The sequence below is a fragment of the Magnetococcales bacterium genome, assembly GCA_015232395.1.
In the GTDB taxonomy this organism is placed as follows: Bacteria; Pseudomonadota; Magnetococcia; order Magnetococcales; family JADFZT01; genus JADFZT01.
Genome location: JADFZT010000006.1, coordinates 25,819 through 83,489, shown reverse-complemented (window position 1 = coordinate 83,489; position 57,671 = coordinate 25,819). Strand labels below are relative to the sequence as shown.

The window sequence follows — 57,671 nt, the reverse complement described above, 5'->3', positions numbered from 1 at the left end:
GTCCCGGGCTGGTTTCGGTTGGAACAGGCTTTGAGGGGGACGATGTGCCGCCCGGCAAGTGGGCAGGCTCCGGGTGCAGACGACCCTTGATGAGTCGATAGGGGGTGTGGGGGAGGGCGGCCACCCGTTCTGGTTCGTGGCTGGCCAAAAGCAGCGTGCCCCCTTGGTTGAGATAGCTGTTCAGGGTGTCGTTGAGCCAGCCGATCCCCTGGGTATCCAGGGCGGAATAGGGCTCATCCAAAAGCAGCAGGGCAGGCTTGGCCAGGAGCATCCGGGAGAGCGCCAGACGCTTGCGCATGCCAGCGGAAAATCCCAACACCGCACGATCCCGAAAGCGCCCCAGCCCTACCACCCCAATCGCCTCCCGCAACGCCCCGTCATCCACCTCAAGGCGCCGCAAGTCTGCGAAAAAGCGGAGGTTTTCCATGGGTGTCAGATGGCCGTAAAGATGGGTATGATGCCCCACATACAGGAGCAATCCCCGGGCTTCTTCACCGTGTTGGCTGATATCGAGATCGTTGAGGAAGACCTGTCCCCGGCGGGGTTTCAGGCGGGTGGCCAAAATGGCGAGCAGGGTTGATTTGCCGGAGCCGTTGGCCCCAAAAAGCGCGATACACGCCCCGGCGTCTGCTTTGAGATCGACCCCATGGAGAACCCGTTGCCGCCCAAACTGGTGATGAATCCCTTCAACCCGGAGATTCCCCATCAAACGTTGGCTCCATCCATGGAATCAACCACTCCTTTGGGGTATTCAGCGGTTTGCAACCACTGAGCCGGTGATGGCCGCCTTGGAACGCACCAAAACCGAAGCCTGCTCCGCTTCTTTTTTGGAGGCGAAGGGCCCCACCCGCACCCGGTAATAGTTTTTACCGCCGACACTGACGGTCTGGCGATAGACCGGGAGGCGTTGGTTGTTGAAACGCAGATTGGCGATCTGGGCGTGCAGGGCTGCGGCATTGGATTCATTGGAAAAGGAGGCCAGCTGCACCGAATAGCCGCTTTTTCTGGAAGAGGAAGCGGTGGGTACGGTGGCGCTGCTCGTTGTTTGACTGGTGGTTGGCGTGGTCACCCTGGAGGGGGTTCGGGTAGCGTTCTTGATGGTGGAGGCGATTTTGCTCGTGGTCGTGGTCGCCCTGGTTTTGGCCTTGGAGGTGGTCTTGGGTGAAACGATGGGCTTGGTGACTGTGGGTGTTGCTGTCGCACTGCCCATGGTGGTGCGGGCCGGCATGGCGATATCCTCATCCCCCACCGTGACCTTGTGGGCTGGGGGAGAGGTGGTGCTTCTGCTCTTGGCCGTGGTATCCGTGGCACTGGTATCAGGTTCGGGTGCCTGGTTTTGATCCATCCCGGTGGGTGCCGCCTGGTCGTTGTCGGTGTTGGCAAAAATGGGCGCAGGGGAGACGGTGGTGATCCAGCGGGTTTCACCCCGGGCTTTTTTCGGCGCGGTGCCTTCCGGGGGGGCTGGGAGTTTGACCACCGGACGGGTGATATCCACGCTCTCCGGCTCCTTGGGGGAGCGGACCAGATCGAACACCACGACCACCAGGATGAGGACGAGGATAATTCCCCCGGTCACCAGGAAGAGTTGTTGTTCACGATTGGGGGCGTTTTCCATAGACCGTTGTCGAGACATTGCTTCACCACTTGACGAAACCGCTCTGGGCGATGACAGTAACAGAGCCTAGGGTTTGGAAGGCCGGTTATAAAGGAGTTTTCGACAAAAAAGGCACAAAATCCACCATGAACCAATTCGCACTGTTGACTCTGGCCGGTCGAGATCAGCCCGGCATCGTGGCTCAAGTAGCCAAATTGCTCTTCGAAACCGGCTGCAACATTGAAGATTCCAGCATGACCCGCTTGCGGGGAGAGTTTACCATCATGCTGGTGTTGCGCCTGCCAGAGGGTTTAACCACTCCTCTCCTTGAGGAAAAATTTACTGATATTGTGCGTGCCATGGCCCTCAACGTCACGCTTCAGGATCTTCCCGGGGAAGAAACTGGTCCCACCCCTGCTCCAACCGACCAGGAGACCATCGGTGAGGAGTGTATCATCAGCGTGCTCGGGGCCGATCAGCCGGGGATCGTTTATCGGGTGACCCAAATCCTGGAAGAGGAGGGGGGCAACATTCACGATCTTCACACCCAGGTGGCCGGAGCATCCGGGCGACCGGTCTATTCCATGGTGATTGAAGCCGAAGGATTGACCGATCTGACAGGGCTTAAGGAGCGTCTCGACGCCCTGGGCCGGGAAATCGATGTGGATGTTTCCGTCAGAGCTGCAAATGTGTTCGAGCTTTAACCACCGTGGGGCGTTGTGACCGTTCCCCTTTTGACCCAAATCGGTCAGTCGCCAATACGCTGTCACCCCACCCTGGATGGTCCCTTGTGACTTGATATTCGGATATCCGGGGGTTGGCTTGGCGGTTTTGATGTCACGACTGTCCTTACAGCATTGTTAAGCAAAAAATATGCCAGCACTACCTATCCTCACCTATCCTGACAAGCGTCTTCGGGAAACCTGCCAAGATGTGGCCGATTTTCAAGATCCCGATCTGCAAGTCTTTATTGATGACATCCTGGAGACCATGCAGGTGGCTCCCGCCTGTGTGGGGGTTGCCGCACCCCAGGTGGGTCACTTGATCCAGCTGGTGGTGATCAACTGTGGCCTGGCCCGCAAACCCCCCAAGGCGCATCACGGAGAGTTGGTGCTTATCAATCCGGCCATCCTCACCTGGAACGGCCTGGAGGTGGGGCGGGAGGGGTGTCTTTCACTCCCCGACTATACCGCGAATGTGATACGCGCTACAGATATTTCGGTTCAGTTTCAGGATCGGGATGGTCGAGAGCATGCCCTGGGGATGCGTGATTTTGAGGCCCGGGTGGTGCAACACGAAATGGATCATCTCCAGGGAAAACTGTTTTTGGATCGAATTGTCAGTCGAAAGGCGGATCTTTTTAAGCGCAAGCGCTACCGCTAAGGGGTCCATTCCCCAGCCATTGATTCAGTCCTGATCCAGCCACTGATCCAGCCCTGATTCAGTCATCAATCCGTCAATCCGTCAGCGACTGACCTGTCAATCTCCCGGCAAATATCAGAGAAGAGCCGGAATTCCGGCACGCCCTATCCTCACCTGGCGTGGGCTTGACCGGCCCGCTTCAGACTGAAGACATAAGCCAGCACCTCGGCGACCGCCTTAAAATATTCCGCCGGAATCGCCTGATCCAGATCCACACCCTGATAAAGGTTGCGGGCCAAGGGGGGATTTTCCACCAACGGTACCCCGTTTTCTTTCGCCAACTCCCGAATCCGCAAAGCGATATGTCCGGTCCCCTTGGCCACCACCTTGGGGGCACTCATCTCTCCGGCGGTATAGCGCAAGGCCACCGAATAGTGGGTCGGGTTGGTGAGCACCACATCCGCCTGGGGGACTTCATCCATCATGCGTCGCTGGGCCATCTCCCGTTGAATCTGACGGATGCGGCCCTTGATCAGAGGGTCACCTTCCATCTGTTTCTGTTCGTCCTTGACCTCCTGCTTGGACATGCGCAGGCCTTTGATATATTCAAATTTCTGATAGATAAAATCGATCAGGGCCAGAAAAATAAAAGCCAAAGTAACCAACCACATCACCTGGATGATGTCGTCGGCCATGAAGGTGATCATATCTTCGAGAGAGGTGGCGGCAAGCCCCAAAATTTTATCGGAGCTATCCTTGAGGGCATACCACACCGCCAGGGAAATCACCGTCATCTTCATGATGGATTTGAGCAGTTCCACCAGGGAGCGCATGGAAAAAAGCCGCTTGAAGCCGGTGATGGGGTTGAGCTTGGAAAATTTGGGCTTGAGGGCTTCAAAGCTGATCATAAAACCGTTTTGCAGAATCGAGCCCATCAACGCCATCACTACGAAGACGATAAAAAAAGGCGCCAGATCCAGCACCACCGCCTTGACCAGATCCTGAAGCAGCAGCACCACCCCATATTCGGTCAGCTCGTTGCTGATCGCCCCGCCCAAAAAAAAGCGCAGCTTTTCCTGTAAGGCGTTCCAAAGAGAGCGGCCCTGAAAATAGAAAAGCCCGGTCGCCGCCAAAAACAGAAATGCGGTCCCCACCTCCCGGGAAGTGGCCACCTGCCCTTTGTTGCGGGCATCCCCCAGCCGCTTGCCGGTGGGCTCCTCTGTTTTTGAATCCTTGTCGGTATCTTCGGCCATGACGAGGTCATACCCTGGAAATGAGAGGTAAAATGCCTCCCGGGGGTTGAATCCAAATGATTATAGTAGGTCTACCTCAGAATTGGACACTCTTCTCTGACTCGTCATCCCCGCGAAGGCGGGGATCCAGAGAGATAATCATGACCCTCAAGGAAAAACCGAATCTTCAGCAAGGTCGGTATTTTGTTGAAAGTGAAGCAATATTTGGAAAGTTTCGCGCCAGACGCCCTGGATTCCCGCATTCGCGGGAATGACGAAAAAAGTGCAACGGCATATGTCCAATTCTTGATTCGAATGGCTATAAAAAGTCGATAAAAAAGCTTTCCGGACTGCTCACATCATAGGGGTGTTGCGCGGTTTTGCCAGGAATCCTATTTGCCGGGAACCCTAGGAGATGCCCCCCAACTTGAAGGCCGCCCGGATAAATCCCTCCATCTCCCGGATCAGCACCTGGCCGAAAATGGTCATGGTGAGCCCCATCACCAAAAAACCCAACATTTGCGCCACCGGCATCGCCAGAAAAAAGACCTGCACCTGGGGGGAGGCGCGGTTGATGAGCCCCATACCCAGATAGAGGAGCTTGGTGGCGGCAATCACCGGAGCGGAGATTAAAATGGCGATCACGAAAAGCTGCCCCATGGCTGTCACGCCACTTTCCAAAATGGTATCGATTCTCGGCAGCCCACCCCCTATGGGCAGAGTTGTAAAACTGTGGGCAATTCCCTCCAAAAGCAGATGGTGGCCATCGATGCTTAAAAAAATCATCAATACCGTGAGATAGAGCAGGTTGGAGAGCACACCCTCCTGCATGCCGGAGGTGGGATCCATCACCTGGGCCATGGAAAGCCCCATCTGAAATCCCATGATGCCCCCCGCCACCTGCACCGAAACCAGCGCCCAGTGGGCCAACATGCCGATGACGGTACCGATAAAAATTTCACCGATGACCGCAAAAAAGATCGGTCCCAATTCCCCTGTACCTTCCTGGGGCCAAGGGGGAACCAGGGGATAGAGTACCAGGGTGAGGGACAAAAGCAGTACCACCCGAACCCGCATGGGGCCGACATTGCGGGAAAAGAAGGGGGCTGTGAGAAAAAGACCCGTGAGCCGGGCCGCAATCAGCATCATCCGTTCGATTTCGCCGGTGGAAAAACCCAAAAAATCCATTAAGGCGATGGGATCCATGGCCCGCTCCCGGCTGATTTAACCCAGCACCCGGGGGATGGACTGGAAGAGGGTTTGGAAATAATCCATGAAGGTGCGGATCATCCAGGGAAGGGTCAAGGTGAGGGCCAGGAAGGTGGCCAAAATTTTGGGAATAAAGGTGAGGGTCATCTCCTGGATCTGAGTGACCGACTGAAACAGGGAGATGAGAATACCCACGGTCAGCGCCGTAAGCAGCATGGGAGCTGAGATGATCAAGGCGAGCTTGAGGGCGTTGATGACCAGTTCGATGACCGTTTCCACCGGCATGGTGAGATTCCCTCCAGGGGGTTGGATTCAATGGTGATTGTAGCGTAAATGTCCGACTTTTCCACGGAAAATGGTCCAACCAGGCTGTAAAATGCGCGCCAGGGGGGGTGAGCTGGGGGTGTTGGCTGAAATGGTGACCTCTCTTCTTTCACTTCTGTAAAACGCTCTTCTGCTCTTTCGCTTGCCCTCTTTTCAGGATCGGTCCAGGTGATGGCCGTGTTTTAATTCATAAACGTCAAAGATGGTGATGGCCATGGCAGCGATCATCGGTCCGAAAAAAAGCCCCAGAATGCCAAAACTGATGAGCCCGCCAAAGGTGGCCAGTACCGTCAGCAGGGTGTGGCTCAAGACATCCAGATCTCCCCCGGTATCGGATTGGGAACGCATCCCGGAGAGTTTTTTGATCAGGATGGGGCGGACCAGATTATCCACCACAAAGCCGATCACCACCGCTCCCCAAAAGGTAATGAAAACAGCACTCCCCACCTCCCCTTTCCAGTAGAGCCAATAGGCCAGTGGCCCCCAGACGATCAACCCCCCCACCACCGGGATGAAGGAGGCCACGGCAATGGCTACACCCAGATAAAACCAGGGCAGACCCATAAAAGCGGTCACCAGGGAGAGGGAGAGCCCCTGGAGGAGGGCGATACTCACCGTGGAGAGGGTCAACACCGTGGCCAATGCTTCGAAGCGATAGAGGATGATATCGTCCAAATGGTTGGCCAGGGGGGTGAGGTGCTTGATCCGCTCGACAATTTTGGCCCCATCCCGATAGTAAAAAAAGAGGGCGAAGGTGATTAAAATCAGGGAGGAGACGAAAGCCAGGCTGTTGTCGGTCACACCTCTGAAGAGAAAAAGCAGTATCCCCGCTATTTTTTCCCCCAGATCACCGGCGTGGGCCCCAGCCTGCTCCAGGAGAAATTCCTGAAGCTCATTTGGAATCGGCAGATGGGCCATTTTATCCCGCAGATCAACGAGAAGTACTTCGACGCTGCCAAATCCCGACAGCCAGTTTTTAAGCTCCGCCACCGCCCGGGCCAGCCGCACTCCGGTGGCAATCAGAAGATAGACCACAGGGGAAATAACCAAAAAAAACATCAAAACGGTCATGGAAATGGCCGCGACGTCCGAAGAGATATTCAGGCGTTTCTGAAGCCCCAGATAGAGGGGGTAGGTGGAAGAGGCCAGGAGCAAGGCGAGAAAGAGGCCGGGCAAAAAGGGCTGAAAGAGCCAGAGCAGACCGATGAACGCCAGGGTCAGCAGGCTGATCAGGAAACCCTCCTCAAAGGGAAGGGCGGTATCTGATGGTTCGGGGCTCTCCATGGAAAACAGCATATCATGGGTCTGACCGGTTTTTATATCGGTTACAGACCGGAAGATGGATTGGGAGGTGTGAAAAGATGGCTAAGAGCATAAAACGGGTACGTGTGGGGCGGGTCTCCATTATTTTTCTGGCTGGCGTGATGGCCCTGGCAGTGCCTTCGGCGATTCGAGCCCATGGATTGCCCTCCTACTGGTCCTATGCGGTCACCTCCCAGGAGATGAATCAGCAGATTGGCGAGCTGCAATCCCGGATTGATCTGGCGAGCAAGGATTATGATGCCGAAGATTCCAAGCTGAAGCCGATTCTGGAAGAGATGACGGCTCAGGATCGGGTGGTGGCGGCCGCTGAACGGGCCTTGGAGCGGGCCAAAAAGCCGGTGGCCGAGGCCAAGGAAGCCTACCGGGAGGTGCAAGCCTTTTCCCTGGAAAATCCGGAAATTTCCACCGAAGACAAGCGGTTGGATTATCTCAACACCCTGACAGCCCAGACCCCGGTGATTCGGGAGATGGAATCCGTGCTGGCCATGGAAGCTGAAAAGAAGGCCCAGATTCAGGAGCAGGTCAATGATGTGCGGGAGCGCATGGGCGAATCCTTGCGGCGGGTCGAGAGCCTCACCAAGCAGAAGGATTTGATGCAGGATGTGGTCTTTTTGCCCCTGGCTGCCAACTAGAGAGCCAAAAAATTTGAGCTTCATCCGGTAACAAAAACGGGGGTCGCATGCTTTGGATCGGGCCTCCAAGGGAAGTCGAATAAGATGGATGGATAGGTCAGAAACATTGGATTGACCGAATACCCTGCCGGCCCCATCATCCTTTTGGATGGTGAGCAGGGTTGGCCCCGGGATCCCTCGACTCATTGGCTTTGAGTTGGGCTTTGGGAAGAGTGGTTCCGGGGCTTCTTGCCGAAATGTGTTGGTTGGATGGATGGCGGCAAGGGGGCGTGGCCGTGCTGAATCCGCTGCGCTACCCTTGTGATGCCACCCATCGTTGAATCAAGCTCAACCCTCACTCAATCCGACCGTTTAATCTCCCACAACCGAGCCTACGCCTTCCCAGCTGCCTGGTTTCCAGGAGGCCGGATCACGATGCGCTGCAACACCCGATTCAAGGCTTCCACCTCAAAGGGTTTGGCCACCACCTCCACCATCCCCAGCTCCCGGCAGCGGGCCAGGGTCTCTTTCAGGACGTTGGCGGTGAGACCGACGATGGGGGTGTCAGCCATCTCCCCCTCTCCGATCATCTTCATGATGCGCCGGGTGGTCTCCAAGCCATCCATCACCGGCATGTGCAGATCCATCAGAATCAGATCAAATTTTTTCTTCTGAAGCTGAATCAGGGCTTCATCCCCCCGGCTGGCCAGAGTGACCTGGTGGCTTTCATGGGTCAAAAGTCCTGAGGCGACCAGTTGATTGACCGGCTCATCCTCCACCAGCAGGACCGAAAGGTTCTCCCTGGTCAGATTTTCAGGGGCCTCTTCCGCTTCGGGAGAGGGAGGCGTGCCTGTCTCAAGTCGGGCGGAAAATCGGAATACACTCCCTGGACCCGGTGGGTTTTCCACCGAAATATCCCCATCCATCAACTCCACCAGATGTTTGGAGATGGCGAGCCCAAGCCCTGTGCCACCAAATTTTCGGGCGGTGGTGACATCCCGCTGGGTAAAGGGTTGAAAGAGCTTGGGCCGCACTCCCTCCGGAATACCGGAACCGGTATCCCGCACCCTGAACACCAGGGCGATCCGACCTTTTTCATCCATTTGATCATCCAGGAGTTCCACCCGAAGGGTGACAGCACCGCTCTGGGTAAACTTGATGCCGTTACTCAGCAGATTATTTAAAATCTGACGCAGGCGGTTGTCATCTCCCTTGAGGTGTTCGGGCACCTCTTCAGAGACCTCAGCTTCCAGCAGCAGCCCCTTGGCTTGGGCTTGATGGGCCGCCAAACCAGCAGTTTCCTGCACCAACTGTCGGATGTCGAACCAATCGAGAGCCAACTCACTCATACCCGCTTCAATTTTGGACAGATCGAGAATATCCTCCAGCAGAGAGAGCAGAGATTTGCCGCATTGGGTAATTTGACTGACGTGGCTGAGCTGATCGTCATTGAGATCGGAGCGTTCCAGAAGCTGCACCAGTCCCAATATGCCGTTCATGGGGGTGCGGATTTCGTGGCTCATGGTGGCCAAAAAATCGCTCTTGGCGTGGTTGGCCGCTTCCGCTTCTTTTTTGGCCACTCGAAGTGCCGCATCGTCCCGCAGACGTTCGGTGATATCCTCTCCGGAACTCAAGGTACCGATAATCCGCTCCTCTTCATCCCGGAGCACGATGTGACGCCAGGCAATGGTGCGCTCCTCACCCCGGTTGGTGAGAACCGGGTTGACCACATAGCTGGCCAGATCCCCTTCACCCTTGAGTCTTCTGCTGAATAAAAGACGCCGGTGTTCCCGGTCCCGTTCCGGGATGCGTTCTTCAAACCAGGAGCGTCCCACCAGGGCCTGCTCGGATATGCCCAAAACCCGGGCCCCTTTGCGGTTGATCATCACCACCTGCCCCTGGGCATCCAGCACCAGAAGCATCACTTCAGCCACATCCAGATATTTTTGCGCCAGATCCCGCTCCCGGCGCAAAGCCCGCTCCACCAGTCGGCGCTGATCCATCTCCCGGGCCAGCTCTTCCCGGGAGACCGTCATGCTCTTCAGGCGGGTTGCCATCTGGTTGAACGCTTGGGCCACCTGACCGATTTCATCCCGGGCCAAAACAGGAATCTGATGGTCGAGTCCACCCTGGCCAATGATTTCCACCCCCTGGCAGAGCTCTCCCATGGCCCGGGAGACCTTGCGACCCAAAAACGAAAAAAGCACCACCACCCCGGTGAGGGTGAGGAGTGAGCCCAGGGCGATCCAGTTGGCCAGCTGTTGGGCCTCCCGAATATTGGCATGCATGCGGTGGTCCAGGCGAAAGGCATCGGTGAGCATGGCTTCCAGGTTGGTAAGCAGCTGCCCGGTCAGGCGGTTTTCCTGCTCCTGTTGGAGGCTGTCCTGTCCGATTCCGCCGTGGGTTAGCCGTAAATCGTGGAGAGTGGTGAGGGGGCCGAAGAGTTGGAGAAGGCTTTTATGGTGGTTTTGAATCCGCCCCAATACCTGCGCTTCTTCGGGAACCGGGGGAATTTGGCGGAAAAGATTTTTCAGGGTGGTGTGTCGGGCATACCATTGGGTTTTGGCCCGGCTTTCGTGATGCATCAGATAGGTGTGGGTCAAATGTTCCAGTTCGGCTGCGGATTTGACGATTTCTCCGGCCGCGATACCCAGCTGACTCATCCGCCCGATACGCTCGGTGGCCCCAAGCAAAATGAGGCCGATGGTGAGCATCACCACCACTGCAAACAGGCTGCCGATTCGATAGGTCGATTTGATTGTCATCGCAATCGTCCCGATTCAATCCAGTTGAATATTTAAGTTTTCAGCAAAAATGGAATCAAAATGGTCCGACTTTCCCCCTACCTTTTGGCAGGATAGGCTGACGCACTGTTGAGCCTGCCGAAAAATAGGGTTGCAGGTTCAAGGCCCCGGCCAAACCAAAGAGAATACCGGCAAGGGGTGGAAGAGGGGGGTGAATGGGTGTTCCATGGAAAAAAACACCCCCCCCGAGACAACCCTACCAGGGGGGAAACAAAAGAAAAACAGCTTGGTGTCGGGGCCGCTTCAAGCCACCTGTTTCAACGCCGCCTCCACCCCATCCCAGGCCCGATGCAGCTCGGCCTCAGTGATGCAGTAAGGGGGGAGCAGATAGACCACGTTGCCCAGGGGGCGCAGCAGCAATCCCTGTTCGAGGAAAAAATGTTTCAGCCAAGGCCCCACCTTGGATTGATAACCCGGATCCCCAGCCGCCACATCCAACGCCGCCACCACCCCGGTCACCCGCCGCTGACGCGCTTTGGGAAACCGGCTGAGGGCTGCCAGTCGCTGTCGGTGGATCTCTTCAATCCGGGCCACCCGCTGCAGCGTCTTTTCGGTTTCGAACAGAGCCAGAGAGGCCACCGCCGCCGCACATCCCAGGGGGTTGGCCGTGAAAGAGTGGCCATGGGTAAAGGCCCGATCAAACCCCTCTCCCAAAAAGGCCTCATAGATCCTCTCCTGACACACCGTGGCCGAAAGAGGCATGAAACCCGCTGTCAACCCCTTGGAAAGACAGATGATATCCGGAATCACCCCGGCCTTTTCACAAGCGAAGAGCGCCCCCGTTCGGCCAAATCCGGTCATCACTTCGTCAAAAATCAGCAAGACCCCGGCCTCTTTCACCAGGGCGGCGAGCTTGGCCAGATAGCCCGGGCGACACATGCGCATGCCCCCGGCACCTTGAATGAGAGGCTCCAGCAACACCGCCGCACACGCCGAACCATGACGGGAGAGATATTCCGCCACCGCTGCCAAACTCGCTTTTTCCTTCTGTTCAATCCGCTCATCCCCCTCCCAGGTGGTGGGGTAGGGGAGGGTATCCACCGGAAAAAGCATGTTGCGAAAGGCATCAAAAAATCCGGAAGTCTGCCCCATGGACATCGCCCCCACCGTATCCCCGTGATACCCCCCCTCAAAAGCCAAAAACCGCTTCCGGGCCTCCCCCCGATTTTGCCAATACTGGCACGACATTTTCAGAGCCACTTCCACCGAGGTGGAACCGTTGTCGGAATAGAAGACCCGATTGAGCCCCTCAGGCAGTCGGGCGATCAGCCCTTCGGCCAGGCGCACGGCAGGTTCGTGGGTGAAACCGGCAAAAATCACCTGCTCCAGACGTTTTGCCTGTTCACCGATGGCTTGAGCAATGGCCGGGTGGCCGTGGCCATGGGTGATCACCCACCAGGAGGAGATGAGATCAAGATATTCCCGACCATCGGTGGTGTGGAGCACCGTGCCCCGGGCATGACTGATGGGGATGGGATCGGATGCCGTGCGCTCCTGGGTAAAAGGGTGCCAGACATGGCGGCGATCCAACGCCACCAGGGGATGACGGGTGGTCATGGGGTGTGTCCAGGTAAGGAGAGAGGGGGGTTGAAATCCCCAAGAGAGCCGGGGGTGAGGGGGGTGAGATGGGGGATTTCCATCACAACCGACACCTGGCCAAACTGCTCAATCGCCTCCCGGTTGGCGGCGTTGAGGGGGCCGTTGAGGATCACCCCCGCAACCGTTACCCCTCGGTTTTTGAGTAGCGCCAGGGAAAGCAGGGTGTGGTTGATGGTGCCGAGGGTGGAGCGGGCCACGAGCAGGACCGGATAATCCAGCTGTACCATCAGATCCACCATCATCGCCGAATCGTTCAGCGGCACCATCACCCCACCAGCCCCCTCAATGATCAATGGACGTGGGGGTGTCGGAGGCACAAAGGCCGTCATGTCGATGACAACACCGTCCCGGCGGGCCGATTCGTGGGGAGAGAGGGGTTGGGTCAGATTGTAGGTGGAGGGGTGAAAACGGCTGTCAGGCAAGCCGCTCAAATGTTGGACCACCCGGGTGTCGATCTCCTCTTCGAGACCCGACTGGATGGGCTTCCAGTAGTCCCCATCCAGTTGTTGCAGGAGTTTGGCGGCTGCAACACTCTTGCCTACCCCGGTATCGGTACCGGTGACAAAATAGCCTGGCTTTCTGTTTTTCAACACAAGCCTTCTTTCTCTCCTGGCAAGCGCCACTGAGGGGGGAAGAGGCACCCAAAGCCCATGAGAGCTGGATAACGAGGCAGGCCCTGGAAATAAAAAGCCCATTGAGCCGGCACGACCCGGGTTTACCCCAGGTTTACCCGGGTACACCCTCGCTCCCCGGTGTTGCCGGAAGGGGGGATGATCGAAATTCGGACGATCTCAACCGGCAGCACAGGTGGTTTTTTCAGCGGGTTGGCACGGCTTTGGAGGAGAACGCCATGGTGCCTGACCAGCCGGCCTGGATGGATGTTTTTTCCAGGAAGAGTCCCGGGATCCCACCTCACAGAGTGGCATCACTCTTCGTCGGAGGAGAGTCCCACCGATTCCGCCGCCCGGAAGAGGGAGCGGACCTTTTCCTTGATGAGCGTATCGTCGCTTTTTTCAACGTCTGATCGTGGTCTACTGGTGGCTGTATCTGTATCCTGATCTGGCCAAGGGTCAGCTGTTTCGGTTTCGTTGGCAAATGAGCCCCTGGCCTCCTGCCCGGTTTCACCCGAACATCCAGCCAGCCCCAACCCAACCGACAGGTATAAAATGATCTTGCCACGGCCCCTGAACAGCGTGTCCAAGCCAGCCAATAACCCCTTTCCGCGCTTCATTTTTAACCCTCATATGAACTGATTCTGTTACGGCCCCGCATTTTGGATAGATACATGGCGGCATCGGCCCGTTTAAAGAGATCCGAGCCCGTCAGCACATCCGGTCGGCAGTCTGCCACCCCCACCGACGCTGTGACGGCCAGTTTTGTGCCATCATAGATAAAATCGTGATCCTCAATCAACTTTCGAAACCGTTCGGCGATCAGCAGTGCCTGGGAAAATTGGGTTCTGGGCAGCAGGATGACAAACTCCTCTCCCCCATAGCGGGAAAAAATATCCTGTTCCCGGATTCCCCTGGCACGGATGATGTCCGCCAACTCCTCCAAGACATAATCCCCGGCATCATGGCCATGACCGTCGTTCAAGGCTTTAAAATGGTCCAGATCGAACATGATCAGCGAGAGAGGATGACCCGTTTTTTTGGATTTCCGCATCTCCAGGTCGACCGCATGATTAAAATAGCTCTTGTTGAAACAGCGGGTCAGACCATCCAGATTGGCCTCTTGTCTGAGGCGATCGTAAACCAGTCGCTCCGGGTCGCCACAAGGTAAAAATTTAAAGGCGGTCCGACCGATGACGATGATATCCCCTTTTTTCAGCCGGGAGGGGGAGTCCAAGCGGGCATTATTGAGCCAGGTGCCGTTGCGGGAGCCCAGATCCTCCATGGTGACTGTTTCGGCATCCTCGGAAATGACCACCCGCAGATGGTGCCGGGAAACCCCGTCACACTCAAAAAAAATGGTATTGTCCGCACTGCGACCGATGGTGACCACCCCGGGATGAAGCTCAAATATGGAGCTTTTAAAATCACCGGAGATCACCACCAGTACCGCTGGCTTTTCCGTGGCGCAATCGTGCACCGACTCCAGCGCTTCTTGAAGTTCAGTGGTGGTAAATTTGGTCGTGGTCCCAGACAGGGTCATGGGAGAAATGGTCCTCTCGCCCCTTGGAGAAAGTTACACCCAAGAGAGCATACACCAAAAAATCGGCTCATTCATTTCCATTGTCGGGTTTCGGCGCAATTTTTTGATTCGCTCCAAAGCGCTGGGTTTGATCACTCCACTTCGATGCGTTCCACAAAAAAGCCGGCATCCTCAATCATGCGCCGGGTTTCATCCACACTGTCACCGCCGGTATTGAGATACCCCTCGCTGAAAATGGAGTTGGCCGGATAGAGGGCCAGGGAGACCAGAGAGCGGAGATTGGCTTCCCGACCACCCGCGGCACGAATCTCGGCATCGGGATTCATCAGCCTGAAGAGCGCCAGAGTCTTGAGACACAACACCGGTGTCAGCTGGTTGACCTCCCCCAGCTTGGCGCCGGGGACGTGGACATAAAAATTAACCGGAATGGAGCGGGCTTCCAGGCGCTTCAGGGTTCTGGCAACCTCCACCACCTCCTGGGGGGCTTCCCCCATGCCGATGATGATGCCGCTGCACACCTCAAGCCCTTCTCCCCGGGCCGCTTCCAGGGTGGCCAGCCGATCGGCATACTGATGGGTCGTGCAGATGCCCCCATAGTGGCTTTCAGAGGTGTTGAGATTGTGGTTGTAGCGGTCAAGCCCTGCTTCTTTGAGCTGTCGGGCCATTTTTTGATCGATAAAACCAGCGGAAAGACACACTTCCACCGGGTGGGTCTCCTTGATACGGGTGACCAGTTGCGACATGTGCGCCACCCGCTCATCGGTAGGACCCCGACCGGAGAGCACCAGGCAGTAACGATAAGCCCCCGATTCAGCTGCCTTGCCCGCCTCATCAATGATTTCAGCGTCGGATTTCATCCGAAATTTGGGGATGGGGGCGGTGGAGTTGGCAGCCTGGGCGCAATAGTTACAATCCTCGGGGCAAAAGCCGTTTTGGGCGTTGTTGAGAATCTGCACCCGTACCCCTCGACCAAAATAACGCGCCCGGACTTTGAAAGCGGCCTGGAGCAGCGGCAAAAGCTCAATGGTTTCATCGGTCAAAACCCGCATGGCATCCCCATCGGGGATGGGCTCCCCCGCCAGGGCGGTTTGGGTCAGGCGATCATAAAAGTCCAGGTCCATAACGTCTCAACGCTCTTCATGTCTGATAAGGGTCGTGTTGGGGGGGAGTGCTTGATTTAGAGATGTAACCGTGTGTTGTTGTTAATTGTTTCGTTCTTTGCGGCGGGAGCGTTTGCCCTGAAGAATGCTGGAAAAGCCGTACAGAAGAACCGGTCCGTATAGCCAGGGGGAGATCCCGGAGGCCGCCAGGATGGTTCCCCCCAGGAACAGGGCGCTCCCGGAAATGGTGGCGGATTGACGGCGAAAGCCGGCATTCATCCGCTCTTCCACACCATCCAGAGAGGTGGGGTGGAGACGCACATGAAATTTATCCTGCACCATGCGATCCATGCCCATATGGATAAAATCGGGCAGGATTTCCGCAGCACGGGCCAAATCTTCCACCCCCCCGCCGATCTTTTTCAGCTGCCCCATCACCCCCAGATGCTTGCCCATCCAATCCCGGATAAGGGGTTCGGAGAGGAGCCACATGTTGAGGTTGGGATTGATCTCCCGTCCCACCCCTTCCAGGGTGAAAAGGGTCTTTTGCAGCAGCAGCAGCTGGGGCTGCACCTCCATGTTAAACCGCTCCGTCACCTTGAACAGCTGGGAGAGCAGCTTGGCGATGGAAATTTCCTTGAGGGGCTGGCCAAAGATGGGCTCACCGATCTGACGGCAAGCGTCTTCAAACTCATCCAGGTTGGTTTTGATGGGCACCCAACCGGCATCGATATGAATCTGGGCCACCTTGCGGTAGTCCCGCATGAGAAAGCCCCGCAGAATTTCCGCCAGCCACAAACGGGTCTGCATGGTGACCCGACCGACAATGCCGAAATCGAGAATGGAAACCGTCCCATCCCCACGCACCATGATGTTGCCCGGGTGCTGATCGGCGTGAAAATAGCCATCCCGGAACACCTGCTTGAAAAAGACCGTGATAATGTTGCGGGAGATCCGCTCCACATCCAGATCGCTGTCGGTCATCCGGGAAAGTTCATCGATGGGCACCCCATCGATCCATTCCAGGGTGAGCACCCGTTGGGTGGTACGGGTCCAGAAGACGGCTGGCACGTGGAGTTCGGGATCGTTCTGAAAATTTTTCCGAAAGCTTTGGGCCCGGGAGGCCTCCACCTGAAAATTCATCTCGGTGCGGATGGTGCTGGCAAACTCCTCTACTACTTTGCGCGCTCGAAAACGGGCAAAATCCGGGATATAGGTTTCAATGAAAGTGGCCAGGGAAAAGAGCAGACGAATATCCCGCTCCACGATCATCTGCACCTTGGGGCGCTGTACCTTGACCGCAACTTCCCGGCCTTCCAGGGTGATGGCCCGGTGCACCTGGGCGATGGAGGCGGAGGCGACCGGTACTTCCTGAAATTCCTGATAAAACTGCTCCAGAGGCCCTTCCAGATCCTTCTCGACGATGCGCTTGACCTCCTCAAAGGGAAAGGGCGGCACCGCATCCTGGAGTTTTTTCATCTCCCGCCCCACCCCTTCGGGGAGGGATTCCATACGGGTAGAGAGGGCCTGACCAAATTTGATAAAGGTGGGGCCCAACCTCTCCAGGGCCTCCCGGGCGCGCACTTCCCAGATTTTGCCCTTGCGCCGCCGGTAGACCGAGGGGAGAAACCCCACGATCCAACAGATCAGGCGCAACGGAAAAAATCGTTCGGTGATCGGCTCCACCCGATGGCTGATGATTATCCAGATGATATCGATCAGGCGGAAAAAAGAGCGGTAGGTATCCAGCATTGCAGGGCGTCAGGCTTCCGACGAAGTGGCAGAGGAGTCGACCGATGGGCCGTCGGCGGCTGGTTCATCCTCCGATACCGGGGTCGCCTGGGAAAGATTCAATTTTTTGGAGACCCGGGAGATGCGTCCTTCCAGGCGTTCCACCCGATCAGCCACCTCTTCGGCCGCCTCACGGAATTTGTTGATGCGTTTTTTCCTGGGGATCTGCTGATCATCCATCCACTGCTCCACCCCGTCAGTCAACCACTCCCCACTCTTCTCTCCCGCTTCCCGGGCCTTTTCGGCCATGGCCAATACCGTTCGGGCGGCAGGCCCCCCCATCACGGTGGAAAGCTCCCGTTCCCAGTCGATTTCGGCATTGTCGAGCAGATTTTTAAACTGCAGTCCGGTATCGGTCTCTCCGGAGAGCTTCAGACGTCGGGAAAAAAACAGGGAGTCGGGATCGGTGGTGTTGAAGAGCAGGGCCAGAAAGGCGCTCATATCTCCAGCCATGGTGACATGGGGAGGCTCGTCGGCATAGGTGTGCACCTGCACCTCGCCGCTAAGCTCCACCGTCATAAAGTAGGATTGGCCGATATCCTCGACCTCAAACTGAAAAATCTTGCCTTCCAGCTCCCGCAGGCGCTCCTTAAGCTCCGGATAGCGCTTGAAATAGAGGTTTAAAATCACCCCGACCATCACCGCAACTACCGGTGGGGGGGCCATTTTCAGGGGGGAGGAAAACCAGTTGAGAAGCATGTTACACCTTATAGCCCAGATGGACTGCGGCAATACCCGCAGAAAGATTATGGTAGTGGACTTTGAAAAGTCCGCATTTTTCCAGCAGAGCTTTCAGCTCCTCCTGGTCGGGAAAACGGCGGATCGATTCCACCAGATATTGATAACTCTCCCGGTCGTTGGCCACCCAGTGACCCAGCTCCGGAAGCACCTTGAAGGAGTAGGCTTCATAGAGGGGATCCAGAAAGGGAATGGTCAGGTGGGAAAATTCCAGACACATCAGGGTGCCCCCGGGGCGCAATACCCGCACCATCTCCCGAAAGGCGGTTTCAATCCGGGTGACGTTGCGAATACCAAAGCCGATGGTCACCGCATGGAAGGAGTTGTCGGCAAAGGGGAGGGATTCGGCGTTGCCCTGCATCCAGTCGATGCCGGAGACCATCCCCGCATCGGTCAGACGCTCCCGGCCCACATTCAACATCCGGTCGTTGAGATCATAGACCACAATCCGTCCCTGATCGTCCATCGCCTGGCTCATCAACCGGGTGAGATCCCCGGTGCCCCCCGCCACATCCAGCACCCTGTTGCCGGGTCTCAAACGCAATTTATGGGCGGCATAGCGTTTCCAGAGGCGGTGAACTCCCAAAGACATCAGATCGTTCATCAGATCATAGTTGTCCGCGACCGAGTCAAACACTTCGCGGACCCGTCGGATCTTTTCGGGGATGGGAATTTCGTTGAATCCAAAATGGGTGGTGGATTCGGTCATGGCCGTATTCATTCCTCGACGGTTGCTTGGTGATGGTTCCAGGGAGTCTATCCTCTCTCTCCTGCGAGGGGGGATTTTACGGCAGGAGAGCCCATGACGGAACCGTTGGCGGAATTTTCCCTGTTTATACCCCATCAGAGCAGGGTTTCAGAGGGATTTACAGGCTGAATTTGGCTGGATTTTGGAGGGTGGGAAACGTTTTTGAGTCCGATAAAATTGCGAATCATATATTCTTCCCAGGATTCCAAAATGTTAGAGCCAAGGGGAGCAATCATTGATTTTGAACCCTTGCCTTTTGGGCTTCTTCCAGGTTGTCGGGACCCTGTTTGGGTGGGAATTCCTGACGAAAAATACAGGAGATTTTTTTTTCTCTTGAGCCCTCTAGCGCATATATTTTTGTTTTCCAACTGCTTTACGTCACTTTGCTTTTACCAGGTGCAGTTGGTTAGCAAATCTTAGTCCGTGACAAGACGTTGTGCCCCATATATAGTAATTAAAAAATCATCGTAACATTATGTTTTATAAAGATATTTTAATTTCTCCAGGAATTACGCCAACATACCAAACATAGCCGGTCCATGTGCCCAGGGGGGGACTGGACGACCCAACGCAAATCAGCCGGTCGCCTGTGCGGTGCCCAAATAGAATTGAACAAGCTCAAAAAGCGCCGAGGAAGCCATTCCATGTCTGGACACGCCAGAAACATATCGTCTCACCCTACCCGGGAAATTGAGCTGCAACCCGCTTCCCGGGATATCTGGGATTCCAAATACCGCTTGAAGTTTAAGAGTGGCGAGCCGGTGGACCAGACCTTGGAGGAGACCTACACCCGGGTCGCCCGCGCCTTGGCCGAAGTGGAAGAGCCGGGAAAACGGGAAATCTGGTTTGAGCGTTTTGTCTGGGCGCTCAAACAAGGGGCCATTCCGGCTGGGCGCATTGTCTCCAACGCTGGCGCCCAGGCCCACAAGCCCGCCACCTCCACCATCAACTGCACCGTATCGGATACGGTTCGGGACTCCATGGAGGAGATTCTCAACTCGGTACGGGAGGCGGGGCTGACCTTGAAGGCGGGCTGCGGCATCGGTTATGAATTTTCGACCCTCAGGCCCAGAGGCGCTTATGTCGCCGGAGCGGGTTCCAGCACTTCCGGCCCCCTCTCTTTCATGGATATTTTCGATGCCATGTGTCGCACCATCTCCTCTGCCGGGGGGCGGCGGGGGGCACAGATGGCCACCTTCGACATCGCCCATCCCGATATTGCGGGCTTCGTTCGGGCCAAACGGGAGGATGGTCGCCTGCGGCAGTTCAATCTCTCCTGCCTGATCACCGAGCCCTTCATGGAAGCGGTCAAGGCCGATCTGGAGTGGGAACTGCTCTTTCCCGCCAATCGTTTTGAGCTGGAAGATCCCACAATCGATATCGTCTACCGTCCCTGGCCGGAAACCAGAGGCTATCGGACCAATCCCGATGGGGAGGTGGCTTGCCGGGTCTATAAACGCATGCCTGCCCGCAGGTTGTGGGATGTGATCATGTCCTCCACCTACGACTATGCGGAACCGGGGTTCATTCTCATCGACAAGGTCAATGAGATGAACAACAACTGGTTTTGCGAGGAGATCCGGGCCACCAATCCCTGTGGTGAGCAGCCTCTGCCCCCCCATGGCGCCTGCCTGTTGGGTTCCGTCAATCTCACCCGTTTTGTCACCGATCCCTTCACCCCCCGGGCCGCCTTTGATTGGGACAAATATCGGGAAGTGGTGCGGATTTTTACCCGGATGATGGATAACGTAGTGGAAATCCACGGCTTGCCCCTGGCCCAGCAGGCGGCTGAAATCGAGCGTAAGCGACGCCATGGTATGGGTTTTCTGGGCTTGGGCTCCACCTGCACCATGCTCTCCATGAAATATGGCGATGACGATTCGGTGGCTTTCACGGAACGGGTCGCCCGGGAGATGGCCATTGCCGGTTGGGAGACCGGTGTTGATTTGGCCCGGGAAAAAGGCTCTGCCCCGGTGTTGGAAGAGATGTTTACGGTGGATGCCCAAATGTTGGCCAAGCGTCCGGAGATGGTGGATCATGGCATTCGTTTGGGGGACGAGATTCCCGGCAAGGTATTGATGGCCCGTTACAGCCGCTATCTGGCTCAGTTTCCTCTGCCCCTGCGGGAGCGGATTGCCAAGGAGGGGTGCCGTTTTACCCACCACACCTCCATCGCCCCCACCGGCACCATCTCTCTATCCCTGGGCAACAACGCCTCCAACGGCATTGAACCCAGCTTTTCCCATAAATATTCCCGCAACGTGATTCGGGCCGATAAAAAGACCAAGGAAAAGGTCGATGTCCTCTCCTACGAGCTGCTGGCTTACCAGACCCTGATCAACCCCGATGCCGACCCTTATGCCGAGGATGAGCAAAACCAGCTGCCGGACTATTTTCTCGACAGCCACGCCATTGCCCCCAAGGCCCATGTGGATATTCAGGCGGCGGCGCAAAAATGGATCGACTCTTCCATCTCCAAGACCATCAATGTCCCCACCGATTTTCCCTATGACGACTTTCGGGAGATCTATCTCTACGCCTATGAAAAGGGCCTGAAGGGGTGCACCACCTTCCGCTTCAACCCGGAAGCCTTCCAGGGGGTTTTGGTCAAGGAGGAGGATCTGGCCAACACCACCTATCGCTTCACGCTGGAGGGTGGCGAGACAGTAGAACTCAAAGGCAACGAAGAGGTAGAATATGACGGCGAAATGCACACCGCCGCCAACCTCTACGATGCGCTCAAAGAGGGCTACTACGGCAAGCTGTAAAAAAAGGCTTTTACACGATTAAAAAAAAAGATGGGGGGATTTGGGGGGAATTCCTTCCCCCCAAGGTCTTTCTTTTGATCTTGACCTGGAGCAGGTAAAAGATGGCAAACAAAATAGGCAAAAAAATCGTCGGCTACGAAGTGGTTTCCAACCAAAAGGAGCCCCAGGAGACCGGCGAGCCTGCCCAGAAAACCCCTGTCCAACCCCTCCTGCAACGCCCCGAAGATCTGGAAGGGGCCACCTACAAAGTCAAAACCCCTCTATCGGAGCATGCCCTGTATGTCACCATCAACGATGTGGTGGTCAACGGTCAGCGCCGTCCCTTCGAAATTTTCATCAACTCCAAGAACATGGAAAATTTTTCTTGGATTGTGGCCCTGACCCGGGTTTTGTCAGCGGTTTTTCGCCACGGTGGGGATGCTACCTTCCTGGTGGAGGAGCTGCGTAGCGTGTTTGACCCCAGGGGTGGTTATTTCAAGCCCGGTGGAAAATATATGCCTTCCCTCGTTGCTGAAATCGGCGACGTCATCGAAAAACATCTCACCAAAATCGGCATCATCGATCCCCCCGAAGTCTCCCCCGAGTTACAAGCCAAACGTCAAGCCGCCCAAGCGGAAGGTCTTTCCGGCAGCGCCATGTGTCCCAAATGCAGCCAGATGGCGGTGGTCAAGCTCGATGGTTGCGACACCTGCCTGGAGTGCGGCTATTCCAAGTGCGGGTGATCCCCCCTGATCCAGCAGAACACTTCTGAATTTCCCAAAACGGTTTCCCACATAACGGTACAACGTGCCCGGCTGGTCTGGTTCGGCTGAAAATTTGGCGGATTGGGTCGGCAGGTGAAGGGCGTTCCTGTAGCCTAGGCGGTCTGAGCCACCAAGCACACCATCCGGTGACGATTCGGCTACAGGTACTGTGTGGGGATCATTTTACCTGCCTGATGTTATTTTCCAAACGAGAAAAAAACCCCCATATCAGTGCGTCAGCTGCTGGATAGGCTGAAAGGGTGTATGCTGTGAGGATATGGAATGAAACCGGGATGCAGCGGGGATGATGGCAGGCTTGATCAGACAAATTTTGGACAAAAAATTACCCCGGACACATGCTAGGCAGTGGGTGAGCCGGGGTTCACGAGATACATATTACATAATTGATCAGAACTTTCCAACAAAAAAATAAGGCCAGGGACTTACAGCATGAGATCTCTCAAATTTATCCGATCACCAGAGACGCTGTCCAGAATCAAAGAGAATTTGTCGCCAGAGCGCCTTTCTTCTTATCTGGATCAAAATGGAGGCGATCTGAAGGCAGCCATCCACCTCTATGAACACAATACCAATCTCTCAGCCGCATTTTATCGACCGCTCCAGGGGTTGGAAGTGGTATTGCGGAATGCTATCCAAAATCAACTGGCCAAAGGCTTTCAGCGGCAGGATTGGTATGACGATCCGATTTTTTTGGAAATACTGCAATCTCATCATAAAAATGCTTTGAACAAAGCCAGGAACGCCCTTGCCAGGGAAAATAAGCCTATAAGCCCTGGTGGAATCGTTGCTGAATTATCTTTTGGGTTTTGGACTGGTCTCCTGGGGCCAAAATATGCGGTGCTTTGGAATCGTTATCTATATCAATCATTTCCAAACAAAAAACTACAAAGAAAACAATGCCACAAATCACTAAACAGAATCCGTCGTTTCCGAAACCGCATCGCCCACCACGAACCGATCCTCTCCCGGGATCTTGAGTATGACCATCGCCTTATCATCGAGATCATCAGCTGGATTGATCCCATAGCAGCTCAGTGGGTCAACCAAACCAGCCACTTCCAGCAGACCTTTCGAAAAACACTTCTGCAAAAAATCCTGGGCAGGCTCTGTGGCTGCCGTTAATTAGCGAATCGAGGAGGGGAGGGGGCTTTGGTTTATTTTAGTGTGATCCCTCTTGATCCCCCACCAACGTCAAAACCACCGCCTCCCCGGGACAGTTAAAACGCAGGGGGGGGTAGGCGACACCCGCTCCCCGGCTGGTAAATCCGGTCATCTCACCCACCTGCCAAAATCCGGAAGCGCAACGTCCATAGGGGCGGGAGCGGCTACCCACCAGAGGGATGCCGCCGGGTAGGCAGATCTGCCCCCCATGGTTGTGGCCACACAGATAGAGATCAAAACCCGCTCGGGCAGCCCCATCAGCCAAACCCGTGGAGTGCACCAGGGCGATGCGAAATCCCGAAGGGGCCTTCACCAGCGCTGCTTCAGCTTCAGGGGTGTCAAAGCGGTGAACATCATCGGTGCCGACCAGGTGGATTTGGTCCCTGTGGCGTTTGATGGTGTGGCTTTCGTTGACCAACACCCGAACCCCCATCTCCTCCAGTGGCCCCCACATCGCCGCCCGATCATGATTGCCCATCACCGCCACAAAACCATCCCGGGGGTTGAGCACATCGAGCAGGCAACGGGTTTCAGCCAGGGTGGTTTCAAGAGGGGTCTCCGGGCTTTCTGGAGAGGGGCCGTGATTGAGGTCGCCGGTAAAAAGCACCAGATCCACCTCCAGGTTCTGGAGCTGTCGGGCCAGCTCTTTCCCAAACCCGGCCAAAATACCAAAGTGCAGATCCGACAGATGCAAAATCCGATAGCCCTGAAAAGAGGTGGGGAGGGTGGCAAAGGGGAGGGTGTGCGAGGTGATATGAACCTTCCGGGCGTTGGCCATCCCCCATTGATAGATGCCCAACCAGGTAAGAGGCGCTTTACAGGCGTGAATCAACTTGCGATAGCGCATGCGCCGACCATGCCCCGGAGAGGCCAGGAGCTGGTTTTCCCGTTGGGTGCGCCCTTGAATCCAGGCTTGGCGATGGGGAGGGTTGGGGCTAGCCATTCCCCTTTACTCCCACCACCACCCGAGAGCGTCGGCCATAATCGAGCAGGATCGTCACCTCACAAAATCCCGCTTGGGTCATCAACCGGGCGACCGCTTCCCCCTGGGTATGGCCAATCTCCACCATCATCACCCCCTGGGCTTTGAGAAAGGGCAGGGCGTCGGGCAGGAGCCGTCGATAAAGATCCAGACCATCCTCTCCCCCCCATAACGCCTCCCGAGGTTCCCACTCCCGCACTTCCGGAGCCAGATCAGCCATCTCCTTATCGGTGATATAGGGGGGATTGGAGACGATGAGATCAAAACGGGTGTTTGTATCAAGGGGCGCGGTGAGGTCACCCTGGAGAAGGGTGGTGCGATCAAGAAGTTTCAGGGCTTCCCCATTTTCCCGCGCACACGCCAAAGCGGTTTGTGAAAGATCACACCCCACCCCTGTCGCCTGGGGATATTCACTGAGAAGAGTGAAGAGCAGCGTCCCCGGCCCCACCCCGATATCCAGGAGGGCGAGAGGGCTCTCTTGATCCGGAAATTTTTCCAGAACGGCCTCGATGATTCGCTCACTCTCAGGGCGGGGAATCAACACTCCGGGATGAATCAAAAAGTCGAGTTTCCAAAAACCCCGAATACCCAGGATAAGCGCTGTGGGTTCCCGATGGGCACGACGTTTGATCAAAGATTTGAATCGGGCGAGTTCTGCGGGAATCAGAGGGCGGTCGGGATCGAGAAAGAGATCCAAACGTTTGAGCCCGATAGCGTGGGCCAGGAGAAGTTCACTGTCCAGGCGGGGATTTTCCACCCCCTGCTTTTCAAGCCAGGGGGTGGACCAATTGAGAAGTCGTCGGACGCTCCAGCGCTCTGGGCTAGTCACCCGACGAGGATTAGTTGTTTTTCAGGGAAAGTGCAGCCATCTCAGTGGAGACAGGCTCGGATTGTGCCAGCAGCGTTCTGGTTCTGGCCCGGAAATCTTTCATGTGCTTGGGCGAGATGGAGTGCTTGGACGGCATCTGAATGGAGAGAGGATTGACCTGCTTGCCGTTGACGCGGACTTCATAGTGGAGGTGAGGGCCGGTAGCAGCACCCGTCGCACCCACATAACCGATCACCTGCCCCTGTTTTACCCGCTGGCCCCGCTTGAGATTGCGTGCATAGCGGGTCATGTGGGCGTAAGCGGTGGTGTATTTGGAGTTGTGGCGGATGATGACCAGATTGCCGAAGCCACCCTTGCGACCCTTAAAAACCACCTTACCGTTACCGGAGGAGCGAATCGGGGTGCCCTTGGGAGCGGCATAGTCAACACCCTTATGTGCCCGGGTGAAGCCAAAGACCGGATGCTTGCGCTTGCTGGAAAAGCGTGAAGAGATGCGGGTGAAGTCCACCGGGGCACGGATAAACATTTTTTCGATGTTCTGCCCCTTGCTGTCATAGTAGCCGGTGTGACCATCGGGGTTGGTGTAGCGCACCACCTGAAGCTTGTGTCCCTTGTTGATAAACTCAGCGGCGAGAATTTCACCGTTTTTGATAAACTTGCCGTTTTGGTAAAGGGTCTCGAAAACGACGGTGAAGCGATCCCCTTTTCGAATGTCCCGGGCAAAGTCCACGTCCCATTCAAAAAGCCCTGCCAGTTTGACGGCCACCGGCTGGGAGAGACCCTGCCGTTTGGCGGTCAAAAAGAGCGAGTCGTTGATGACCCCTGTGACACTCTTGATTTTGACGTCATAGTTCTTTTTCTCGAAGTGGGCATTGAATCGGCCATTTTCCAGCCGGTCCACTTTGAGCAGACGATCATCAGCCAAGGGATAGGTGAGACTGTTGAGGCGACCGGTCTCACCAAAGACCAGCTGCACGGTGCGACCAGGTTGAAGATGGCGGGCCAGATCAAACACCGGCTTGGCCGCCTTGGCCACCGCAAGAGAAGTATCCCAGGAAATATTCCGGCGACCCAGAACCCCGGTCAGCACATCCCCGGGGCGAACGGTTTCGTTCACCACCCGGGGGCCGGTCTCTTCTTTATCCCGATTCGAAGAGACCGTAATGGGGTTGGTTGGGGATTCCGAAGGTGAAATCCGGGTGTTCCCCACAAAGGGGGTCGCTTCCATCCGGGCTTCGAACAGGTTATTGCCTTGGCTGGCAATCACCAGGGTCCGCTGGGGGCTCACCTCATATTCCATGGTGGTGAGCTTGTTGCCCGTATCGAAAGTCAGGCGAATCAGCTGCCCCACTCGGAAATGCCGTGTCAAATCATGGGCTGATTTGCTGGCGTTTGTCAGAGCCGTGACGCTTTTCATGGGAACGTCATGACGCTGGAGGAGAACCGATAAGGTATCTCCCCGGCCTACCCGCTCATAAACAATGCGCTTGCGGGGCGCTGCCAGCTCATCTTCTTGCAGATCAGTCTGACCGGCATCGAAGTATTCCTGCTGGGTTGCTGTCCGATAAACCGCTGGTGGATTACCCGTATGGGCATCCAAAACCCGATGAGCCGTTATCAGTGCCAGAGCGCTCAAAAACATGACCAGGAGAAAATGCGCATTGCGCTTCCTGGCCCGCCGGGCTTTTCTGACTTGGCTACGGTAGATCGCGTGGTTTGCCACTTGTCTTTTTTTCTTTCCGGAAAGCATAACGTCCTCGGGCTTCAAGTCGTTGACTCTTTTTGGCCGGTCGACACCGCCTTCCGTGGTTGTGCAAGATTCAGTCCGTTTTTCAGTGCGCCTTCCAAGAGAGCCATTTTTTCTGAAATCGGCCATATCAGGATGACGCAGTTCTTCAAATGAAAAACCGACAGACTGTATTAATTGTTGTGGGTTATTGTCAAGTGGCCCCTTTCAAATCCCCACAATTTTGCAGGAAAAGCGTTTGGGATCTACCACACCACCTGGGGGAAAAACCAGTGTTCCACCATCCATTGATTGTCGTCCAGGACCGGTATCTTCTGGCGATCCTTATAGGTTTCCGGTGGGATGCCCATGCGGGTGCCGAGATAAACATTGTGGCAGGAGTTGCAACCCAGGGTGGGTGAGAGATGGTTACCCCAATAGAGCCCCCCCAGCACGATACCCGTGACAAAAATCACGCTGGCGGTGGCAAAAATTTTGGCGGCTATCGACTTTTTGGCGGGGGCGGTTTGACTCTCTCCACTCTCCTCTTTGTCGGCTTTCTTTTTCTTCCAGAAGAAGGGCAGCAGCGTCAGCGCCAAAAAGAGAAAGAGGGGCAGATAAAAGCCCAGCAGGGGTGCTGTGAGACCCTCCTTGAAATACATGAACGGCACCAGGAAAATCAGGAAGAACCACTCTGCGGCCGGAATGTAAGTTCCTTCCAGGGGCATGGGGATTACCATGGGATCTTCGGTAGGCATGGGAATTTTCAGCGCCAATACCGCGATGGCCACGAAAAAGGGGATGGTGATGAGTCCGTGACGCAACAGATAGTTGGTGATACCCCCCCGCTTACGCTTGCGCATCTTCATGAGGATATGAAAATCAGCCAGAATCAGAGTCACCACCGGCAGGATCAGCACGTGGGCGACAAAGGCACGGTTCATGGTGAAAAAGTCGATCAACCAGCTTTTAATACTTTCACCCACCAGCGGGAGCACCCCAAAATAGTTGGGTATGATCTCCATCCACCAATACCCTTTCCACTCCCAGGGCAGGATGAAGCCCGTGACCAAAAAAGCCAGGATGGGCAGGATCATGAGTGATCCCGTCACCCAGGTTACCTTGCCGTCAGGCAGGGTAAAATCCTTCCTCAGCAGGCTGCGGACAATGTGCACCACCAGGGCGGTGAGCATGAACAGGGCGATCCAGCGATGGGAGTCCCGCAACCACGCTCCAACGGGAAAATCCTTATAGAGATACTGAACGCTGGCATAGGCCTCTTTGATATTGGGCTCATAAAAGAGCGTCAAAAACAGGCCGGTGGCAAATTGGAGAAAGAGCAGGACGAAGGCGACGCCCCCAAAAAAGTGACGCCAGTGGTAACGTTCCGGTTTCATGGTGCTGAAGGACCTCCTGATGAGCGGGGAAAACACGATTTCATGTCAAAAACAGCAAAACCAGTTGGTAGCTGGTGGGTTAGGCGACCGGATGGCGTGTGTGCCAGGGTGGTGGATTCGGCATTAACTCTCTGGCGGCAGCGGCACAAATTGAATTTGGCCGTTTAGGGATTGCACTTCCATCAAGACAGGCTCTTTGATTGCTTCACCATCCTCGGCAAATGCGGTCTGGCCGGTAGCCCCCGGGAAACCTTCCGGGTTGACCAAAACTTCCCGTACCTGGGAGGGCTTGGTGGAGCGGGCTTTTTGAATGGCTTCGGCCAACAGCATGAAGCCGTCATAAGCCAGTGCGGCAAAACGTTCCGGCACCCCCAGTTTACTCACCTGGGAAAATCCGGTTTGGAAACGACCCATGTGAGGGGTATCGGATTTGGGGTGCCAGGTAGAATAAAGACGACTGCCAACCACCGCCTCGCCACCCGCCTGCAAAAATTGATCGGTAAAGAGATCTTCATTGCCCAGGAGGGGGGCTTTGATCCCGGCCTTCTGAAGCGCTTGGGCGAGAGTGGCGCCTTCCTCATCCCCTCCGGTAAAAAGAATGCCATCCACCGGGGGGTCGACTTTAAGAAGGGTCGGCACCACCTTGTCCGGCCCTGATTGACCGGTATAGGTATCATAGGTGTCTCCTTCCACGACGATTTCACCCCCCTCGACGGGAAGCGCCTGTTTGAAGAGGGCGCTGGTGGTGAGGGAGTGTTCATAAAGGGAAGAGGTGACGAGGGCGAATCGCTTAAGCCCCATCTGTGAGACAGCCATTTTGGTCAGGGCGGCGATGGCGATTTCGTCGGCCAGCGCCAGCCGAAAGATATAGGGGCCGCTACGACTGATGCGCCGTCGGGGCCCCACTGCGATAAAGAGGGTTTCGCTGCGATTGACGATTTGGGTTGCTGCAAAGGTGGACCAACCGGTGGGGGCGGCAAAGATGGCGAGGACGTTTTTTTGGAGAAATCCCTGCACGATACCTCGGGTCAGTTCCGAATCTCCTTCATTATCCCCAATGATCACCCCAATGGGTTGTCCGTCAATTCCTCCGGCATCGTTGAAGGCGTGGGCTGCGGTCATGAGGCCATCCCGAACTTGCTGGCCGAATTCCGCTCCTTCACCGGTCAGTGGACCCACCACGCCGATCATCAAGGCGCGGTCGAGTTCTCCGGGGGGTGCTTTGGGCTGGGAGGGGGGTGGCACGGCTACTTCGGCTCGCCAGGATTCTTTGCCCAGCTCTTCTGCTGGTGGTTGTGGTGATTCTCCACAGCCTGTCAGGGTGAGAAGCAAAATCAACAAAAAGTGGGGGAGGGGGGAGGTGGTTGGGCGATTCAGCATGATCTTTTCAGTGTTACCCGGGATAGGAGCAAGCTGGTGAGGCGATCACTTGCCATTGATTTTATAATTAGGGGTGAAGGGGGATTATCTCCCTTCCGGGTGTGGGCAGAGCCCACGGTTTATCTTTTGATCTTATCTTTTGAACTTGCTTATCCAATATCCTTGCTTATCCCATATCCAGCGGGTTTGGGGCGCAGCCCCAAGGTCTTATATTTTGATCTTATATTTTGATCTTATCTTTTGATCTTATCTTTATAATTCTATCTTGAACTTGCTTATCCAATATCCAGCGGGTTTGGGGCGCAGCCCCAAGGTCTTATCTTTTGATCTTATCTTTTGATCTTATCTTTTGATCTTATCTTTTGATCTTATCTTTATAATTCTATCTTGAATTTGCTTATCCCATATCCAGCGGGTTTGGGGCGCAGCCCCAAGGTCTTATCTTTTGATCTTATCTTTATAATTCTATCTTGAACTTGCTTATCCCATATCCAGCGGGTTTGGGGCGCAGCCCCAAGGTCTTATCTTTTGATCTTATCCTTTGAATTTGCTTATCCCATATCCAGCGGGTTTGGGGCGCAGCCCCAAGGTCTTATCCTTTGAACTTGCTTATCCGATTCTCCACAGGATTGGGATGCATCTCCAAGCTCTATTTATCAAAAAGACCCCGGTGTGCCATTCCCAAATATCAATCGGCCAAGGAGGGCAAAGATTCTATAAACCGGTCTCGTCAATCCAGGCGGTGTGTTCAGCGAGGAGGGCATGGACCAATTTTTCTTCCACGACAAATACGGAGTTGTTATCACCGGTCCTGGCAAAATAACCCCGGCGGCTGCGGTCTTTTTTGCCAACCTCCAGGGAGAGGGGTTTGGCCGGACCGGGTTTTTGAATGGTGATGCGCACTCGAGGATTATCCAGTCCATATTGAACCGGATCCGGGTCGGGTTCATCCAAAAAGGCTTTCACCTCGCCATTTTTAATTTCATACAGGGTTGCCAGCACCTGGGTCATGTCTGCCTGGGCGCGTTTGGGTTTCAGCATGTCCCAGCGGGCGTTGTCGTTTTCGATCACCACCAAAAGCTCGTCCCGGCGATCCAGCTCCACCCGCTGTACGGTCATGGGGTCGAAATCCAGGATGGTCCGATCTCGCAGGTCGGAAATTTTTTTATCTGCTTCCTTGGGTACATCTGAATGAATGCGATAAACCTGGGGAGCCCCCTTGAACATGGCATAGGCGACGTTATGGGTCGGCCCCTTATCCCCGAACTGGAGCACAGTCTCCCCATGAGCGGTCACAAGCCCCATCTCTATGACTGGGGGATTGAGACCAAGTTCCTCTAATTTTCCCGGATCGGTCTCATCAAAGAGCACCGCATCCCGTCGGGCGTTAACCACATTGGCGAGGATTTTATCGATGGCCTCGGAATCTCCCGCCACCCCAAGGGGTTCGGTGAGACGCCACCCTTCGCCATCCCGCTCTGCCCGAGCCTGGAGAGAGCCTTGCCGATCCTGGATCCAAAAACCGGTGACCGCCTCGGGCAGGAAGGAGAGGAGACGGAGTTTTTCCGCCTCCACCCGCTTGGACTCCTCAGAGCCCCGCTCCATCATTTCGAAGGTGCCGCCCAACACCAGCAGGGCGATCAACCAGAAGAGGGATTTGCGAAAGAGAGTCAACCCACACGCCTCCGTCGGGCTAAAAATCCAGCACCGAGTGCCAGAACAAAGGTGGGCATGATGATAACCGATAGCCAGAAGACCAGTTTTCCCTGGGTGCCGGTGAGGGTCAGAGGTGTCAGCCCCGGCTCCTTGTGACGCACCGCAATCAGGGCTGCCTCTTCAGCCAGCCAGTCCACGGTGTTGAGAAAAAGATCCCTGTTTCCAGCGGATTGAATGAGCCCGTTGGCTGCAAAATCCGAATCGCCAAAGAGCACCACCTTGCCAAATTTATTCAGCCCCTCACCCTCTCCGGAGATGTCTCCGCCCTCCACCCGGACCCCTGCTACCGCTGCCACCGTGAGGGGTCCCTTGGTATGCTTGGTCTCGTCAAACTCCGGATTATCCTCCTCCAACTCACCGCCGATGACAGCAAACGAACCGGTGGAGGTGTGGGCCAGATTAAATCGACCCAGACCGGGATCTTCAACCACGCTCACTGAGCGTGCTACCGGGAAAAAGGTGAAAATATTGAACTCCCGGGTGATGGGATGTTCTTTGTGATACCCCCCAATCACCGGGGTGAGATAGTTGGCCCCAAACATCTGGCTCTGATTGTCGATGACGATATCTTCGTTCAGGGTAAAGCCATACCCTTCGAGAATAGAGGTCAGAACCGGCAGAGGTCCGGGATCAGCCAGTACCAACAGCCGCCCCCCCTGACGCACATAGGCATCGATCCGTTCCATTTCGCTGGGCATCAAATCGGCCTGGGGACCGGCTATCACCACCACGGAAGCATCCTTGGGCACCTCGGGGTTCTGGGAGAGGGCCAACTCCTTCACCACATGGTGTTCCTTCTCCAACGCCTCCTTGACCGCTGCGTAGCCGTTCTGAGCCTTGTCCGCAATGCCCTTTTCCCCGTGACCGGTGAGAAAATAGATGGTCTTGATCTCATCCCGGATCACCTTGAGCAGGGCATTGGTGACCTTGTTTTCCGACTCAAAGCCGACAATCTCCTGTTTGCCATCGCTGCGTATCAGGGTGGTGCGATAGGAGGTTACCCCGTATTTGGCTGATTCTGCGGGCTTTTTGTCGGGATCCACAAACCAAAAATTAAAGTTCGGCGAGTGGTAGCTATACTCTTTCAGCAGATCATGCATCGCCTGCCGGGTGCGCTCGTCAGAGCGGTAGAAGGCGATGGCCTCCACCTCCCGATCCAGGCTTTTGAGCACTTTGACTGTCTGTGGGGAGAGGGAGTAGCGCTCGGTCTGGGTGAGATCGATGCGGGCCTTGTAGCGCACCGACATGACCCCCACCAGGGTGACGATGACCAGAAAGATGGCCACCATAAAAAAGGTGTTGACCCCATATTTGGTGGAGCGCCTGCCAATGAATCTCTGGATCGTCTCAAACTGGGTATAGAAAAAGAGCAAAAGGGAGAGCGCCCCGGCCCAGAGGATGGCCAGCGCCAGATTGGATAGCTCACCGGTGATGGCATAGATCGCCCCACCCGCCGCCAGCAGTATCGGAGCGAGAAGCCCCAGCAGAAACAGCCCCCCGCGATTTTGTGGTATCTCTCGGCTCGTCATCCCCGCCACCTGCTCGATTCCATGCTTCTAATGGTCAGAAAAAGAAAGAGAAATATAAAGTTGAGATAGTAAATGATGTCCTCGGTGTCCACAACGCCCTTGGCCAGACTCTCCAGATGCTCGGTGATGGCGACATAGGAGATGATGCGACCAAAACCGGGAGAGACAAACATCACCGAATAGCTCATCAACCAGAAGAAAAACAGAATCCCCACGGCCAGAGAGGCCGAGACGATCTGGTTTTCGCTTAAGGAAGAGGTGAAAAGTCCCAGCGCCAGGAAGGCAGCCCCCAGCAGAAAGAGCCCCAGATAACCAGTCAATATCGGTGGAATTTCAGGATCCCCCAGATAGATCAGCAGCAGAGGATAGGTGATGGTACCCACCAGCATGGCGGCAAAGACCGTCAAGCTGGCCAAATATTTACCCATCACCACCTCCACCTCCCGAACCGGGTAGGAGAGGAGCAGCTCCAACGTCCCTGACTTTTTTTCCTCGCTTAAGAGGCGCATGGTCAAAAGCGGCGTCATCAGGAGCATCACCACGCTGATGTTGCCGATCAGAGGCCGCACCACCGTTTCGTTGACGTTGAGCAGGTTATACTGCTTGGCAATCATCGGGTTGGCTTGGGCCTGGAAGCTCACCATGGAAAAGCTTGCCAAAATATTGTAGAAAAAATAGCCGGTTATCACCAAAAAGATGGCAATGACCGCAAAGGCGATAAAGGAGCTGAAATAGCCTGTTATCTCCTTTCGGTAGACCAGCAGCAGGCTTCTGGGATTCATGCCGCGTTCTCCTCTTGGGTCACGAGCTTGATGAACACCTCTTCCAGGCTCATCTTGTCGGCTCGCATTTCAATCAGATCCCACCCCTTGTTGATGATGGCCGGGGCAATTCGCTTGCCGACCCCCTCATCCCCGGTGGTTTTGACCAGATAACAGCGCGCCTCAGCCGGGTCGGCCGTGACCTCTTTGACACCCGATACCTGACTCAAAGTAGCCATCACCTCTTTGGGCTCCCCGGAAATCCGGATTCGCAGGCGGGTCGATTTTTGCAGCTGGGCCGTGAGATTATCCGGTGTGTCCACCGCCACCAGTCGCCCCTGATTGACGATGATTACCCGCCCGCAGATCATGCTCACTTCCGGTAGGATATGGGTGGAGAGAATCACCGTTCGCTTGCCCGCCAGATTTTTGATCAGCTTGCGAATTTCCAGAATCTGCCGAGGATCGAGCCCCACCGTGGGTTCATCGAGAATCAACACTTCCGGGTTATTGACCAGTGCTTGGGCAAGCCCCACCCGTTGCCGATATCCCCGGGAAATTTCACTCACCCGTTTGTGAGCCACCCCTTCGACCCCACACTCATCTATCACCTGGTTGACATTTTGTTTGACATCCCGAGCTGACAGTCCTTTGATGCCACCGACAAATTCCAGATAATCCCGCACCACCATATCCCGGTAGAGGGGGACCGTTTCCGGGAGGTAGCCGATGCGCCTGCGCACTTCAAGGGAGTCCTCAAAGCAGTCAAAACCGCAGATGGAAGCTTTGCCCCGGGTAGGGGGGAAGAAGCAGGTGAGAATCCGCATGGTGGTGGTTTTGCCAGCACCGTTTGGACCCAGAAAACCGACGACTTCTCCCTTTTCGGCAGAAAAAGTGATGTCTTCGATGGCGCGATGGGGGCCAAACTCTTTGGTCAGCCCTTGGACTTCGATCATGGTGCCTCTTTCATCGGTTGATATCGCAATTCAAAATCCAAATAACCCATCAATAAGTTGAATTTGATCTTATAAGTACGGGTGCAGGGAGATTATCTCCCTGCCGGGTGTGGGCAGCGCCCACGACTTTGATTTTAAAGATTTATGAAGCCCCAGCCCCAGCCGTAGCCGGCTGATTCTGCTCTTCAATATAAGCCCCCGGAGCCCGCTTGCCCTGCAAGGCGGATTCGATGGGTCGCTGATCAAGGGGGATCTCCAAAAGCCCCAGCAGCCCTTTATTCCCTGCGATCAATTTGGCCAGATCCTGCTTTTTCCAGTCCACCTCCCAGTTACCCACCAGGGCATTCCACACCTGGACGATGGCTACCAGCTCGGCATCGGTGAAAGGTTCCACCACGAGCCCGTTCTGGTTGGTGATTTCCACATATTTTTGCATAAAGTGGCTGGCGACGATGAAGGGTGGGCCGCAGCGGGTACAATATTTGACGATTTTTTCCGAGTCGTGGCATCCCGTGCAGCGTTCATAGGCGAGAGCCACCGCTTCATCAGTGGAATAGGCCACCAGCCCATGGGCCTTGGCCCGAGCCATCAGATCGATCCCCAATAGCGGCGGAACAATCAACAGACCAACCACCAGAGTGGCCAAAACCGCCACCGTGAAGAGCAAGCCCTTCTTCATCCAAAACCTTCCTTAGAGGGAAAACTGTCCGAGAGGAATGATGTCCCTGATTTTGCCAAGGGATGGTGACAATGTGAATGGAGAAAAAACAGACCACCCATTTTAAAAAAAATGGGTCAACAGTCACAAGAGCACTCTGCTGACGGTATACCTGAAAGAGGTGACTAAAAAATTGAGGAGAGTCAATTAGGCAGATGTTTAAGGATTCACCCAGCCCGCTTTTTTTCACAACGTCTATCCTGCCTGAAGGGGTGTTCCAGTCAAAATCCATTTTGGAAAAGCAAAAATTTATCCTGTGGCTTTCCCCAAAAAAAGAGGGGGCACGCCCCACGGAACGTGCCCCCTCTTTGATAGATCAATCAGGTCGGTTGGGTCAAAACCTTCTTAGTAACCGCCCTTGACCTTGCCAGCCACCTCGGAGGGAGCTTTGCGCAGGCCACCTTCCACATAACCGCCACCCTCGATAACGCCACGACCGGGCAGGGTCGCTTCAGCCATCTCCTGAGCGTCGGCAAAGTCAGCATTTTGGGCCGCGTTCAGAGGGTTGACGTCGTTGGGGTTGGGCTTGTAGGAGGATTTGGGATTGAGATAATCCTCGAGAGACTTGGGCGGACCCACGTCAGCGTTGGCGCGAATCCAGGCCACCACGTTCCAGATGTCCTGATCTTGCATCAGGTTACCCCAGGAAGGCATGGAGGGGGAGAGATCCACCGCTTCACCGCCGCCTTTGATCACCGAGAACAGCTCCAGGTTGGTCTTGCCATTCATGTAGTCGCCGGCGACGAGAACCCGGGGCCTGGGCGTTACATAAAAGGCGTTGGGACCGTCACCCTGGAGCAGCCAGCCGTGGCAGCCTACACAATAGACGTAGTACCACTGCTTGCCTTCGTTGGGATCCGCACCCGGAACCAGGGTGGTCTTGAAGGTGGGGGACCAGTTGTTGGTCCACTGATTGTAGAGCGCATCACCCTTTTTGGGGGCTTTGACCCGATCCCACAACTCGGTCTTACCGGTGCCAGCGCCGTAGCCGCTGTCACCCTCAGTCAGAGTGGTGCCTTCGGAATGCTTACCCACACCCGTCAGATAGTCGAAAGGAGCGATACCGTAGGTGCTTCCGGCCTTACCTTCGGCCATGGCATTGCCTTCCGCCTCATAGGCGTCGATCGCTTTTTCGAGCTGTGCGTCGGTCTTCACCGGACACTCTACCCGTGTACTACCCACCCGGCACCGCTTTTCGCCTGCCACACTCTCCGTGGGGGTCGAAACCGCCACCAGCAGGCCCAATGGAACCAGATACCATGCTTTTTTCATTTTTCGCCTCATCTTTCTCGTCCCCCTTGCATGATAAAACTACTTTACCAATAGATTCGTTACTTCCGCACCGCTCGTCCTGACAATGGCGTTTTGGCCGATGTCCGAAAACCAGATGTCCCCGTGGGGGTCCATCTCGATATCATTGGGCCGGCTGTTGCCCAGGAAGAGCTTAAACTCCTGAAAGCCCTGAGAAACCGGATTGAAGATGCCGATTTTTCCAGGAAATCCAAGTGAAAACAAAATGGTTCCCTTACCTCCCGCCGAAAGCCCCGCAATCACCCCGCCATGGGGTAGATCATAGGTTTGAAAAACTTCCGACACCGGATCAAACGAAACCAGCTTTTGATCCTTGCGCGCCCCGAACCAAAACTTCCCCCCCAAGCCAATCGCCAGATCTTGAGGAATCATGAAAGGCGTTGGTAAAGGATATTCCCGAATGGTGCCGCTTTCGGGGTCTAACCGACCCAGTTGGTTGCCCTGGGTCTCCAAAAACCAGATCGAGCCATCTTCATGCGCCACAATCCCCATGGGCTGACTCCCGGGTGTCGGGAGTTTGTACTCCTTGATGCGCCCCTCTTGGGGGTCAAACCGACCAATCCGGTTGCCGTAAAATTCGCTGAACCAAACGACGCCCTTGGCATCCACTGTCAGCCGCCGGGGCAGGCTCTCAATGGTCGGAATGTCATACTCCACAATCGTCCCGGTTTCGGGATCCAACACCCCCAACTGATTGGCATCCTGCTCTGTAAACCAAATCTTTCCCGAAGGGGCGACCGCTATATCCGCTGGTACCGCCCGAACGGTGGGGAGTTCAAATGACGTAAATTTTTCTCCCTCCGGCTTAAACCGTCCAATCCGATTGCCATTGGACTCCACAAACCAGATATCCCCTTGGGGATCAATCGCCATACGGGCCGGTAAGGCATGGGCCCCAGGGAGCGGAAAACTTTTAAACCCCGACGATCCCCAGGCTTCGAATCCCATGAACGGTAACAAGAGCACCGCCAGCAGCAGGGTTCGCCTCATTTGGGTGCCCCGCGCCAAGGATTTTTAAGCGCCAGCGCCGTCACCGCACCGAGAATGACCAGCAAAATCAATCCCAAATAGAGAGTGCTCTTGGAATCAGTCCCCTTAAGCGTCTCCTTCTGGGCAGTGGTGGATTCAGCCTCAGCGGCATTCAACTCCGCTACCCCGGGTACCTGATCGACACCAATATTCAACATACCCAGCTTTTTGGCCTCGGTGGCACTCTCCGAAAACCACAGCCGCTGACGCTCCAGATCCAGTGATATTTCCCCCGGCAGACTGTTGAAAGTCGGTACAGCCACCGAAGTGAAAGTCGCCTCCGCCGGATCAAACCGGGTCATCTGATTGCCCCGCAGTTCCGATATCCAGATCCGATTTTCCTGATCCGCAGCCAGAGCCACCGGCAACCCCCGAGGGGTGGGAATCTCCGCTTCGTCAAACCGCTCCAGATCGGGATAAAAAAGTCCCAACCGATTGGAGGTCATCTCCACAAACCAAACCAACCCCCGGCCATCCACCGTGATCGCACCGGGATTGGCAAACGGTGTGGGAATATCATATTCCGTCACTTCACCGCTCTTGGGATCCAGCTTGCCAATGCGGTTGATGTTGGGTTCGCTAAACCAGACCAAACCATCCCGGGCCAAAGCAATCCCACGAGGTTGAGCATGAGGTGTGGGAATCGCAAAATCCCTGAGGGATTGATCCCGGGGATCATAGGCCCGAACGCTGTTGGCATCCGGATCCAAAAACCACACCACGCCATCCAATGCGACCTGTAACGCTTCAGGAGCACTTCCCGGGGGGAGAGGGTGCTGGGAAAAAACGCCCTTCGTCGGATCAAAAGCCCCCAAATAGTGGGTCTCCTCCACCACCTGCACACCCCGATTGACCGTAAACCAGAGAGTACCGTCCGGACCCCGGGTCATGGTGGCAAAGCCAACATCCCCCCAAGCTTCCGGAAGCGAGTGGGTGGCAAAAGTCTGATCAGCCAAATGAAAACGACCCAACTGCCTGCCCACCTTTTCCACAAACCAGACATCACCCGATGCCGTATCAACCGCCAGATCCTGTATGGCACTCATGCCTTCAGGCAGCTGAAACTCTTGCATTGGCTGGGATTCCACAGCAATCACTTCACCGCCAACCATCGCCACCAGCATCCCCAAAGAGAGGATCAAGGCCCGCATACCCCATCTCCTACCCGTATCATCCATGACACTCACTACCAGGTCATCGTGGGTTCATAAAAGTGCCGCAACTGCCAGTTGGCATCCTTGTAGGAGTCACCCATCCCCATGGTGTTGCCGATCCGGTAACGTCCCACCTGAATCTGCTGCTCCCGGGCCTCCCGATAAAACTTGCCCATATCCGCCGGAGGCAGTGCCTGCCGCTGACCCATCATCGGGTTGTGGCAGGAAGGACAGCCGGTGGTCTTGGCAGGATAACCACTCCCCACCACGCCAGCGATACCCGCACCCCAGATAAACAGAAAAAGCACCGCCAATCCGGTCCGCTTGACAACCCCCACACCCTCCACCGGAGCCCGCTTGCGGCCAAACACAAATGGCATCGCAAAAAGCAGGATCAGCACCCCAACCGGCACCCAGAAAGTGAAGAGAGGTCGCCAGCTGACATCCTCCCCCGTGAGGTACCAAAAGGGCTGAAACAGGGTAAAGAGATACCACTCCGGTGCCGGAACCCACATTCCCTCATCCGGCAGAGGTGGCATGTTGGAATCCATCGGTACCTGAAACTGAAAAGTCAGATAACCCAACCCGCCCATCAAAAGTCCCAAGACCAAAATGGTTTTGAAGACATGTTTGGGCCAGAACCGGTAAAAGTCCTGGGGGTAGGGGGGATCATATTTGGGATCCCGTATGATATCCGGCTCTTCAGACATGTCAGCCATCCATCTTCCCGAGACCCCTCACAGCGGTTCCGAGATGCCATGCTTTTTGACCATTCGAAAATGGAAAAAAAGCAGGATGAAAAGCGTCAACGGCAGCACCAGAATGTGAAGCACGAAGCTGCGGTTGATGGAAAAAGTATCCAGCAGAAAATTTTTCAAAAAATCACCGACCAAAGGCCAGGTGGCGAAATAATCCACCCAAATCGAAAATGACCAGTAGGCCCGCCAGTCCCAGGGTAAAATCAATCCAGTGGCCAAGAGCAAAAACACCACCATGAACTGTAACAGACCCGATACCCAGTTAAGCTCCCTCGGGTTGCGGTAGGCCCGCTGGTGAATCACCGCGATCATATGGGTAAAAATGGTCGCTATCAGCAGCGTGGATCCCCACCGGTGCAGATTCCTGAAAAACCATCCCAGGGTGACTTCATTGCTCAAATATTCAATGCTCTTCAGCGCTTCCAGGGGCTCCGGCTTGTAAAAAAAGACCATGAAGATCCCGGAGAGCACCTGTAACACGATGATGAAAAGACTTAAACCGCCAAAGCAGTAGTGAAACCATCCCACATGGCTGGGAACCGCTTGGGCCCCCTTGCGCCGGGACCATGTTCTGAACCCGGTTCTCTCCTCCAGCCAGTTGGAAAATTTTCCAGACATCAGTGGTTTCGTTCCTTCGGGTTCCGGCTTTGACCGACCCAGATCCTAACCTTGCCGTTTCATGGCGTTGGGGTCCTGATCATCGGTTTCCCCGGTAAAGTCGATTTTCCAACTGTTGCTGGCCTTGTCCACTTTCAGCAATACGTCGGTCTGAACGTCGTAGCCGTCACCAAACATGGAAGGCATCTTATACGAAATCGTCACCGCCGCATTGCCCTCTTTGGCACTCACTTTGGTATCAACTACCTGGATCTGAAATCCCGAAGGGTAGCGTTTGACGATTTGGACAAATTTGGCTTGGCTGATCTGGGAACTTTCACTATCGATCAGCTTGAACGCCTCCCGAATGGGGAGGGATCCGCCGCGAATCTGGGCTTCGGATATCAATTCATAAAACCGCTTCACCACCACATCCGCCGTTTCAGTCGGCAGCGGAGGGGGGGCTTCCTCCTTGGCACCACATCCATTCAAGATACCCAGGAGCAGCAGGAGAGCGAAAAAGGATCGTACCGAAAATCCGCCAGGATTTAAGAGGCTGTTGATAAGCGGATCTCCTATGCATGTTTATGGTTTGTGAAAACTCCCCCCCCGAAAAAAAGGGGGGGAGGTGTACGATGAAGAGGTTTTCTACAGATTTAGAACTTTTCAACCACCGGAGCGATCTCCAGCTCACCTTCTTCGGTCAGACCAGGCAGTTCCTGGGCTTCTTTATAGTCACCGATGGCGAGGTTGGAGGCTTCTTTCTCAGGATCGTCCACAAAGAAGGTACCGCGCATTTCCAGATGGAGAGGACCGCAGAAATGCTGGCAGTAGACTTCATATTCACCAGCAATGTCAGCCACAAATTCGGTCACCGCCGTCACACCACGGGGGGCGCTCAGGTTGGTACGCAGACCGTAGGGACCATAGATGGTGTAGCCCATGGTCACGTCGGGGTTTTTGGTGATACCGGAAGCGCGATCGATGTTGGTGACGAAGATACGTACCTTTTCACCCTTGTTCACGCGAACCTGACGGGGGATGTAGCCATAGCTGAAGGCCTTGATGTGGACCTCCTTGACGCCATCCTTCATCCGGACTCCCGGGGGCTCTTTGGATTTGGGCAGGAACGACACTTTGGACTTGGACCGGTGAGCCGGGAAGAGGGCCGGGGTGTCGCCACTGAGCAGACCACCCTTTTCAGCTTGACCCATGTTCCAACGCTTCACCTGATAGGAGTGGATCACCTTGGCGTTGTGGGGCTCGCCATCCACGGGGATGATGCGCATGGTTTTACCGTAGGTCGGGCTATCCTCACGGGCATCCCACATCTCAAAGTTCACGGGGAAGATCACGCCGGTGGGGCTGAAGAGACCGGTGGAAAACTTGTTGAGAGCAAAAACGTAGCTGTTGTCCTGGGCAATCGCGATGTGACCGGTGCGGTAGTGAGTGGGAATTTCATCCACCACTTCCAGCTTTTTCAGGTCGATCTTGACGTTGGAGTCAGAGACGAAGCAGCTCTCGTAGGCATACTTGGAGGTGAGACCTTCGGGGCTGTCCTTGCCAGGCTCGTAGGTGCCGCCATTGGCATCATAGACATCCATCACCGAGTGCAGAGGACCAGCACAGGTCGGGATGACCTTTTTAACAGCCAGCTTTTCCACATCGATCACGGTCATGGTGGCCGACAGCTTGTCGCTGACAATCACCAGGGTGCTCTCGGGAATCACGTCGGTACCGTGGGGATTCTTACCCACGGGGATTTCCTTGATGAGCTTGAAGGGGTTGGTGGAAAAGACACCCACGGTGGAGTGGTAGTAGTTACCGGAAAAGACGTAACGACCTTTCTTGTCCACATCCAGATAGTCAGGGGCGCTGGGAGCAGGACCCCAGTCGATCACTTGCACCTTACCGGTGGAAATCTCCACTTTGGCCATCTTACCGGAGAGCTCACCGGTGGCGTAGAGAAACTTGCCGGTGTCGTCCAGAGAGATGTGATGGATGCCGAAAGGCACCGGCATGGAGATGAGGCGCTCCAGGAAGCCGGTTTGCAGGTTGACGACACCAATGGTGTTGGCACCCTTGTCATTGACGTAAAGATATTTGCCGTCAGAGGTACCGTTCTTGTTACCGGCGTTGGTACCGCTGAACACCGGCTCATGCAGATCCACGCCGATATCGATGTGGCGGTAGGTCCGCATACTGGGAATACCGAGGATGGCGACCTTACCATCCAAACCACCCGCGTTGTACATCAACTGCGTGTCGACTGTGGGCAGCTCGGTGGGAACCTCGGATCCGTGCATCCACGCCGGGATTTTGGGTTTGGCAACACCCTCTCCCGGCAACATTCCGCCAAGCAGGAATGCCGAGGAGACGCCTGCCAGCATCAACGTTTTCTTGAGTTTTCCTTGCATCTCTACCTACCCCCTTGTTGAGACATGGACGCCTTCGCTTTATGCTTTCGTCCAGGTCAGCTCTGTCCCGAATCCATTAAACGATTTTGTTAAACAGTAGTCGGACGGACGCTTGTGCCATATGCCACACTGTGACCGCTCAGGGTCGGGCATATGGCACACCGAACAGTCTTTCTACTGTATTTTCTTGGATTGTCCAAGACAAAAAGAGCATATCGCTTGATTCAGGACAATTTTTACCGATTTTTATTTTTGCACCGCAAAAAAAGAGGTGTAGATCTTAATTTTTTTACAAAAATTGATGCTGGTTAAGTTAGGGAAGACATTTTTTGGCTAGCCTTGGCGGCTGCGAAAAAGAGGGGCTTCCCATGTTTGGGCCATTTGCACAGCGATCTTGGCGGATATTCTACGATCTGGATTGTGTTGAATGACTCCCGTGAACCATGGGGGGCGCAAAGGGGTAAACACTTTTTCAGCCCCTCAGTGCCTGAATCTTAAGAGAAGTGGGGTTGGAGAAAGCGCTCACCAAGACTTATTTTTACCCCGTATCGGAATGTTCTATAGAGGTGGTTGACCAAGACGTCCATTTCGGCTTTAAATACATTCCTCTGAGTTAAATAAAGCACCCTTTTGGGTGTTATTTTGCCAAATATCAAATTGTGAAATGTCTTTTGGCAAAATAGTACTGTGAAGATTTTAGCAGGTTGGTTGCCGGATCATTTTTTTTAAGGTCGGCAACAGGCCACATGCATGATCACCGGATTCAAGGAGAGCGAGATGAAACGAGCGGTAAGGGTCTTTCTGGGGATGGGCCTGCTGTTGGCGGCGCCTGTTGCAGCCAAGGCCGATTCAGCGGCCGGGGAAGCGGCCTTCAAAGCCAATAACTGTCAGGAGTGTCATTACACCCAAGGCCCGGCTCAGGAAAAAACCATCGCCGACCAAATGGCCAAAAAGGGTCCGGAGCTATGGTATGCCGGTTCCAAGTTTCAAAAACCCTGGCTTGCGGGCTGGTTGCAGGATCCCCAACCGATTCGTCCTTTGAAATACAACTCCCTCACCGAAAAAAATGCCGGTGACCATCCGAAGCTGGCTGGTGGGGATGCCGCCAACGTGACGGATTTCCTCATGGGGCTCACCTCTGACGCGGTCAAGGCGGGTGTCATCAAGCCCAAGAAGAACGTGAAAGGCAAGATGATCTTCACCAAAAAGCAGCCCTGTTCCGGGTGTCATCTCTATCCGGACCGCAAGAAGATCTCCGGTGGTCTCTCCGCCCCCACCCTGGTCGGGGCCAAGAAGCGGCTCAACCCGGACTGGATCTATGCCTACATGACCCAGCCCAAGGTGTTCAAGCCCGTCAAGATGATGCCGGTTTTCACAGGCATCCTCCAAGACAAGGACATCAAAAACGTCTCCGCCTTCGTGGCCAATTTTAAGTGATCGCAAGAAATCTGGATGAGAGGATGTTGACAATGCCCAAACTTCCCATCTTCGCCGCTGCCCTGGTCACCTTCGGTCTTTTGACCGCAAGCGATGTTCGGGCTGAAGATAGCGAACAGGTCTATCAGTTCTATTGTGCCCAGTGCCACGGAGCCACCGGTAAGGGAGACGGACCCAACGTTACCAAGGATATGCCGGTAACCCCGCGCAACTTTACCAACGGCGCCGAGATGAGCAAGCTCACCGACGACGACATGCGCAACGTGATCAAGGATGGCGGGCCTGCTGTGAGCAAATCCCCCATCATGCCCCCCTGGTCCCAGACCATTACCGATGCAGAGACCGAAGGGTTGGTGGCCTATCTGCGTGTGATGTGTAACTGCAAGGGCAAGTAAGGCTGATCCAGCCGTAACCTTGGCATTTTCGTGAATGGGCCGCATCACCCCCCATGGTGGTGTGGCCTGACCTCCCCTCAAGTGGGGAGGGGGAGAGACAAATGAGTGACCAACCTACGGGAATTGACAAATACCCCTTGGCCGGACCGGCTCTTTTCACCACGGTCCTGATTGGGGTGATCCTGTTTTTTATCTGGTTCCTTTGAGTGTGGGAGAGTCGGGCCGTGAAAGCGATTATTGAACGGTACAAGGAATTTCTTATTCCCTATGGTGCGGGGCTGGGTGTTTTTGGCGTCGCCTTTTTTCTTTTGGACCTGCTCATGATGAATCTTCAGGGCATCTCCCTGTTCTTTCACCAATAAAGGACCCCTCGGATGGGCTTGATAGGAGCGACAATGAGGCCGCGTTTTTCCGCAAAAGCAGGATGGGTGATCGGGGTTTGGGTCCTGGCCCTCATGATCATCAATTTTGGTCCGACGGCATGGGGCGGTTCCCTGGCCCGGGCGGACTCCGGTGAGGATCCGGGTCTACCGGCTGAAATTTTGGCCATGCCGGTGATGGCCGATCCCCTGGCAACCGCTGATACATCAGCCACAGCCGTGGCTGAGGATCCGGGTCTACCGGCTGAAATTTTGGCCATGCCGGTGATGGCTGATCCCCTGGCTGCCGCCAAGGACGCTGTCGAATCAGCTCCGGCTACTGCGGTGACCGAAGCTGTCGAAGCAGCTCTCCCGGATGCCCCGGTGGCCATACCGGCGGTTCCCGAGGTGGCGGGTGTGATTGAGGCGCCCGCTGCGTTGGTGGCCGAGCCTGTTGCGGCGGTCGAAACCGTACAGGAAACGGCGGTAACGGCTGTCGAAGAGGCTGCTTCTGAGATCTCCGCTACGGTGGAAGCGGCTGTTGAGGCCGCCGAGACGGCAGCTGATGCGGCTCCTGTGGCTGAAGAGGCGCCAGAGGTGATCGCGGCCGTGGCGGAAGTCGCCGACGCTGAGCCGGATACTTCAGCTGAAGAGGTGGCAGCGGATGCCGATGTGGAAGAGGCCGCTGAGTCTGAGGAGGCTGTCGCTGAAGAGGCTGCTCCGGCTGAAGAGGCTGCTGAGGAGCTGGTGGAAGAAGAGCCCCTTTACGGCCCGGCACCCAAACTCACCGCCAAGGATTATCCCCAGATCGCCGGGGTCAATGGCCGGGTCGTGGTGTGGCTGGTGGCCCAGCTTCATCTCTGGTTTGCCGCTTTTGTTCTGGCCGTGCCCATCTTTGTCTTCATCATCGAAGCCATCGGCATGAAGACCCGGGATCAGCGCTATGACAACATGGCCTATGAGTTTATCAAGGTCTCCATCACAGCCTACTCCCTGACAGCGATTCTGGGTGGTTTTCTGACCCTCTCCCTTCTGGTCTTTTATCCCGATTTGATGCTCTACCTGACCACCATCTTCAAGGAGTCGATGTTCTACTATGCGCTGCTCTTTTTCGCTGAGAGCGCTTGTCTTTACATCTACTACTATGGCTGGAAATGGCTCCAGGGCGGCTTTAAAAAATGGGTGCATCTCACCCTGGGCCTGCTCCTGAACGCCGTCGGTACCGTCCTGATGCTGCTCGCCAACTCCTGGCTCACCTTCATGATGAGTCCGGCCGGGGTGGATGCTTCCGGGACCTTTTCCGGGGATACCTGGGCTGCGATGCACAACTTCCTCTGGAATCCCATCAACCTTCACCGGGTGGTGGCCAATGTGGCCTACGGTGGATCGGTGGTGGGGGCTTATGCCGCCTTCAAGTTTCTCTCCTCCCGCACCAAAGAGGAGAAGGCGCATTATGACTGGATGGGCTATACCGCCAACTTTATCGCTATCAGCGCGCTGCTGCCGCTCCCCTTCGCGGGCTACTATCTGACGGCTGAAATCTACGCCTACAGCCAACAGATGGGTATCACCCTGATGGGTGGCGTCTTTGCTTGGCTCTTCATCATCCAGGCGGTGTTGATCGGCACGCTGTTTCTCTCGGCCAACTATTATCTCTGGTGTGGCATGGGACGAAGCGATGGGGCGGTGAGATACAACAAGTATATCAAGTATTTCGCTGCCGTGATTGTCGGGGCCTTCCTGGTCTGGTTTACGCCGCACACATTGGTGCTGACCAATCAGGAACTACAGGCTTTGGGTGGACCCTACCATAAATATCTGGGGCCGCTGGGCATCATGCCTGCCAAAAACACCGCTGTGAACATCATGATTCTCTTCACAGCACTGTCGTTCCTGGTCTATCGCCGAGCCAACAAGACGCCGGTGGTGTCATGGGTCAAGGCGGGTAATGCCGCCCAGTTTGCCCTCTTTACCGCCGGTATCATCAATATTCTGATCCTGGGCATCTACTACGGCTACTTCACCAACACGGTCTATAAGGTGGCGGCCTCCATTCCCCAGGTGCTGACCACCCTCGTGGTGCTGGTGGCCAGCGGGGTGATCGACAGCTTCATGTATAAAGGCGCCAAGGAGGTGGCACCGCTGAAATGGGGTCGGGTATCGGGACGAAGTCAATATGCCCTCTTCCTGCTCGCGGTCTCCTTCACCTGGCTCATGGGTCTCATGGGGTATATCCGCTCCGGTATCCGTCAGCACTGGCATGTGGTGGACATCATGCGGGATAACTCGCCGGACGCATTCACGCCGACCCTGGGATATGCCGCCAACGTGGTTTCGGTGGGCACTATCATCTTTATGGCCATGGTCATTTTTGTCTTCTGGCTGGCTACGGTCAGTGGCAGGAAGACCCCCGTCACCGGTTACTGGAGGACCTAGGGAACCATGAAAATATTCCTGCAAGTAGCGGCCTTCAGCCTGTTCGTCATCGGTATGTTTGGGGGGTATTCCAATTTTGGAATTCCCCAGATCACGCCGGCCCCCCCGCCGGTAGAGGAAAAGATCGACCTCACGGCCATGGATATGGACGGCTTTATTGCTCTGGGTGAGCGAACTGTCAACGGCAAGGGTACCTGTAAGCTTTGCCATAACGAGTTGGGCCGCGCACCCATGTTGGAAAAATTGGGGAGTGCTGTCGGAGAGCGGCTGGCGGATAGCCGCTATGCCGGAGAAGCTTCCGACGCAGAGGGCTATCTGATGGAATCCCTGGTCGATCCTTCCGCCTACGTGGTGGCGGGATTCGGCAAAGCGGGTACCAACGATACCGTCAGCCCCATGCCCGACGTTTCCGGGGGCTCCATCGGCCTTTCCGAACCTGAAATTCTCGCGACGATCGCCTATATGCAGGACTCCAACGGCATGGAAGTGACCGTTGAGATTCCCGACATGAGCGCCGACGAGGAAGAAGAGGAAGAAGAGGCCGAAACCCGTGAAGTGTGGACCAGTGCCGAAGAGGTGCTCGAAGGGCTCCAGTGTGGCATGTGTCACTTGGTGGCTGATGGGGAAGGGGACATGGGTCCGGATCTCAGGGCAATTGGAGGCAAGGTGGACAAGGCTTACCTCCGGCGGGCGATCATGGATCCCAACGCCGATGTGGCCGAAGGGTTTGAGGCTGACATGATGCCCCCGGATTACGGTGAGCAGCTCTACGCCGTGGAGTTGGATCTGCTCGTGGATTACCTGGCCGGTCTGAAATAGGTAAGGGAAGGCACCGATACAATGAAGATACCCAAGCTACTGGAAGCCGTACTGGTCACTGTCGGCATTTATTACGGCTTTATCCTGGTGTTCGATGTCCTACTGGGCCAGCTGATCCCCGCAAGTCTGCTCACCATGTATATGTTTTTCGTGGTGGCCGGGGTGTTCACTGTCTACACCTTCACCGAGGAGGGGACCCGGGAACTGGTCGCCCCCATCGTGGCCCTGGTGGAGGATCCCTCCAAGAAGGTGATGCGCTACATCGTCTTCCTGCTGGTACCACTGGCCGCCGGTTACTACGCTTACGGCAAAATGTTGCCCAGCTTTGAGGCTCCGGTGGAGCTGCGTTCCATCCATCCGGCTCCTCCCAGCGCCGTCAAGGCCTATGGCAAGCGCTACAACCTGGCCACTCTGGAAAATCCTTATCGCAAGTTTGAAAAGGAGGATCCGGAAAAATTCAAGGAGCTGGTCTACGAAGGCGGTGCGGTCTACATCCAAAACTGCCAGTTTTGCCACGGAGACAAGCTGGATGGTAAAGGGCCTTATGCCCCTGCGCTCAATCCCGTTCCGCTCAACTTCCAGGATGTGGGCACCATCGCCCAGCTCCAGGAGTCGTTTCTTTTCTGGCGGATCGCCACTGGTGGCCCGGGCTTGCCCAAGGAGGCCGCTCCCTGGATTTCATCCATGCCGATCTGGCAGGACTTCCTGACCGAGGATGAAATTTGGAAGGTGATTTTGTTCCTGTATGACTACACCGGACAACAGCCCAGATCTTGGGGTCACGAATAAGATGGGGACCAGGCACATGATTAAACGGACACTGCTGGCCGTCTTTGTCGGGGCCTTTATCGCCAGCCCGGCCAACGCCAAACCGGGTAATGCCGACAACGGGGCTGAAGTTTATGCCAAACGCTGTGTATGGTGTCACGGCGAAGAGGGGGATGGATATGGACCCGGCGCGGAAAGAATGAACCCGCCGCCCAGGGATTTTACCGGTGGCATGTATAAGATCAAGACCACCGGTCTCGACGACATGGTCCCCAACGATGAAGATATCTATCGGATGATCAAGGACGGCATGCCCGGCACCCACATGCCCGGCTGGTCCGACATCGTCTCCGAGCAGGATATGTGGGATCTGACGGCCTATATCAAAACCTTTGCCGGGTATGAAGAAGAGACCCCGGAAACCCAGGTGGATTACGGCAAGCAGGTACAATCCTCCCCCGAGAGTCTCGCCAAGGGCAAGGAGATCTTTATTGATCTGTGCGCCGAGTGTCATGGCACGAAGGGCAAAGGGGACGCCATCAAAAAGCTGAAAGGGGATAACGGCGAGCGCACCTGGCCCCGGAATCTCACCAAGCCCTGGACCTTCCGGGGATCCACCGATCCCAAGGATATCTATACCCGGGTGGTGACCGGTATTCCTGGCACGCAGATGCCGTCGTTTGCCGATCCGGCCAGTAAGAAAAAGCTTTCCAGCGAAGAGATCTGGCATGTTGCCAACTATGCCTCTTCCCTGACAGCAACCGGGCATGCGCCCAATGCTGATAAGACCGTGATTCAGGTCAACAGAGTGGAGGGTGAGCTTCCCACCGAGACCAACGATCCCAGGTGGGATGCCATCGAGCCCAACACCTTCTTCATGCTGCCCCAGATTATCGCCAAAGAGCGGTTTTTTACCCACAGCAACGATTCCGTTTCGGTGCGGGCGATGTTTGACGATGAAAACCTGGCGATGCTCCTTGAGTGGGACGACCGTACCAAATCCATACCCGGTGATGAGACCGCTATCTCCATCGCCGATGAGGAACTCTTTGAGGATGCCATCGCGGTCCAGCTGCCGATTACCATTCCGGAAGGGATGGAAAAGCCCTACTTCGGCATGGGGGATCCCAGCAACCCGGTCAACCTGTGGATGTGGAAGAGTGGCACCACCGAGGCGCATGAAACCGTCCAATATGCCAACGCCACCGGGTTCGGTAATATGGAACCCCGGGATGCCGCTGGTGTGGGCCTGACCGCCAAGGGGAGCTACAGCAATGGTACCTGGCGGGTGCTGATGACCCGGCCTCTGATGACCGACGATGCCAACGATCTCCAGATCGAAAAGGGCCGCTTTATTCCCATCGCCTTTTCCGCCTGGGATGGATCCAACAGCGAAACCGCTTCCAAGCACACCTTGTCCACCTGGTATTGGATGCTGCTGGTACCCAAATCGGGCTCCAAGCCTCTGATAGTCGCTCTGCTGGTGGCACTGTTGATTGGTGCCGGTGAGTTGTGGTGGCTCAAGAGTGCCCAGTCCAAAAAGTCTGAGGGTTGATGTTGTCGTTTAGTCGGCCCTGTTTTTCTCAAAACGTTTCCTGATCAAGGAATCTATCCGTGATTACCCCCACCACCCTGCACGCCAATCGCGTTATTGTGATTGGCGGCGGGGTGTCCGGGTTAACCACCGCCTTCTGGCTCAAGCAAAAAGGGATCGATGTTGTGGTCCTGGAGCGGGCACACCGTCCGGGTGGGCTCATCCAAAGCCGTAGAGAGTCCGGGTTTCTCCTGGAACATGCGGCCACCTGCGTGTTCAATTTTCTCCCTGAAGTCGATTTTTTCTGCCAAACCCTGGGTCTCTCCTCCGAGATGGTTTTTCGCCAGGAGGCCGCCAAGCGCCGCTATCTGGTGAAGGATGGCAAGCCCACCTCTGTGCCGGTTACCCCGGCTGGATTTCTCACCACCAATCTGCTCTCCTTCAAAGCCAAGCTCCGCCTGCTGATGGAGCCTTTCATTCCCCGGGGGGGTGGGGAAGGGGAGACGGTGGCGCAGTTTATCAGCCGCCGATTTGGTCGGGAGGTGTATGAGCGGGCGATTGAGCCTTATGTTTCGGGTACTCTGGCTGGAGATGGGGAGCAGGCCTGTTTGCGTTCCACCTTCATCCAGTTTGGCGCACTGGAGGATGAGTTTGGCTCCATCCTGAAAGGGGCCATGGTACGCAAGGTGAAGGGGATTCGGACCTCTTCCTGCCAGGCGCGGGTTTTTTCCTTCAAGGAGGGGATGGCTGCGCTGCCGGGTCGGGTGGCTCAACAGTTGGGCGAGGGATTTCAGAGCGGTTGTGGGGTGGCCGGGGTGGAGCGGCAGGGAACCCGCTGGACGGTCTCTTATGTTCAGGATGGGGTGTCCAAAACCGTTGACGGGGATGCGGTGGTGGTGGCGACGCCTGCCGGGGATGCCGGACGCTTGCTGCAATCCCTTTCCAGCTCCCTGCACCTGCTTCTTTCTGGCCGGGCCTACTCCCCCATGGCGGTTACCTATCTGGGTTTCCCCCGGGAAAATATTGACCACGACCTGGATGGCATCGGCTGCTTGATTCCGAAACGGGAGTCTGAGTTCAAGGTGGTGGGATCCTTGTGGCCTGCCACCCTCTTTGCGCATCGGGCTCCCCAGGGGCAGGCGCTCTTTATGAACTATATGGGTGGCGCGCGGGATCCGGGGGTGTTGGATCGATCCGATGAAGAATTGCTTGCTCGCAGCCAGCAGGATCTCAAACGTCTGGTCGGACTCAAAGGGGAACCTACACTTGCCCAGGTGATCCGCCATGATCGCGCTCTTCCCCGTTATGACATCGGCCACCAACTCTTCCTCAAAGGGATCGACGAATCCCTGAAATCCCTCCCTGGTATTTTTCTCACCGGCAACTATCTCCACGGCGTCTCGGTTCGAGCCTGCATCTCCCAAGGCTCTGAAGTGGCGGATCGAGTGGCTGCCCTGCTTAAATCCTCTGGATCCCAATTTCGCCAAGTGCAGCCGCTCTCTTCCTCTTCGGCCATTCGTTAACTTTCCCCCCTTTTCCTTGCATCAGGAAATCGGTACCAAGCCCGCATCGATAGCCAGACAGGCGAGCTGTACCGTGCGGGGTATTTTGGTATGTCCCATGGCATAGTTATTGATGCTTTTTGAGGTCATGCCGAGGTGTTGGGCGGCCCGGTTTTGATTTAACCCGTTTCGACTGAGCCAAGCGCGGAATTGATCGCCACTCATCGATTGGGATCTTAATGCGTGCTGTTCAACTGCCAAAATATAGAGCTGGTCCCAACCCATGGAAATATCCCCCGGCCATCCCAGGGACCAGCCGTCGTCGATGATGGCGCATTTGCTGAAAAATTCTGGATCAAGAAGCGGCTCTACCTCTTTGGTGGCTTTGATCCATGCCCCCATCCGGATCACCCCACGCTCACCGTTTTCCCAGGAGAGCGCCAGGGAGTGGTCTCCCTCCAGCGCTTTGGCATAGGTCAGTCGCATGGGGGATGCGTGTAGGGCGATATGGGGGTCTAAATTTTCACTGGGCATTGATTTCCTCCCACTTGGCAAGCAGGTATTCTCTGTTGGTCTTGACCCACTTGAGCGCTTCAGAGGCCTCGTTCCTACCGATGCCGATTATTTCAAAAGGAGTGAGAATGACCATCAGGGAGACTGGGCCGCCGACAATATGGACATGGGGTGGATTGTGATCACCTACGTGGATTTTGACGTTTTGGCGGCCTATTTTTTTGATGGTGGTCATCCACACTCTCTCCCCTTTTGGGAATAGAATGAGCTAAATGGTTCCTTTAATAAAGAAATATACTGAAAAAAATTCCATATATCGACCCAGATGGCCTGTTTTTGAGCACCCATGCCGTTGAGGAGAAAATGGAAACCGGTTCGGGTTGATCAGGCTGGTAAGTGGTGTATGGATGACCAATCCCTGGTGTGTTTTGGGGTTTCGTTGCACAATTCAGTATCTTGCGTGACGTGATCGTGTTTTGTCGGGTTTCGGCTTTTCATTCTGTGGAATGGGTGGATGTTCAGTATTTTCCTGGGAATTTCGATTTTGGCTTTGGGGGTGTGGAGCTTGTTTGCCTGGTGGTATCCCACCATGGAGCTGTTGCGTGGGGTGATTCCCCTGGTGGCGATTCTGTGGGGTGGGCTGGCTCTGGCGACTGGGCTTTCCCGGGTGCCGCTTCGGGATGGCAGTGCGCCGATTTTGGCCAACGCACCGCCACAGCTTGAAATCAGCGACTATTTCCTTAAAGAGGATTGGTGGGCGATCTGGTTGGGGTTGGGGCTGGTGGTGGTGGATCTGGCCACCTTTTCCGGGGAGGGGTCGTTGCTCAAGGCCCTGGCGATCCATCCGGGGGGGCTCAAGTGGCAAAATTTGGGGGAACTTTTCGCCCACTTTGGGGAGAACGGCCACCTCTATTTTCGCCAGTTTATCGTCTGGATTCTGCTCTTTGGGGTCTCCTGCCGGGTGATGGGGCTGGGGTTTGGTCGGTTTTTCCCGAGCTTCCTGTTTCTTTATCTTCTATCCATCGCCATTTTTTCGGTAAGCGGTTGGGAAAACGCCGCCCATTTTAATCTGGAACCCCCCCTGGTTGCCCTGATTGTGGGGTTGGTGCTGGCTAACGTCTTTCAGCTCCCGGAATGGATGCACGCGGCTTGTCGGGTGGAATATTACGTCAAGTTTGGCATCGTGCTATTGGGGGCCACCTTTCCCATCACCCTGGTGCTGACGGCGGGGCCGGTGGCGATTGGTCAGGCAACCTTTATTTCTCTGTTGAGTTGTCTCACCATCTACTATACCGCCACCCGCTGGTTTGCTCTGGATCGCAGGTTGGCGGCGGTGATGAGTGTCGGGGGATCGGTGTGCGGGGTTTCGGCTTCCATGGCCATTGCGGCGGCGGTGGGGGCCAAGAAGGAACACCTCTACACGTCGGTCACCCTGGTGGTGGGGTGGGCGTTGGTGATGATCGTGGCGCTCCCCTTCATCTCCCAATCCTTGGGGCTCTCCCCAGGGGTGGCCGGGGCGTGGATTGGTACCTCGGAGTTTGCCGATGCCGCTGGATTCGCAGCAGCCAGCTCCTACGGCAAGATGGCGGGTAACGAGGAAGCGGCGATCAAATCCTTCACCCTGATGAAGGTGATCGGGCGGGATATCTGGATCGGGATCTGGAGCCTGGTGTGGGCTTTCATCGCCATCACCGTTTGGAATGCTCCCAGTAAAGGGGCTCGGCTGGATGGGGGGGAGATTTGGAAGCGGTTTCCTAAATTTGTCTTGGGTTTTTTTGCGGCTTCGATTCTGGTGACGCTGGTGACGAGCGGTTATTCCACGGCGGAATTTGAAGCCACCGTCAAACCCAATCTGTTGGCACCTATCGGTGCTTTTCGGGGTTGGGCATTTATCTTTTGCTTCCTCTCCATTGGCCTCACCACCCGGTTTCGGGAGTTGAAAGCGGTCAACGCCCAATCTTTCACCGCTTTTACCATCGGCGTCATTGTCAACGTCATCGCCGGCTATATTCTCTCGGTGCATGTGTTTGGCGACTATTGGTCCAAGATGTGACCGATTCCAGTGGGGACAAATGTGCCACATGTCGCTATTTTGTCGGGGAGGCGTTGGCGCTGGAAAAGATGCTGCCGGGTTTGAATATTCTCTCCTCCGGATTGGGCTCGGTAAGAGCGAACACCGGTTGGTGCCAAATACATGATATTTTCAAGATTTCCAAAGATAGCTGTGAAAAATTCAAACCTTAGCAGTTGATTTTATTAATACGGGTGCAGGGAGATTATCTCCCTGCCGGGTGTGGGCAGAGCCCACGACTTTGACTTAAAATCTTTAAAGGTAACTAAAACCCCATCACAACCGCATCGCCATATCCTGCCCCAACAGCCACAGATTAAACCCGCTCACCCCCCCCAAAAAGAGCCACATCGGCAGCAGCCCCCAGCCCCGAATACCTTCACCAGCCTCTCCCGCTCCCCGACTGCGCAAAATCCGCACCGCCAACCCAAAGCCCAAAACCATCAACCCAACCTGCAAACCGTGGAGTACCGAGACCGGCATAATGGGATCCAGCATGCGCAGATGTTTTTCCCAGATGGTCATCGGGAGGGTGTCACGCCCCAGGGGGTTAAAAATAATCCCCCAAAACCCCCGCCCTTCCCGGGAAAAATGGCTCAAATTGTGGGCCAGGTGATAGCTGAAGGCGACCGGCAGGGTGGCAAACGAGAGGGTGGCAAACAGGCGACGATATCCACCAGCCACCCCCTTGGATATCTGCCGGGTCACCGCCACCACCAAGCCGTAGAGTATCGCTGGAACCAGCAGGCATACTGCCATGCCGATGCTAAAGCTGATCAACAGCTGTCCCGAATCCCCTATCCATCGAGCCAGCCACCGGAGGATTGACTCCCACTGGGGCAGCATGGTGACGCCGTGAAAGGAGGTCAGCGCCAACAATCCCAGCATAAACCACGCCTCGTCCCAATGGGGTCGGGCATGCTGCCGGGCTTCGGTGGCCATGGGGCGCAGACGCCAGGAGATGTTATGGTCGGGGCAACTCATCAGACACGCCCCACACGAGGTGCAATAGGTGTTTTGGCTGAAGCGTCCCATGGTGAGAAAGGTGGGGCAGGCCTCGATGGTTTTGGAGCCGTTATAACAGGCGAGAGAGGTGCATTCGTCACACTTTTTTTGCTCGATGGGACGCAGCTCCACTGGAGCCAGCTGGGCATAAAAACCCAATGTCCGCCCCACCGGACAGAGATAGCGGCAGAAGGATTTGCGCTGAAAAACAGCCAGAGAGAGGGTGGCCAGCACCACCATGATGAGCGCCAGGGAGGCGGTGGCGACAGGGGAGGTGGTTACGCCCGCCCCCAACTCCAACCAGGTCAGCCCAATCAACATCCCCAAAGCGGGCCACACCGTGCGCATGATCCGGGGGAGTTTCAGATCAAAACCAGCCGGGTCGGGATCCCGTTGCCACAGGCGTTGTCGTACCAGCCATCCTGCCAGGGTGTCCCACGGGCAGACCGAGCACCACGCCGTCCCCACAAACAGCACCGAGACCACCACCAAGCTCCACCAAATGGTCCAGGTGAGGGTGGTGGCCAGGTTGCGTTCGGGCAGCGGTGTGCCCCACAAGCCGCTCAAAATAACCAACAAAAACAGAGCCACCAAAATAATCTTCAAAGTGACCAGCGGCCAGGGGGAGCGGTAAAAAAAGCGGATCATCCCCCTCACCAATGGCACCTTGTGTAGAGAGGGCCCGGGGGTGTTTTTGGGGCTGGAACGGGGATCGCCACGCCCTGCCATCCATCCCATCAGCAGGAGGCCAACCACAGCCGCTGCGATCCACTCTGAGGGTAGGCCGGGATGGATCATCGCCTCTTCACCACCGGGCAGGCAGAGGGTTGCAATGGTCTCGGGGAGGATGGAGGCCGTGGGCGAGGGGGGTGGCTCAGGCATCCCAAGGGACTCCAGGGGGGTGTGTCCGTATCAGGATCCCCCCAGACTCAGGCATCGGTCACCTGGGGGGGCTGATCGATCTTTTTTTGTCTGATTTTGCGGAGATGTTGTTTGCGCCAGGCGAGAGCCAGGAGTATCAGGCCAATTCCCCCTCCAGCCAGGAGCAGGGGCAGGCTCTGCAAGGGCTGGCCGATACGCAGGGGCATCTCGATGGTATAGGGTTCTCCGTTGTCCTCAAACCGGGCGGTCACCACATAATTTCCCTCTTGGGAAAGGAGCACCCCTTGCCGGTAAATGCCGTCTACTGGCCTCTGCTCCCCCAACTTTTCTGAATGTCCACCCAACAACAGATCATCCCGTATCGAAAAAATGACTCTCCCCAGGAACGGCTCGCCGTGATCCAGGTGGGTGGCGGATAATTTGACCCAGCTCTCCTCCCCCGCCTGGGGAAAGGCGGGAAAGGCCATGAGGGTGACCAGATAATCGCCGATCCGGGTCTCCAGCTGCATCGATGGCGGGGTGTTGGGTTCGCTGTTCAGGCTGTAGGAGGGGCGCCCCAAAATGTGATGCGCCCCTGCTGGTGTCATCGAGAAAAACAGGGTGGCCCAGAGGGCGATGATCAGTCTGGCGACAGGCATGTTCGTCATCCTGAACAGCAGAGAGGCTAAAACCCCAGCTATTCCATTGGGAGCGTCCGGGGAGGGTCGATTGAATGTTATCATAAGCCACGCTCTGTTGCCGCACCGATCACAAGCTCCGCGAGCCTTGGGTCGAAAATAGGGGCAAAGCAGATAGCCCTCTATTCCAAAGGGTAAACGGGAACACAGCCACTACAAAATCCTGGTCAACCCAGTGGAAAGCAAGTGGTTCGCTCTCTTTATGAACGCTCAAGGCGTTATCCGGTAACCCGGGTAATCTTTCGTTTCAAAAACAGTCCTCATTTTTTCCTGCTGTCGCCCTTCATCTTTATAACCATTAGACTTCCTGCCCCATACTCCTGGGGAACTTTCCAAAAAACCTTCTCGTTTGGAGTACTGTTATGGCAGATCGCGTGGTTGTTGTGGTTCAGGATGGACAACTGGTTCCCCTTCCAGACGCTGACACCCTGGTGGATGGGGGTGGTAACAGCGTTGGGGTTTCTCCCAATCCCACTTTTACCTCTGTTTCGACCGATACCATCGCTGAAAACACCCCGGCTACCGGTGTGACCATCGATGGGGTGTTGGTGAAGGATGGTCTGGTGGATGGCCGGGATCCTTCGGTAGATGGTCTCAAACTCGATACCATCGAGTCGGCAGCGGATGTGACCGATGCGACCAACGTGGCGGGTGCCGGGGCGGTGATGGATGGTGATTTTTCCGCCAATGGCCAGATGGAGCGCACCGGGGCCGGGGCTTACACCACGATT

General features: G+C 55.6%; 52 protein-coding genes (1 of these 52 running past the window's edge). 16 read left to right on the top strand and 36 right to left on the bottom strand.

All coding sequences use genetic code 11. The annotated features are described in order from the left end of the window. Window positions 1-709, bottom strand: the 5' portion of a protein-coding gene (gene ccmA / locus HQL52_03400; GenBank protein MBF0368482.1) for a heme ABC exporter ATP-binding protein CcmA. It extends 11 nt beyond the left edge of the window; only the first 709 of its 720 coding nucleotides appear in the window; it begins with the start codon at window positions 707-709; the stop codon falls past the left edge of the window. A 42-nt stretch (window positions 710-751) separates the two neighbouring features. Further along, the gene (locus tag HQL52_03395; GenBank protein ID MBF0368481.1) at window positions 752-1,633 is read right to left on the bottom strand and encodes an SPOR domain-containing protein; all 882 of its coding nucleotides are present in this window, start codon (window positions 1,631-1,633) and stop codon (window positions 752-754) included. 107 nt (window positions 1,634-1,740) lie between these two features. Here HQL52_03395 and HQL52_03390 point away from each other — a divergent pair, with 107 nt between their 5' ends. Next, on the top strand, window positions 1,741-2,298 hold the full coding sequence (locus HQL52_03390) for an ACT domain-containing protein (GenBank protein ID MBF0368480.1): 558 nt from the start codon (window positions 1,741-1,743) through the stop codon (window positions 2,296-2,298). Window positions 2,299-2,467: 169 nt separating this feature from the next. Beyond that, window positions 2,468-2,977 (top strand): peptide deformylase, encoded by a 510-nt coding sequence (gene def / locus HQL52_03385; GenBank protein MBF0368479.1) that lies wholly within the window; start codon window positions 2,468-2,470, stop codon window positions 2,975-2,977. Window positions 2,978-3,126: 149 nt separating this feature from the next. On the opposite strand, the gene flhB is transcribed toward def, so the two are convergent. From flhB to HQL52_03365, 4 genes are all read right to left on the bottom strand, one after another. Then, the gene (flhB, locus tag HQL52_03380) at window positions 3,127-4,209 is read right to left on the bottom strand and encodes a flagellar biosynthesis protein FlhB (protein ID MBF0368478.1); all 1,083 of its coding nucleotides are present in this window, start codon (window positions 4,207-4,209) and stop codon (window positions 3,127-3,129) included. Between the two features lie 387 nt (window positions 4,210-4,596). Beyond that, window positions 4,597-5,394 (bottom strand): flagellar biosynthetic protein FliR, encoded by a 798-nt coding sequence (gene fliR / locus HQL52_03375; GenBank protein ID MBF0368477.1) that lies wholly within the window; start codon window positions 5,392-5,394, stop codon window positions 4,597-4,599. A gap of 18 nt (window positions 5,395-5,412) precedes the next feature. Further along, window positions 5,413-5,682, bottom strand: coding sequence for a flagellar biosynthesis protein FliQ (fliQ, locus tag HQL52_03370; GenBank protein MBF0368476.1), 270 nt, complete (start codon window positions 5,680-5,682; stop codon window positions 5,413-5,415). Window positions 5,683-5,874: 192 nt separating this feature from the next. Then, complete coding sequence (locus HQL52_03365; protein MBF0368475.1) at window positions 5,875-7,005, bottom strand: AI-2E family transporter; 1,131 nt, start codon at window positions 7,003-7,005, stop codon at window positions 5,875-5,877. A gap of 77 nt (window positions 7,006-7,082) precedes the next feature. Here HQL52_03365 and HQL52_03360 point away from each other — a divergent pair, with 77 nt between their 5' ends. Beyond that, window positions 7,083-7,676 (top strand): hypothetical protein, encoded by a 594-nt coding sequence (locus HQL52_03360; GenBank protein ID MBF0368474.1) that lies wholly within the window; start codon window positions 7,083-7,085, stop codon window positions 7,674-7,676. Window positions 7,677-8,047: 371 nt separating this feature from the next. On the opposite strand, the gene HQL52_03355 is transcribed toward HQL52_03360, so the two are convergent. The 9 genes from HQL52_03355 to ubiE form a co-directional block, all read right to left on the bottom strand. Then, window positions 8,048-10,420, bottom strand: coding sequence for a response regulator (locus HQL52_03355; GenBank protein MBF0368473.1), 2,373 nt, complete (start codon window positions 10,418-10,420; stop codon window positions 8,048-8,050). Window positions 10,421-10,702: 282 nt separating this feature from the next. Then, window positions 10,703-12,016: an adenosylmethionine--8-amino-7-oxononanoate transaminase gene (gene bioA, locus HQL52_03350; GenBank protein MBF0368472.1), complete on the bottom strand. Its 1,314-nt coding sequence runs from the start codon at window positions 12,014-12,016 to the stop codon at window positions 10,703-10,705. Beyond that, on the bottom strand, window positions 12,013-12,753 hold the full coding sequence (bioD, locus tag HQL52_03345; protein ID MBF0368471.1) for a dethiobiotin synthase: 741 nt from the start codon (window positions 12,751-12,753) through the stop codon (window positions 12,013-12,015). Before bioD ends, bioA begins: the two co-directional genes overlap by 4 nt. Before the next feature lie 230 nt (window positions 12,754-12,983). Beyond that, window positions 12,984-13,289 carry a hypothetical protein gene (locus tag HQL52_03340; GenBank protein ID MBF0368470.1) on the bottom strand — a complete coding sequence of 102 codons (306 nt, stop codon included), beginning with the start codon at window positions 13,287-13,289 and terminating at the stop codon, window positions 12,984-12,986. Between the two features lie 2 nt (window positions 13,290-13,291). Further along, window positions 13,292-14,212, bottom strand: a complete 921-nt coding sequence (locus HQL52_03335; protein ID MBF0368469.1) for a GGDEF domain-containing protein — start codon at window positions 14,210-14,212, stop codon at window positions 13,292-13,294. Between the two features lie 131 nt (window positions 14,213-14,343). Beyond that, a complete protein-coding gene (bioB, locus tag HQL52_03330; protein MBF0368468.1) occupies window positions 14,344-15,309 on the bottom strand; it encodes a biotin synthase BioB in 966 nt (321 codons plus the stop codon). Window positions 15,310-15,414: 105 nt separating this feature from the next. Continuing rightward, entirely contained in the window at window positions 15,415-17,064 is a 1,650-nt protein-coding gene (gene ubiB / locus HQL52_03325; protein MBF0368467.1) for a 2-polyprenylphenol 6-hydroxylase, read from the bottom strand. A 9-nt stretch (window positions 17,065-17,073) separates the two neighbouring features. Continuing rightward, the gene (locus HQL52_03320) at window positions 17,074-17,802 is read right to left on the bottom strand and encodes an SCP2 sterol-binding domain-containing protein (GenBank protein MBF0368466.1); all 729 of its coding nucleotides are present in this window, start codon (window positions 17,800-17,802) and stop codon (window positions 17,074-17,076) included. Window position 17,803: 1 nt separating this feature from the next. Continuing rightward, a complete protein-coding gene (gene ubiE / locus HQL52_03315; protein MBF0368465.1) occupies window positions 17,804-18,550 on the bottom strand; it encodes a bifunctional demethylmenaquinone methyltransferase/2-methoxy-6-polyprenyl-1,4-benzoquinol methylase UbiE in 747 nt (248 codons plus the stop codon). Window positions 18,551-19,233: 683 nt separating this feature from the next. Between ubiE and HQL52_03310 the strand changes: the two genes are divergently transcribed. The 3 genes from HQL52_03310 to HQL52_03300 all read left to right on the top strand — a co-directional run bounded on the left by HQL52_03310 (window position 19,234) and on the right by HQL52_03300 (window position 23,243). Then, window positions 19,234-21,357 (top strand): adenosylcobalamin-dependent ribonucleoside-diphosphate reductase, encoded by a 2,124-nt coding sequence (locus HQL52_03310; protein ID MBF0368464.1) that lies wholly within the window; start codon window positions 19,234-19,236, stop codon window positions 21,355-21,357. 101 nt (window positions 21,358-21,458) lie between these two features. Continuing rightward, a complete protein-coding gene (locus HQL52_03305; GenBank protein ID MBF0368463.1) occupies window positions 21,459-22,079 on the top strand; it encodes a TSCPD domain-containing protein in 621 nt (206 codons plus the stop codon). A 471-nt stretch (window positions 22,080-22,550) separates the two neighbouring features. After that, on the top strand, window positions 22,551-23,243 hold the full coding sequence (locus HQL52_03300; protein MBF0368462.1) for an Abi family protein: 693 nt from the start codon (window positions 22,551-22,553) through the stop codon (window positions 23,241-23,243). A 37-nt stretch (window positions 23,244-23,280) separates the two neighbouring features. Here the strand turns inward: HQL52_03300 and HQL52_03295 are convergent, their stop codons facing one another. The 17 genes from HQL52_03295 to HQL52_03215 all read right to left on the bottom strand — a co-directional run bounded on the left by HQL52_03295 (window position 23,281) and on the right by HQL52_03215 (window position 42,542). Then, the gene (locus HQL52_03295) at window positions 23,281-24,225 is read right to left on the bottom strand and encodes a metallophosphoesterase family protein (protein MBF0368461.1); all 945 of its coding nucleotides are present in this window, start codon (window positions 24,223-24,225) and stop codon (window positions 23,281-23,283) included. After that, window positions 24,218-25,093: a peptide chain release factor N(5)-glutamine methyltransferase gene (gene prmC, locus HQL52_03290; protein MBF0368460.1), complete on the bottom strand. Its 876-nt coding sequence runs from the start codon at window positions 25,091-25,093 to the stop codon at window positions 24,218-24,220. The genes HQL52_03295 and prmC overlap by 8 nt, the downstream gene beginning before the upstream one ends. Before the next feature lie 10 nt (window positions 25,094-25,103). After that, window positions 25,104-26,816 carry a peptidoglycan DD-metalloendopeptidase family protein gene (locus HQL52_03285; GenBank protein MBF0368459.1) on the bottom strand — a complete coding sequence of 571 codons (1,713 nt, stop codon included), beginning with the start codon at window positions 26,814-26,816 and terminating at the stop codon, window positions 25,104-25,106. A 269-nt stretch (window positions 26,817-27,085) separates the two neighbouring features. Then, the gene (locus tag HQL52_03280; GenBank protein MBF0368458.1) at window positions 27,086-28,216 is read right to left on the bottom strand and encodes a cytochrome b N-terminal domain-containing protein; all 1,131 of its coding nucleotides are present in this window, start codon (window positions 28,214-28,216) and stop codon (window positions 27,086-27,088) included. Between the two features lie 123 nt (window positions 28,217-28,339). Then, window positions 28,340-29,596 (bottom strand): ABC transporter substrate-binding protein, encoded by a 1,257-nt coding sequence (locus HQL52_03275; GenBank protein MBF0368457.1) that lies wholly within the window; start codon window positions 29,594-29,596, stop codon window positions 28,340-28,342. Window positions 29,597-30,310: 714 nt separating this feature from the next. Continuing rightward, window positions 30,311-31,270 (bottom strand): DUF4340 domain-containing protein, encoded by a 960-nt coding sequence (locus HQL52_03270; GenBank protein MBF0368456.1) that lies wholly within the window; start codon window positions 31,268-31,270, stop codon window positions 30,311-30,313. Next, window positions 31,267-32,841, bottom strand: coding sequence for a GldG family protein (locus HQL52_03265; protein MBF0368455.1), 1,575 nt, complete (start codon window positions 32,839-32,841; stop codon window positions 31,267-31,269). Before HQL52_03265 ends, HQL52_03270 begins: the two co-directional genes overlap by 4 nt. Beyond that, entirely contained in the window at window positions 32,838-33,623 is a 786-nt protein-coding gene (locus tag HQL52_03260; protein MBF0368454.1) for an ABC transporter permease, read from the bottom strand. Before HQL52_03260 ends, HQL52_03265 begins: the two co-directional genes overlap by 4 nt. Continuing rightward, window positions 33,620-34,558, bottom strand: a complete 939-nt coding sequence (locus HQL52_03255) for an ATP-binding cassette domain-containing protein (GenBank protein ID MBF0368453.1) — start codon at window positions 34,556-34,558, stop codon at window positions 33,620-33,622. Before HQL52_03255 ends, HQL52_03260 begins: the two co-directional genes overlap by 4 nt. 142 nt (window positions 34,559-34,700) lie before the next feature. Beyond that, complete coding sequence (locus tag HQL52_03250; protein ID MBF0368452.1) at window positions 34,701-35,237, bottom strand: hypothetical protein; 537 nt, start codon at window positions 35,235-35,237, stop codon at window positions 34,701-34,703. A 384-nt stretch (window positions 35,238-35,621) separates the two neighbouring features. After that, a complete protein-coding gene (locus HQL52_03245) occupies window positions 35,622-36,548 on the bottom strand; it encodes a cytochrome c (GenBank protein MBF0368451.1) in 927 nt (308 codons plus the stop codon). 39 nt (window positions 36,549-36,587) lie between these two features. After that, window positions 36,588-37,577: a hypothetical protein gene (locus HQL52_03240; GenBank protein ID MBF0368450.1), complete on the bottom strand. Its 990-nt coding sequence runs from the start codon at window positions 37,575-37,577 to the stop codon at window positions 36,588-36,590. Further along, complete coding sequence (locus HQL52_03235; protein MBF0368449.1) at window positions 37,574-38,767, bottom strand: hypothetical protein; 1,194 nt, start codon at window positions 38,765-38,767, stop codon at window positions 37,574-37,576. Before HQL52_03235 ends, HQL52_03240 begins: the two co-directional genes overlap by 4 nt. A gap of 35 nt (window positions 38,768-38,802) precedes the next feature. Beyond that, window positions 38,803-39,489 (bottom strand): hypothetical protein, encoded by a 687-nt coding sequence (locus tag HQL52_03230; protein MBF0368448.1) that lies wholly within the window; start codon window positions 39,487-39,489, stop codon window positions 38,803-38,805. 18 nt (window positions 39,490-39,507) lie between these two features. Next, complete coding sequence (locus HQL52_03225; GenBank protein MBF0368447.1) at window positions 39,508-40,146, bottom strand: cytochrome b N-terminal domain-containing protein; 639 nt, start codon at window positions 40,144-40,146, stop codon at window positions 39,508-39,510. Window positions 40,147-40,191: 45 nt separating this feature from the next. Continuing rightward, window positions 40,192-40,617 carry a hypothetical protein gene (locus tag HQL52_03220; GenBank protein MBF0368446.1) on the bottom strand — a complete coding sequence of 142 codons (426 nt, stop codon included), beginning with the start codon at window positions 40,615-40,617 and terminating at the stop codon, window positions 40,192-40,194. Between the two features lie 164 nt (window positions 40,618-40,781). Continuing rightward, window positions 40,782-42,542, bottom strand: coding sequence for a beta-propeller fold lactonase family protein (locus tag HQL52_03215; GenBank protein ID MBF0368445.1), 1,761 nt, complete (start codon window positions 42,540-42,542; stop codon window positions 40,782-40,784). Window positions 42,543-43,319: 777 nt separating this feature from the next. Here HQL52_03215 and HQL52_03210 point away from each other — a divergent pair. The 8 genes from HQL52_03210 to hemG all read left to right on the top strand — a co-directional run bounded on the left by HQL52_03210 (window position 43,320) and on the right by hemG (window position 51,813). Further along, window positions 43,320-43,979: a c-type cytochrome gene (locus HQL52_03210; GenBank protein MBF0368444.1), complete on the top strand. Its 660-nt coding sequence runs from the start codon at window positions 43,320-43,322 to the stop codon at window positions 43,977-43,979. A gap of 32 nt (window positions 43,980-44,011) precedes the next feature. After that, window positions 44,012-44,374, top strand: coding sequence for a cytochrome c (locus HQL52_03205; GenBank protein MBF0368443.1), 363 nt, complete (start codon window positions 44,012-44,014; stop codon window positions 44,372-44,374). Between the two features lie 224 nt (window positions 44,375-44,598). Then, the gene (locus tag HQL52_03200; protein MBF0368442.1) at window positions 44,599-44,736 is read left to right on the top strand and encodes a hypothetical protein; all 138 of its coding nucleotides are present in this window, start codon (window positions 44,599-44,601) and stop codon (window positions 44,734-44,736) included. Between the two features lie 33 nt (window positions 44,737-44,769). After that, a complete protein-coding gene (locus HQL52_03195) occupies window positions 44,770-47,169 on the top strand; it encodes a cytochrome ubiquinol oxidase subunit I (protein ID MBF0368441.1) in 2,400 nt (799 codons plus the stop codon). A 6-nt stretch (window positions 47,170-47,175) separates the two neighbouring features. Beyond that, a complete protein-coding gene (locus tag HQL52_03190; GenBank protein ID MBF0368440.1) occupies window positions 47,176-47,988 on the top strand; it encodes a c-type cytochrome in 813 nt (270 codons plus the stop codon). 21 nt (window positions 47,989-48,009) lie between these two features. Further along, complete coding sequence (locus HQL52_03185) at window positions 48,010-48,777, top strand: cytochrome c (protein MBF0368439.1); 768 nt, start codon at window positions 48,010-48,012, stop codon at window positions 48,775-48,777. 16 nt (window positions 48,778-48,793) lie between these two features. Continuing rightward, window positions 48,794-50,311: a c-type cytochrome gene (locus tag HQL52_03180; GenBank protein ID MBF0368438.1), complete on the top strand. Its 1,518-nt coding sequence runs from the start codon at window positions 48,794-48,796 to the stop codon at window positions 50,309-50,311. A gap of 59 nt (window positions 50,312-50,370) precedes the next feature. Then, a complete protein-coding gene (gene hemG / locus HQL52_03175; GenBank protein ID MBF0368437.1) occupies window positions 50,371-51,813 on the top strand; it encodes a protoporphyrinogen oxidase in 1,443 nt (480 codons plus the stop codon). Window positions 51,814-51,834: 21 nt separating this feature from the next. On the opposite strand, the gene HQL52_03170 is transcribed toward hemG, so the two are convergent. Both HQL52_03170 and HQL52_03165 read right to left on the bottom strand, forming a co-directional pair. Then, a complete protein-coding gene (locus tag HQL52_03170) occupies window positions 51,835-52,326 on the bottom strand; it encodes a DUF2442 domain-containing protein (protein ID MBF0368436.1) in 492 nt (163 codons plus the stop codon). Beyond that, on the bottom strand, window positions 52,316-52,540 hold the full coding sequence (locus tag HQL52_03165; protein MBF0368435.1) for a DUF4160 domain-containing protein: 225 nt from the start codon (window positions 52,538-52,540) through the stop codon (window positions 52,316-52,318). Before HQL52_03165 ends, HQL52_03170 begins: the two co-directional genes overlap by 11 nt. A gap of 354 nt (window positions 52,541-52,894) precedes the next feature. On the opposite strand from HQL52_03165, the gene HQL52_03160 reads away from it, so the two are divergent. Next, on the top strand, window positions 52,895-54,358 hold the full coding sequence (locus HQL52_03160) for a putative sulfate exporter family transporter (GenBank protein ID MBF0368434.1): 1,464 nt from the start codon (window positions 52,895-52,897) through the stop codon (window positions 54,356-54,358). 294 nt (window positions 54,359-54,652) lie between these two features. Here the strand turns inward: HQL52_03160 and HQL52_03155 are convergent, their stop codons facing one another. Continuing rightward, window positions 54,653-56,263 (bottom strand): 4Fe-4S binding protein, encoded by a 1,611-nt coding sequence (locus HQL52_03155; GenBank protein ID MBF0368433.1) that lies wholly within the window; start codon window positions 56,261-56,263, stop codon window positions 54,653-54,655. 47 nt (window positions 56,264-56,310) lie between these two features. Beyond that, window positions 56,311-56,901 (bottom strand): hypothetical protein, encoded by a 591-nt coding sequence (locus HQL52_03150; GenBank protein ID MBF0368432.1) that lies wholly within the window; start codon window positions 56,899-56,901, stop codon window positions 56,311-56,313. Between the two features lie 401 nt (window positions 56,902-57,302). On the opposite strand from HQL52_03150, the gene HQL52_03145 reads away from it, so the two are divergent. Continuing rightward, window positions 57,303-57,671 (top strand): hypothetical protein (locus HQL52_03145; GenBank protein ID MBF0368431.1); only part of this gene is annotated, 369 nt, incomplete at its 3' end.

Excerpts from the sequence above, each read along its gene's own strand:
- HQL52_03205 (MBF0368443.1), top strand. The coding sequence starts at position 44,012 with ATGCCCAAACTTCCCATCTTCGCCGCTGCCCTGGTCACCTTCGGTCTT.
- HQL52_03235 (MBF0368449.1), bottom strand. The coding sequence starts at position 38,767 with ATGCGGGCCTTGATCCTCTCTTTGGGGATGCTGGTGGCGATGGTTGGC.
- HQL52_03340 (MBF0368470.1), bottom strand. The coding sequence starts at position 13,289 with ATGAAGCGCGGAAAGGGGTTATTGGCTGGCTTGGACACGCTGTTCAGG.
- HQL52_03230 (MBF0368448.1), bottom strand. The coding sequence starts at position 39,489 with ATGGCTGACATGTCTGAAGAGCCGGATATCATACGGGATCCCAAATAT.
- HQL52_03185 (MBF0368439.1), top strand. The coding sequence starts at position 48,010 with ATGAAGATACCCAAGCTACTGGAAGCCGTACTGGTCACTGTCGGCATT.
- HQL52_03240 (MBF0368450.1), bottom strand. The coding sequence starts at position 37,577 with ATGAGGCGAACCCTGCTGCTGGCGGTGCTCTTGTTACCGTTCATGGGA.
- HQL52_03280 (MBF0368458.1), bottom strand. The coding sequence starts at position 28,216 with ATGAAACCGGAACGTTACCACTGGCGTCACTTTTTTGGGGGCGTCGCC.
- HQL52_03165 (MBF0368435.1), bottom strand. The coding sequence starts at position 52,540 with ATGACCACCATCAAAAAAATAGGCCGCCAAAACGTCAAAATCCACGTA.
- HQL52_03305 (MBF0368463.1), top strand. The coding sequence starts at position 21,459 with ATGGCAAACAAAATAGGCAAAAAAATCGTCGGCTACGAAGTGGTTTCC.
- HQL52_03390 (MBF0368480.1), top strand. The coding sequence starts at position 1,741 with ATGAACCAATTCGCACTGTTGACTCTGGCCGGTCGAGATCAGCCCGGC.
- HQL52_03265 (MBF0368455.1), bottom strand. The coding sequence starts at position 32,841 with ATGACGAGCCGAGAGATACCACAAAATCGCGGGGGGCTGTTTCTGCTG.
- flhB (MBF0368478.1), bottom strand. The coding sequence starts at position 4,209 with ATGGCCGAAGATACCGACAAGGATTCAAAAACAGAGGAGCCCACCGGC.
- HQL52_03320 (MBF0368466.1), bottom strand. The coding sequence starts at position 17,802 with ATGCTTCTCAACTGGTTTTCCTCCCCCCTGAAAATGGCCCCCCCACCG.
- HQL52_03295 (MBF0368461.1), bottom strand. The coding sequence starts at position 24,225 with ATGGCTAGCCCCAACCCTCCCCATCGCCAAGCCTGGATTCAAGGGCGC.
- HQL52_03170 (MBF0368436.1), bottom strand. The coding sequence starts at position 52,326 with ATGCCCAGTGAAAATTTAGACCCCCATATCGCCCTACACGCATCCCCC.
- ubiB (MBF0368467.1), bottom strand. The coding sequence starts at position 17,064 with ATGCTGGATACCTACCGCTCTTTTTTCCGCCTGATCGATATCATCTGG.
- HQL52_03395 (MBF0368481.1), bottom strand. The coding sequence starts at position 1,633 with ATGTCTCGACAACGGTCTATGGAAAACGCCCCCAATCGTGAACAACAA.
- HQL52_03250 (MBF0368452.1), bottom strand. The coding sequence starts at position 35,237 with ATGAAGAAGGGCTTGCTCTTCACGGTGGCGGTTTTGGCCACTCTGGTG.
- HQL52_03260 (MBF0368454.1), bottom strand. The coding sequence starts at position 33,623 with ATGAATCCCAGAAGCCTGCTGCTGGTCTACCGAAAGGAGATAACAGGC.
- ubiE (MBF0368465.1), bottom strand. The coding sequence starts at position 18,550 with ATGACCGAATCCACCACCCATTTTGGATTCAACGAAATTCCCATCCCC.
- HQL52_03210 (MBF0368444.1), top strand. The coding sequence starts at position 43,320 with ATGAAACGAGCGGTAAGGGTCTTTCTGGGGATGGGCCTGCTGTTGGCG.
- HQL52_03215 (MBF0368445.1), bottom strand. The coding sequence starts at position 42,542 with ATGCAAGGAAAACTCAAGAAAACGTTGATGCTGGCAGGCGTCTCCTCG.
- HQL52_03150 (MBF0368432.1), bottom strand. The coding sequence starts at position 56,901 with ATGCCTGTCGCCAGACTGATCATCGCCCTCTGGGCCACCCTGTTTTTC.
- fliR (MBF0368477.1), bottom strand. The coding sequence starts at position 5,394 with ATGGATCCCATCGCCTTAATGGATTTTTTGGGTTTTTCCACCGGCGAA.
- HQL52_03255 (MBF0368453.1), bottom strand. The coding sequence starts at position 34,558 with ATGATCGAAGTCCAAGGGCTGACCAAAGAGTTTGGCCCCCATCGCGCC.
- def (MBF0368479.1), top strand. The coding sequence starts at position 2,468 with ATGCCAGCACTACCTATCCTCACCTATCCTGACAAGCGTCTTCGGGAA.
- HQL52_03160 (MBF0368434.1), top strand. The coding sequence starts at position 52,895 with ATGGAGCTGTTGCGTGGGGTGATTCCCCTGGTGGCGATTCTGTGGGGT.
- HQL52_03310 (MBF0368464.1), top strand. The coding sequence starts at position 19,234 with ATGTCTGGACACGCCAGAAACATATCGTCTCACCCTACCCGGGAAATT.
- HQL52_03245 (MBF0368451.1), bottom strand. The coding sequence starts at position 36,548 with ATGAAAAAAGCATGGTATCTGGTTCCATTGGGCCTGCTGGTGGCGGTT.
- HQL52_03225 (MBF0368447.1), bottom strand. The coding sequence starts at position 40,146 with ATGTCTGGAAAATTTTCCAACTGGCTGGAGGAGAGAACCGGGTTCAGA.
- HQL52_03275 (MBF0368457.1), bottom strand. The coding sequence starts at position 29,596 with ATGCTGAATCGCCCAACCACCTCCCCCCTCCCCCACTTTTTGTTGATT.
- HQL52_03180 (MBF0368438.1), top strand. The coding sequence starts at position 48,794 with ATGATTAAACGGACACTGCTGGCCGTCTTTGTCGGGGCCTTTATCGCC.
- fliQ (MBF0368476.1), bottom strand. The coding sequence starts at position 5,682 with ATGCCGGTGGAAACGGTCATCGAACTGGTCATCAACGCCCTCAAGCTC.
- HQL52_03190 (MBF0368440.1), top strand. The coding sequence starts at position 47,176 with ATGAAAATATTCCTGCAAGTAGCGGCCTTCAGCCTGTTCGTCATCGGT.
- HQL52_03355 (MBF0368473.1), bottom strand. The coding sequence starts at position 10,420 with ATGACAATCAAATCGACCTATCGAATCGGCAGCCTGTTTGCAGTGGTG.
- HQL52_03360 (MBF0368474.1), top strand. The coding sequence starts at position 7,083 with ATGGCTAAGAGCATAAAACGGGTACGTGTGGGGCGGGTCTCCATTATT.
- HQL52_03155 (MBF0368433.1), bottom strand. The coding sequence starts at position 56,263 with ATGCCTGAGCCACCCCCCTCGCCCACGGCCTCCATCCTCCCCGAGACC.
- HQL52_03335 (MBF0368469.1), bottom strand. The coding sequence starts at position 14,212 with ATGACCCTGTCTGGGACCACGACCAAATTTACCACCACTGAACTTCAA.
- bioA (MBF0368472.1), bottom strand. The coding sequence starts at position 12,016 with ATGACCACCCGTCATCCCCTGGTGGCGTTGGATCGCCGCCATGTCTGG.
- bioD (MBF0368471.1), bottom strand. The coding sequence starts at position 12,753 with ATGGGCTTTTTATTTCCAGGGCCTGCCTCGTTATCCAGCTCTCATGGG.
- HQL52_03195 (MBF0368441.1), top strand. The coding sequence starts at position 44,770 with ATGAGGCCGCGTTTTTCCGCAAAAGCAGGATGGGTGATCGGGGTTTGG.
- HQL52_03300 (MBF0368462.1), top strand. The coding sequence starts at position 22,551 with ATGAGATCTCTCAAATTTATCCGATCACCAGAGACGCTGTCCAGAATC.
- HQL52_03365 (MBF0368475.1), bottom strand. The coding sequence starts at position 7,005 with ATGGAGAGCCCCGAACCATCAGATACCGCCCTTCCCTTTGAGGAGGGT.